The organism is Umezawaea endophytica (assembly GCF_025061645.1).
GTDB classification, from domain to species: domain Bacteria; phylum Actinomycetota; class Actinomycetes; order Mycobacteriales; family Pseudonocardiaceae; genus Umezawaea; species Umezawaea endophytica.
Map to the genome: position 1 here is coordinate 227275 of NZ_JANYMP010000012.1, position 57671 is coordinate 284945.

At 70.6% G+C, this 57671-nt stretch carries 50 protein-coding genes and 2 tRNA genes (2 of these 52 only partly in view); 40 read left to right on the forward strand and 12 right to left on the reverse strand.

All coding sequences use genetic code 11. The annotated features are described in order from the left end of the window. The 9 genes from serA to NZH93_RS25295 all read left to right on the forward strand — a co-directional run. Positions 1 to 468, forward strand: the 3' portion of a protein-coding gene (gene serA / locus NZH93_RS25255) for a phosphoglycerate dehydrogenase (RefSeq protein ID WP_259625669.1). Its footprint begins 1128 nt before the window's first position; the window shows 468 of its 1596 coding nt (coding positions 1129–1596); the start codon falls outside the window, past its left edge; its stop codon occupies positions 466 to 468. A 282-nt stretch (positions 469 to 750) separates the two neighbouring features. Next, positions 751 to 4092, forward strand: coding sequence for a S8 family peptidase (locus NZH93_RS25260; protein WP_259625670.1), 3342 nt, complete (start codon positions 751 to 753; stop codon positions 4090 to 4092). 235 nt (positions 4093 to 4327) lie between these two features. Beyond that, positions 4328 to 5362, forward strand: coding sequence for a 3-isopropylmalate dehydrogenase (locus tag NZH93_RS25265; protein ID WP_259625671.1), 1035 nt, complete (start codon positions 4328 to 4330; stop codon positions 5360 to 5362). 172 nt (positions 5363 to 5534) lie between these two features. After that, positions 5535 to 7169, forward strand: coding sequence for a glycoside hydrolase family 99 protein (locus NZH93_RS25270; protein WP_259625672.1), 1635 nt, complete (start codon positions 5535 to 5537; stop codon positions 7167 to 7169). Positions 7170 to 7427: 258 nt separating this feature from the next. Beyond that, positions 7428 to 8480, forward strand: coding sequence for a FecCD family ABC transporter permease (locus NZH93_RS25275; protein WP_372506794.1), 1053 nt, complete (start codon positions 7428 to 7430; stop codon positions 8478 to 8480). Continuing rightward, complete coding sequence (locus NZH93_RS25280; RefSeq protein ID WP_259625674.1) at positions 8480 to 9244, forward strand: ABC transporter ATP-binding protein; 765 nt, start codon at positions 8480 to 8482, stop codon at positions 9242 to 9244. Before NZH93_RS25275 ends, NZH93_RS25280 begins: the two co-directional genes overlap by 1 nt. Next, on the forward strand, positions 9241 to 10218 hold the full coding sequence (locus NZH93_RS25285) for an ABC transporter substrate-binding protein (protein WP_259625675.1): 978 nt from the start codon (positions 9241 to 9243) through the stop codon (positions 10216 to 10218). Before NZH93_RS25280 ends, NZH93_RS25285 begins: the two co-directional genes overlap by 4 nt. A gap of 1081 nt (positions 10219 to 11299) precedes the next feature. Continuing rightward, positions 11300 to 12895 carry a citramalate synthase gene (gene cimA / locus NZH93_RS25290; protein WP_259625676.1) on the forward strand — a complete coding sequence of 532 codons (1596 nt, stop codon included), beginning with the start codon at positions 11300 to 11302 and terminating at the stop codon, positions 12893 to 12895. A 10-nt stretch (positions 12896 to 12905) separates the two neighbouring features. Then, entirely contained in the window at positions 12906 to 13679 is a 774-nt protein-coding gene (locus tag NZH93_RS25295; protein ID WP_259625677.1) for a fumarylacetoacetate hydrolase family protein, read from the forward strand. Positions 13680 to 13744: 65 nt separating this feature from the next. Here NZH93_RS25295 and NZH93_RS25300 read toward each other — a convergent pair whose 3' ends face one another. Then, positions 13745 to 14992: an FAD-dependent oxidoreductase gene (locus tag NZH93_RS25300; RefSeq protein ID WP_259625678.1), complete on the reverse strand. Its 1248-nt coding sequence runs from the start codon at positions 14990 to 14992 to the stop codon at positions 13745 to 13747. A 94-nt stretch (positions 14993 to 15086) separates the two neighbouring features. Here NZH93_RS25300 and gltX point away from each other — a divergent pair, with 94 nt between their 5' ends. From gltX to NZH93_RS25320, 4 genes are all read left to right on the forward strand, one after another. Next, positions 15087 to 16577 carry a glutamate--tRNA ligase gene (gene gltX, locus NZH93_RS25305; protein WP_259625679.1) on the forward strand — a complete coding sequence of 497 codons (1491 nt, stop codon included), beginning with the start codon at positions 15087 to 15089 and terminating at the stop codon, positions 16575 to 16577. Between the two features lie 104 nt (positions 16578 to 16681). Next, on the forward strand, positions 16682 to 17419 hold the full coding sequence (locus NZH93_RS25310) for an HAD family hydrolase (protein ID WP_259625680.1): 738 nt from the start codon (positions 16682 to 16684) through the stop codon (positions 17417 to 17419). A gap of 154 nt (positions 17420 to 17573) precedes the next feature. Then, a tRNA-Gln gene (locus NZH93_RS25315) sits at positions 17574 to 17645 on the forward strand. Positions 17646 to 17729: 84 nt separating this feature from the next. Then, positions 17730 to 17802 (forward strand) — tRNA-Glu (locus tag NZH93_RS25320). Between the two features lie 274 nt (positions 17803 to 18076). On the opposite strand, the gene NZH93_RS25325 is transcribed toward NZH93_RS25320, so the two are convergent. Further along, complete coding sequence (locus NZH93_RS25325; protein WP_259625681.1) at positions 18077 to 18778, reverse strand: IclR family transcriptional regulator; 702 nt, start codon at positions 18776 to 18778, stop codon at positions 18077 to 18079. A gap of 99 nt (positions 18779 to 18877) precedes the next feature. Between NZH93_RS25325 and leuC the strand changes: the two genes are divergently transcribed. The 4 genes from leuC to NZH93_RS49995 all read left to right on the forward strand — a co-directional run bounded on the left by leuC (position 18878) and on the right by NZH93_RS49995 (position 22981). After that, on the forward strand, positions 18878 to 20281 hold the full coding sequence (gene leuC / locus NZH93_RS25330) for a 3-isopropylmalate dehydratase large subunit (RefSeq protein WP_259625682.1): 1404 nt from the start codon (positions 18878 to 18880) through the stop codon (positions 20279 to 20281). Between the two features lie 17 nt (positions 20282 to 20298). Next, positions 20299 to 20901, forward strand: coding sequence for a 3-isopropylmalate dehydratase small subunit (leuD, locus tag NZH93_RS25335; protein WP_259625683.1), 603 nt, complete (start codon positions 20299 to 20301; stop codon positions 20899 to 20901). Between the two features lie 218 nt (positions 20902 to 21119). Then, a complete protein-coding gene (locus NZH93_RS25340; RefSeq protein ID WP_259625684.1) occupies positions 21120 to 21836 on the forward strand; it encodes an HU family DNA-binding protein in 717 nt (238 codons plus the stop codon). Positions 21837 to 22219: 383 nt separating this feature from the next. Next, positions 22220 to 22981, forward strand: coding sequence for a class I SAM-dependent methyltransferase (locus NZH93_RS49995; protein ID WP_308214238.1), 762 nt, complete (start codon positions 22220 to 22222; stop codon positions 22979 to 22981). A gap of 950 nt (positions 22982 to 23931) precedes the next feature. On the opposite strand, the gene NZH93_RS25350 is transcribed toward NZH93_RS49995, so the two are convergent. The 4 genes from NZH93_RS25350 to cofC all read right to left on the reverse strand — a co-directional run bounded on the left by NZH93_RS25350 (position 23932) and on the right by cofC (position 28154). Next, entirely contained in the window at positions 23932 to 24870 is a 939-nt protein-coding gene (locus NZH93_RS25350; protein ID WP_259625736.1) for an NUDIX hydrolase, read from the reverse strand. A gap of 11 nt (positions 24871 to 24881) precedes the next feature. After that, positions 24882 to 27161 (reverse strand): RNA degradosome polyphosphate kinase, encoded by a 2280-nt coding sequence (locus NZH93_RS25355; RefSeq protein ID WP_259625685.1) that lies wholly within the window; start codon positions 27159 to 27161, stop codon positions 24882 to 24884. Positions 27162 to 27246: 85 nt separating this feature from the next. Next, the gene (locus NZH93_RS25360) at positions 27247 to 27441 is read right to left on the reverse strand and encodes a hypothetical protein (RefSeq protein WP_259625686.1); all 195 of its coding nucleotides are present in this window, start codon (positions 27439 to 27441) and stop codon (positions 27247 to 27249) included. An 86-nt stretch (positions 27442 to 27527) separates the two neighbouring features. Further along, positions 27528 to 28154 (reverse strand): 2-phospho-L-lactate guanylyltransferase, encoded by a 627-nt coding sequence (gene cofC, locus NZH93_RS25365; RefSeq protein ID WP_259625687.1) that lies wholly within the window; start codon positions 28152 to 28154, stop codon positions 27528 to 27530. 88 nt (positions 28155 to 28242) lie between these two features. Here cofC and NZH93_RS25370 point away from each other — a divergent pair, with 88 nt between their 5' ends. The 4 genes from NZH93_RS25370 to NZH93_RS25385 all read left to right on the forward strand — a co-directional run bounded on the left by NZH93_RS25370 (position 28243) and on the right by NZH93_RS25385 (position 31747). Then, positions 28243 to 28959, forward strand: a complete 717-nt coding sequence (locus NZH93_RS25370) for a lysophospholipid acyltransferase family protein (protein WP_259625688.1) — start codon at positions 28243 to 28245, stop codon at positions 28957 to 28959. 1 nt (position 28960) lies between these two features. Beyond that, the gene (locus NZH93_RS25375; RefSeq protein ID WP_259625689.1) at positions 28961 to 29971 is read left to right on the forward strand and encodes an NAD(P)H-dependent glycerol-3-phosphate dehydrogenase; all 1011 of its coding nucleotides are present in this window, start codon (positions 28961 to 28963) and stop codon (positions 29969 to 29971) included. Further along, on the forward strand, positions 29968 to 31059 hold the full coding sequence (locus NZH93_RS25380) for a cystathionine gamma-lyase (protein ID WP_259625690.1): 1092 nt from the start codon (positions 29968 to 29970) through the stop codon (positions 31057 to 31059). Before NZH93_RS25375 ends, NZH93_RS25380 begins: the two co-directional genes overlap by 4 nt. A gap of 220 nt (positions 31060 to 31279) precedes the next feature. After that, complete coding sequence (locus NZH93_RS25385; RefSeq protein ID WP_259625691.1) at positions 31280 to 31747, forward strand: cysteine dioxygenase; 468 nt, start codon at positions 31280 to 31282, stop codon at positions 31745 to 31747. Here the strand turns inward: NZH93_RS25385 and NZH93_RS25390 are convergent. After that, a complete protein-coding gene (locus NZH93_RS25390; RefSeq protein ID WP_259625692.1) occupies positions 31731 to 32378 on the reverse strand; it encodes a pyridoxamine 5'-phosphate oxidase family protein in 648 nt (215 codons plus the stop codon). The two genes, NZH93_RS25385 and NZH93_RS25390, sit on opposite strands and share 17 nt — an antisense overlap. Positions 32379 to 32412: 34 nt before the next feature. On the opposite strand from NZH93_RS25390, the gene pdxR reads away from it, so the two are divergent. Further along, positions 32413 to 33840 carry a MocR-like pyridoxine biosynthesis transcription factor PdxR gene (gene pdxR / locus NZH93_RS25395; protein ID WP_259625693.1) on the forward strand — a complete coding sequence of 476 codons (1428 nt, stop codon included), beginning with the start codon at positions 32413 to 32415 and terminating at the stop codon, positions 33838 to 33840. Between the two features lie 24 nt (positions 33841 to 33864). Further along, complete coding sequence (locus NZH93_RS25400; protein WP_259625694.1) at positions 33865 to 34932, forward strand: D-alanine--D-alanine ligase family protein; 1068 nt, start codon at positions 33865 to 33867, stop codon at positions 34930 to 34932. 7 nt (positions 34933 to 34939) lie between these two features. Here NZH93_RS25400 and NZH93_RS25405 read toward each other — a convergent pair whose 3' ends face one another. Continuing rightward, positions 34940 to 35530 carry a DUF3515 domain-containing protein gene (locus NZH93_RS25405; protein ID WP_259625695.1) on the reverse strand — a complete coding sequence of 197 codons (591 nt, stop codon included), beginning with the start codon at positions 35528 to 35530 and terminating at the stop codon, positions 34940 to 34942. Positions 35531 to 35550: 20 nt separating this feature from the next. After that, on the reverse strand, positions 35551 to 35784 hold the full coding sequence (locus NZH93_RS25410; protein WP_259625696.1) for an Lrp/AsnC family transcriptional regulator: 234 nt from the start codon (positions 35782 to 35784) through the stop codon (positions 35551 to 35553). Positions 35785 to 35881: 97 nt separating this feature from the next. Here NZH93_RS25410 and NZH93_RS25415 point away from each other — a divergent pair, with 97 nt between their 5' ends. The 5 genes from NZH93_RS25415 (at position 35882) to NZH93_RS25435 (ending at position 39561) form a co-directional block, all read left to right on the forward strand. Next, positions 35882 to 36847: a thiamine-phosphate kinase gene (locus tag NZH93_RS25415; RefSeq protein ID WP_259625697.1), complete on the forward strand. Its 966-nt coding sequence runs from the start codon at positions 35882 to 35884 to the stop codon at positions 36845 to 36847. Between the two features lie 14 nt (positions 36848 to 36861). Beyond that, on the forward strand, positions 36862 to 37347 hold the full coding sequence (locus NZH93_RS25420; RefSeq protein WP_259625698.1) for a GNAT family N-acetyltransferase: 486 nt from the start codon (positions 36862 to 36864) through the stop codon (positions 37345 to 37347). An 81-nt stretch (positions 37348 to 37428) separates the two neighbouring features. Next, on the forward strand, positions 37429 to 38325 hold the full coding sequence (locus NZH93_RS25425) for a hypothetical protein (RefSeq protein ID WP_259625699.1): 897 nt from the start codon (positions 37429 to 37431) through the stop codon (positions 38323 to 38325). 20 nt (positions 38326 to 38345) lie between these two features. Further along, positions 38346 to 38867, forward strand: a complete 522-nt coding sequence (locus tag NZH93_RS25430) for a gamma carbonic anhydrase family protein (RefSeq protein ID WP_259625700.1) — start codon at positions 38346 to 38348, stop codon at positions 38865 to 38867. 16 nt (positions 38868 to 38883) lie between these two features. Then, positions 38884 to 39561, forward strand: a complete 678-nt coding sequence (locus NZH93_RS25435) for a uracil-DNA glycosylase (RefSeq protein WP_259625701.1) — start codon at positions 38884 to 38886, stop codon at positions 39559 to 39561. Positions 39562 to 39693: 132 nt separating this feature from the next. On the opposite strand, the gene rpmB is transcribed toward NZH93_RS25435, so the two are convergent. Beyond that, positions 39694 to 39885 carry a 50S ribosomal protein L28 gene (gene rpmB / locus NZH93_RS25440; protein WP_106188104.1) on the reverse strand — a complete coding sequence of 64 codons (192 nt, stop codon included), beginning with the start codon at positions 39883 to 39885 and terminating at the stop codon, positions 39694 to 39696. Positions 39886 to 40046: 161 nt separating this feature from the next. On the opposite strand from rpmB, the gene NZH93_RS25445 reads away from it, so the two are divergent. Genes NZH93_RS25445 through NZH93_RS25460 form a run of 4 tightly spaced genes read left to right on the forward strand, consistent with a single transcriptional unit; the run spans position 40047 to position 45452 of the window. Further along, a complete protein-coding gene (locus tag NZH93_RS25445; protein WP_259625702.1) occupies positions 40047 to 41669 on the forward strand; it encodes a DAK2 domain-containing protein in 1623 nt (540 codons plus the stop codon). A 14-nt stretch (positions 41670 to 41683) separates the two neighbouring features. Beyond that, positions 41684 to 43879 carry an ATP-dependent DNA helicase RecG gene (gene recG / locus NZH93_RS25450; protein ID WP_259625703.1) on the forward strand — a complete coding sequence of 732 codons (2196 nt, stop codon included), beginning with the start codon at positions 41684 to 41686 and terminating at the stop codon, positions 43877 to 43879. Between the two features lie 17 nt (positions 43880 to 43896). Beyond that, positions 43897 to 44700 carry an SCO4651 family lipoprotein gene (locus NZH93_RS25455; protein ID WP_259625704.1) on the forward strand — a complete coding sequence of 268 codons (804 nt, stop codon included), beginning with the start codon at positions 43897 to 43899 and terminating at the stop codon, positions 44698 to 44700. Between the two features lie 11 nt (positions 44701 to 44711). Continuing rightward, positions 44712 to 45452, forward strand: coding sequence for a LolA-like protein (locus NZH93_RS25460; RefSeq protein WP_259625705.1), 741 nt, complete (start codon positions 44712 to 44714; stop codon positions 45450 to 45452). On the opposite strand, the gene NZH93_RS25465 is transcribed toward NZH93_RS25460, so the two are convergent. Both NZH93_RS25465 and NZH93_RS25470 read right to left on the reverse strand, forming a co-directional pair. Next, the gene (locus NZH93_RS25465) at positions 45449 to 46987 is read right to left on the reverse strand and encodes a hypothetical protein (RefSeq protein ID WP_259625706.1); all 1539 of its coding nucleotides are present in this window, start codon (positions 46985 to 46987) and stop codon (positions 45449 to 45451) included. The two genes, NZH93_RS25460 and NZH93_RS25465, sit on opposite strands and share 4 nt — an antisense overlap. Positions 46988 to 47494: 507 nt before the next feature. Next, positions 47495 to 48772 carry a hypothetical protein gene (locus tag NZH93_RS25470; RefSeq protein ID WP_259625707.1) on the reverse strand — a complete coding sequence of 426 codons (1278 nt, stop codon included), beginning with the start codon at positions 48770 to 48772 and terminating at the stop codon, positions 47495 to 47497. 384 nt (positions 48773 to 49156) lie between these two features. Here NZH93_RS25470 and NZH93_RS25475 point away from each other — a divergent pair, with 384 nt between their 5' ends. From NZH93_RS25475 to coaD, 8 genes are all read left to right on the forward strand, one after another. Next, complete coding sequence (locus tag NZH93_RS25475) at positions 49157 to 52534, forward strand: pyruvate carboxylase (protein ID WP_259625708.1); 3378 nt, start codon at positions 49157 to 49159, stop codon at positions 52532 to 52534. A gap of 161 nt (positions 52535 to 52695) precedes the next feature. Further along, entirely contained in the window at positions 52696 to 53499 is an 804-nt protein-coding gene (locus NZH93_RS25480) for a polyprenyl synthetase family protein (RefSeq protein ID WP_259625709.1), read from the forward strand. Positions 53500 to 53520: 21 nt separating this feature from the next. Beyond that, positions 53521 to 54057, forward strand: coding sequence for a hypothetical protein (locus NZH93_RS25485; protein WP_259625710.1), 537 nt, complete (start codon positions 53521 to 53523; stop codon positions 54055 to 54057). Between the two features lie 45 nt (positions 54058 to 54102). Then, entirely contained in the window at positions 54103 to 55191 is a 1089-nt protein-coding gene (locus tag NZH93_RS25490; RefSeq protein WP_259625711.1) for an MBL fold metallo-hydrolase, read from the forward strand. Next, positions 55184 to 56017 carry an arginase family protein gene (locus tag NZH93_RS25495; protein WP_259625712.1) on the forward strand — a complete coding sequence of 278 codons (834 nt, stop codon included), beginning with the start codon at positions 55184 to 55186 and terminating at the stop codon, positions 56015 to 56017. The genes NZH93_RS25490 and NZH93_RS25495 overlap by 8 nt, the downstream gene beginning before the upstream one ends. Further along, positions 56014 to 56718: an SDR family NAD(P)-dependent oxidoreductase gene (locus tag NZH93_RS25500; protein WP_259625713.1), complete on the forward strand. Its 705-nt coding sequence runs from the start codon at positions 56014 to 56016 to the stop codon at positions 56716 to 56718. The genes NZH93_RS25495 and NZH93_RS25500 overlap by 4 nt, the downstream gene beginning before the upstream one ends. 4 nt (positions 56719 to 56722) lie before the next feature. After that, entirely contained in the window at positions 56723 to 57289 is a 567-nt protein-coding gene (rsmD, locus tag NZH93_RS25505; protein WP_259625714.1) for a 16S rRNA (guanine(966)-N(2))-methyltransferase RsmD, read from the forward strand. Positions 57290 to 57343: 54 nt separating this feature from the next. Beyond that, positions 57344 to 57671: the 5' portion of a pantetheine-phosphate adenylyltransferase gene (gene coaD / locus NZH93_RS25510; RefSeq protein ID WP_259625715.1), read on the forward strand. The gene runs 155 nt beyond the window's last position; the window shows 328 of its 483 coding nt (coding positions 1–328); its start codon is at positions 57344 to 57346; its stop codon lies off the right edge, out of view.

Genomic DNA, 57671 nt, shown 5'->3' on the forward strand with positions numbered 1-57671 from the left:
TCGCGCGTCGTGGAGGAGCAGGTCACCTTCGTAAACGCCCCGAACCTGGCGTCGTCGCTCGGTGTCGCGGTCGAGCTGGTGAAGGAGCCGGAGAGCGCGAACCACCGCAGCCTTGTCACGGTGCGCGCCGTGCAGGCCGACGGCAGCGTGCTCAGCGTGTCGGGCACCCTGACCGGCCTCGACCAGGTCGAGAAGATCGTCGGCATCAACGGCCGCAGCTTCGACCTGCGGGCCGAGGGCAACGTCCTGCTGCTGGAGTACCCGGACCGGCCGGGCGTCATGGGCACCGTCGGCACGCTGCTCGGCGAAGCGGGCGTGAACGTCGAGGCGGCGCAGATCAGCCAGACCACGGACGGTTCGGACGCGTTCATGCTGCTGCGCGTGGACCGCCCGGTGGACAACCAGGTGCTGGACCCGATCGGCGCCTCGGTCGGCGCGCACAAGGTCAGCTCCGTCAGCTTCGAGTAGTGACCGCCCAGGGGGCGTTCCGGCCCCGGAACGCCCCCTGGAGCTTTGCCTGAATTGGGTATATCGCGCGTACACCCGCTCGTGCGACAGTTGACATCTGGTAAGCAATTCTGTGGGTGCCGTCACTCGTTCGGACTAATATCCGGGTGATGTTCACCGATTAAATTCGCTCCAACGAGGTTGACCGAGGTGCCGTAGAGGGCACGGCACCCCCGCGAGCAGTCCTACCTGTTTCTCCCCCTCTGCCCGCGCGGTCGTATCCGGCCTCGGTTGGGGCATGTTGTGAGTCGATCTCGCATTCTCGCCAGATCCGCGGGCCCGGTGCTCGCCGCGATACTGGTGGTCGGCGCCACCGCGGGCACCGCGGTCGCCGCAGAAGACCCGAAGGCGGAGGCCGTCGCGGCCGCCAACGGTCTACCCGCCGCTTCCTTGCAGCTCAAGGTCTCGCCTCGGCTGAAGACGACGACCGGCAAGGTCACCGCGTTCGTCGAGCTCGAAGCGAAGCCCGCCGTCGACGCGTACGACGAGAAGAAGAGCCAGGGCGGGAGCAAGGAGCAGGCCAAGCAGGCCGCCAAGGCCTCCAAGAGCGACACGGCCAAGGTCACCGACCAGGTCGTCGGCCAGCTCAAGAGCGCGGACGCGTCGACCAAGGAGGTCTCCCGCACCTCCAACGGCGTTCCCGGCGTCATCGTCACCGCCGACGCGGAGAAGGTCCGCGAACTGGCGAGCCGCTCGGACGTGAAGTCCGTCCGCTCCGTGGTGCCGAAGACCCGCACCAACTCCAGCGCGGTGCAGCTCACCAACACCATCAAGGCGTGGCAGCAGTACGGCAAGCTCGGTGAGAACGTCCGGGTCGGCATCATCGACACCGGCATCGACTACACCCACGCCGACTTCGGCGGCCCCGGCACGACCGAGGCGTTCGAGGCGATCGACGAGACCAAGGTCGACCCGTCGTACTTCCCGACGGCCAAGGTCGTCGGCGGCACGGACTTCGTCGGCAACGCCTACGACGGCGAGAGCGACGACCCGGCGATCAACACGCCGAAGCCGGACCCGAACCCGATCGACTGCAACAGCCACGGCTCGCACGTCGCGGGCACGACGGCGGGCTTCGGCGTCAACGCCGACGGCACGACGTTCACCGGCGACTACACGAAGTTGACGCCCGAGGCGCTCAACGCCATGAAGATCGGCCCCGGCACGGCCCCCAAGGCGCTGCTGTACGCGATGAAGGTGTTCGGCTGCGAGGGCTCGACCAACGTGACGTCGGTGGCGCTCGACTGGGCGCTCGACCCCGACGGTGACGGCGACTTCTCCGACCACCTCGACGTGGTCAACCTGTCGCTGGGCCAGGACTACGGCGCACCGGACGACCCCGACAGCCTCTTCGTGAAGAAGCTGAACAAGAAGAACGTGCTGACCGTGTTCTCCGCGGGCAACGGCGGCGACCTGTACGACATCGGCGGCTCGCCGGGCTCCTCGCCCGAGGCGCTGACGGTCGCCAGCATCCGCGACGCGTACGTGCTGCGCGACGGCGCCGAGGTCAAGGCCCCCGCGGGCGTGACCGGCGTCAAGCCCGGCCAGTACAGCCAGAACTACACCGGCTTCGCCACGCTCGACCTGACCAAGCCGGTCGTGAAGCTGACCGACCCGACGAACCTCGACGGCTGCCAGCCGTTCTCGGCCGCCGACAAGGCGCTCGTCGCGGGCAAGTTCGCCTGGCTGGAGTGGGACGACGTCGACGCGACCCGCCGCTGCGGTTCCGGCGCGCGCACGAACAACGCCCAGGCCGCCGGTGCGGTCGGCGCGGTGTTCTCGTCCACGCTGGAGAACTTCAACGCGGGCATCGCGGGCAACGCGACCATCCCGGTCTTCCAGTTCACCGGCACGGCCACCGCGGCCCTCCGCCCGGCGCTGGACGCGGGCACGCTGGAGGTCCGCCTGGCGGGCAGCCTGCGCACCTCCACCCCGACCTACGACCAGTCCATCAGCGACACCCCGAGCTCGTTCACCTCACGCGGTGTGCGCGGCCCGGTCGTGAAGCCGGACATCGCCGCCCCCGGTGACACCATCGCCTCGGCGCTGGTCGGCTCCGGCAACGGCACCCTGGTCATCTCCGGCACCTCGATGGCCGCCCCGCACACCTCGGGCATCTCCGCCCTGGTCCGCGAGGCGCACCCGGACTGGACGACCGAAGAGGTCAAGGCCGCCATCATGAACAGCGCCAGCGCCGACGTGAAGGAGAACGGCAAGACCTACGCGCCCAACCGCGTCGGCTCCGGCCGGATCGACGGCAAGGCCGCGCTGGACAACCAGGTCCTCGCGATGGTGCAGGACGACCCCGGCAACGTGAGCGTCTCGTTCGGCACCGTCGAGGTCGGCGGTCCGGTGTCGCTCTCGAAGACCATCAAGGTCGTCAACAAGAGCACCAAGTGGGTCGAGTACTCGACCGGCTACGAGGCCATCACCTCCATCCCCGGCGTGAGCTACCAGCTCTCCGCGGGTTCGGTGCGGATCAGCCCCCGCGGTGTCGCCAAGGTCAAGGTGACCCTGAAGATCGACAACCCGGCCGCGCTGCGCAAGACGATCGACTCCACGGTCGACCCGTTGCAGCTCGACGTGCCGCGCCAGTTCCTGGCCGACGCGTCCGGTCGCGTGGTCCTCACGCCGAAGTCCGGCGCGACGGTCCCGCTGCGGGTGCCGGTCTACTCGGCCCCGAAGCCGGTCTCGAAGATCACCACGGCGGACTCCCTCCAGTTCAAGGGCAAGGACAAGCAGGCCGTCCTGAACCTCAAGGGCAAGGGCGTCAACCAGGGCACCGGTTCGCAGGCGTACCGCTCGCTGATCAGCGTCCTCGAGCTCCAGGGCACCTCGCCCAAGCTCAAGGAGTGCGGCAAGAAGATCACCGAGAACTGCACGATCAACGACACCGCCAAGGGCGGCGACCTCCGCTACGTCGGCGCCGCGTCCACCGCGCCGCTGGCGAAGGCGCAGGGCGTCCCCGAGGAGTCGCTGCTCGCGTTCGGCATCGCCACCTGGGGCAACTGGTACAACATCGGCAGCAACACCATCCCGTTCGTCGACATCGACACCACGGGTGACGGGGTGCCGGACTTCGAGACGTTCGCCACCAAGCTGACCGACACGGACCTGATGGTCGCCACCACCGTGAACCTCGCGACCGGTGCGACCGTCGACATCCAGGGCCTCAACGGCCAGTTCGGCGACGTCGACACGAACATCTTCGACACCAACGTCGTCGTCCTGCCGGTGCTGCTCACGGCGCTGGGTCTCGACCCGACCAAGGACACCTCGCGGGTGACCTACCAGGTCGGCGTCGCGGGTCTGTACAAGGCGCCGGGTTCGAAGGACGGCCTGATCGACTCGATCCCCGGCTCGTTCTCGTTCGACCCGCTCAAGCCGGGCCTGTCCGCGCAGGGTGGCGGTGACGCCGCGCTCTCGTACCTGGCCAAGCCGGGCACGGCGCTCGTGGTCAACCGCGACGCGGCGGCGCTGGCGAAGGACAAGGCCGACAGCCTGCTGGTCCTCAACCACCACAACGCCACCGGTGACAAGGTCTCCGTGGTGAAGGTGCGCGGCGGATCGGGCGGCGGCTACTAGTCAGTACTGCTCCATTCGTGTGCCGGCCGGTCGGGGACTTCCCCGGCCGGCCGGTGTCGTTACACACTGCGGGTGACACCCGAACGGGTGGTATGGACCGTCTAGGTGTCCCGCAGTACGGGAGAAGTGGCCACGAAAGTGTGTCCGAGAACCGTTTGACGTCCGGATAACCGGTAGCCTTTCGCAAAGGAAAGTAAGTCCCGACAAATGGGACTGATACCTGGGAGGTGTGTGGATGCGGCTCGCAGTGATCCCAGGAGACGGGATCGGGCCCGAGGTCATCGCCGAAGCGCTGAAGGTGCTCGGGGAGGTCGTTCCGGCGGCCGAGATCACGCGTTACGACCTCGGCGCGGCTCGCTGGCACGCCACAGGGGAGTTGTTGCCCGAGTCCGTGCTCGGCGAATTGCGCCAGCACGACGGGATCTTGCTCGGCGCTGTCGGCGATCCGTCGGTGCCCAGCGGAATCCTGGAGCGGGGGCTGCTGCTGCGGCTCCGCTTCGAACTGGACCACCACGTCAACCTGCGCCCGGCCAGGCTCTACCCCGGCGTGCGCAGCCCTCTGGCCGACGCGCCGGAGATCGACCTGGTCGTCGTCAGGGAGGGCACCGAGGGCCTGTACGCGGGCAACGGCGGCCTCCTGCGCAAGGACACCCCGCACGAGATCGCCACCGAGGTCAGCATCAACACCTCGTTCGGCGTGGAGCGGGTGGTCCGCGACGCCTTCGCCCGCGCGTCCAACAGGCCGCGCAGGCACGTCACGCTCGTCCACAAGACCAACGTGCTCACGCACGCGGGCTCGCTGTGGTCCCGCGTGGTGGAGGAGGTGTCCCTCCAGCACCCGGAGGTCACCGTCTCCTACCAGCACGTGGACGCGGCCACGATCCACCTGGTCACCGACCCCGGCCGCTACGACGTGATCGTCACCGACAACCTGTTCGGCGACATCCTCACGGACCTGGCGGCGGCGGTGACCGGCGGCATCGGCCTGGCGGCGAGCGGCAACCTCGACGTGACCCGGCGCAACCCGAGCATGTTCGAGCCCGTTCACGGCAGCGCCCCGGACATCGCGGGCCAGGGCGTCGCCGACCCGACGGCGGCGGTGCTGTCGGTGGCGCTGATGCTCGACCACCTCGGCGAGCACGAGTCCGCCAGGCGGATCGAGGCCTCGGTGGCCTTCGACCTCGCCACGCGGGACCACCAGTCACCGGGGGCGACCTACGCCATCGGCGACCGGCTCGCGGCGCTGGTCTCCTCGAACGTCAGGACCTGAGTCCTCAGCAGCACGGAAGCGCCCGCCCGACCACCCGGTCCGGCGGGCGCTTCCGCGTCGAGGACCGGAAACGGGCCGGAACGCCAGTTCTGTCGAGACTTTGCGTGATTCTGCTCACTTCTTGCGCAACACTGGTCCGCGAGCACCTCCAACGAAGGAGATCGCGGTGGTTGTGTCACGCAGGACTTTCCTCGGATCCGCGCTGGCGGCGTCGGCCTTGGCGGGGGTGGTCCCCGCGGCGGCGCGGGCCGCGAGCCCGCCCGGCGACGTCGTCGGCAAGATCACCGTCGGCTACCAGGGCTGGTTCGCCGCCCCCGGTGACGGCTCGCCCATCAACGCCTGGTGGCACTGGAGCGACAACTGGGGGCAGTCCCCGTCCCCGAGCAACACCGCCATCACCGCGTGGCCGGACATGCGCGACTACGCCCGCGGCTACCCGACGGCGTACGGGAACCTCGGCAACGGCCAGCAGGCCACCCTGTTCTCCAGCTACGACCAGCAGACGGTCGACACGCACTTCCGGTGGATGCGGGAGAACAACTGCGACACCGCGGCACTGCAACGGTTCAACCCGTTCGGCGGCGAAGGCCCCACCCGTGACGACATGGCCGTGAAGGTCCGCTCGGCCGCGGAGGCCAACGGCCGCAAGTACTACATCATGTACGACGTCACCAACTGGACGAACATGCAGTCGGAGATCAAGACCGACTGGACCACCAAGATGTCCGCGCACGTCTCGTCCCCGGCCTACGCCAGGCAGAACGGCAAACCCGTCGTCTGCATCTGGGGATTCGGCTTCAACGACAGCGGCCGACCGTTCGCCCCCGGTCCCTGCCAGGACGTCGTCGACTGGTTCAAGGCGCGCGGCTGCTACGTCATCGGCGGCGTCCCGACCCACTGGCGCACCGAGACCGAGGACTCCCGGACCGGTTTCGCCGGGGTGTACCGCTCCTTCGACATGCTGTCGCCGTGGATGGTCGGCCGGATCGGGACCGTCGCCGACACCGACCGCTTCCACACCAACGTCAACCAGCCCGACCAGGCCGAGTGCGACGCCCGCGGCATCGACTACCAGCCGTGCGTCCTGCCGGGAGACCTCCCGGCCCGCCACCGCGCGCACGGCGACTTCATGTGGCGGCAGTTCTACAACATGGTCCGCCTCGGCGCGCAGGGCATCTACATCTCCATGTTCGACGAGTACAACGAGGGCAACCAGATCGCCAAGACGGCGGAGACGCAGGCGTTCGTCCCGGTGGGATCGGGGTTCCTCGCGCTGGACGAGGACGGCACCGCCTGCTCCGCCGACTACTACCTGCGCCTCACGGGCGACGGCGGCCGGATGCTCAAGGGCCAGATCGCCCTCACCCCGGTCCGCCCGACCCCGCCGACCATCGGCGGCCCGCCACCCGTCCTGGACCTGGCGCGCGGCAAACCGACCGCGCAGAGCAGCCAGACCCAGGGCTACGGCAGCGGTCACACCGTCGACGGCAGCACCGACACCTACTGGGAGAGCGCCAACAACGCCTTCCCGCAGTGGGTCCAGGTCGACCTCGGATCACCCGCCGCGCTGCGACGGCTGGAGCTGGCGCTGCCGTCGGCCTGGGGACCGCGGACGCAGACCGTCGCCGTACAGGGGAGCCTGGACGGCGGCTCGTTCACGACCCTGGTCGGCGCCACCGGCTACCCGTTCGCGCCGGGCACGACGATCACCCTGCCCGGCCGTGACGTCCGGTACCTGCGCCTGGTGTTCACCGCCAACACCGGCTGGCCCGCGGGCCAGCTCTCCGGGTTGCGGGCCTTCGCCTGACCCGCCGCCAGGTCACCCCGGCCGGGGTGACCTGGCGCACGGCGGGTTGACACCCGATCTCCCGAACGAACAGCATCACCACACCGCCCGTGGGGGAAGTCCGGTCGAAATCCGGCGCTGACCCGCAACGGTAGGTCCGTCCCCTCGGGGCCGGACGAGCCCGATCACCCATCGGCGGCGTGCTGCTCCAGCTCCTGCCGTGGTTTGCGGGACGGGGACCCACCGCGGTCGCTCGCGCTCAGGCCACCTGTCCGAAGGGTGACCGTGACCGCGGTTCGCGTGGCCAGAACAAGTCCGCTCGTGGTGCTCCTGGTGGTCGTGCTGGCCGCGTCCGTCGTGGCCGGTGTGGCGCTGGGACCGGTGAGCATCCCGTTCGGCCGCGTCGTCGGGTTCCTCCAGGCCGCGGTCACCGGCGGCCGGATCGAGGCCGTCGACGCGGGCCAGTACCGGATCGTCTGGGACATCCGCCTGCCCCGCGTGCTGCTCGCCGCGGTCGTCGGCGCCGGGCTGAGCGTCGTCGGCGTCGCCATCCAGGCGATGGTGCGCAACGCGCTGGCCGACCCGTACGTCCTGGGCATCTCCTCCGGCGCGTCGGTGGGGGCGGTCGCCGTGGCGACGCTCGGGCTGTTCGCCTCGCTGGGGATCTACGCGATGTCCGCGGCCGCGTTCCTGTCCGCGCTCGGCGCCACCGCGCTGGTGTACCTGGCCGCCAGGACGCGGGCCGGGCTCACACCGTTGCGGCTGGTGCTGACCGGAACCGCGATGGCGTACGGGTTCCAGGCGCTGACGCTGCTGCTCGTGTTCCAGGCCCCGCACGGGGAAGCGGCCCGCGCCGCGATGTTCTGGCTGCTGGGCAGCCTCGGCGGCGTGACGTGGGGCGCCCTGCCGGTCGCGGCGGCGGTGGTCGCGGTCGGGACCGCGTACCTGCTCGCGAACGCCCGCAGGCTCAACGGGCTGTCGATGGGCGACGAGACCGCCACGACGCTGGGCATCGACGTCGTCCGGATGAGGCGGCGGCTGTTCGTCGTCACGGCCGGGATGACCGGCGTGCTGGTCGCCGTGAGCGGCGCGGTCGGGTTCGTCGGGCTGATGCTGCCGCACCTGGTCCGCATGGTCGTCGGCTCCGACCACCGGCGCGTGCTGGTCGTGGCGCCGCTGGCGGGCGCGAGCTTCCTGATCTGGGTGGACGTCGCCGCGCGGATGGTCGCGCCGCCGGAGGAACTGCCGCTCGGGGTGATCACGGCGGCGCTGGGCGTGCCGTGCTTCGTGTTCCTGATGCGGCGCCGCGGCTACGTGTTCGGGGGTAGTTGATGGACCTGGAACTCGACTCGATCTCGGTCGACGGCATCGTCGACGGGATCTCGCTGTCCGCCGGGACCGGCGAGGTCGTCGGCGTCGTGGGACCGAACGGGAGCGGCAAGTCGACCACGCTGCGGTGCGTCTACCGGGCGTTGAAGCCCAGCGGCGGCGCGGTGCTGCTCGACGGGCGGGACCTGCTGTCCCTGCCGCTCAAGGAGAGCGCGCGCAGGCTCGCGGCGCTCACCCAGGACAGCCACGTGGAGTTCGACTTCACCGTCGCCGAGGTCGTCGCGATGGGACGCCTCCCGCACAAGGGCGCGTTCGACCGGGACACCGAACGCGACCACGACCTCGTCACCGACGCGCTGCGCCGCGTGGACGCGGGCCACCTCGCCGAGCGCAGCTTCCTCACGCTGTCCGGCGGGGAGCGTCAGCGCGTCCTGATCGCGCGCGCCTTGGTGCAGGAACCCGACGTGCTGGTGCTGGACGAACCGACGAACCACCTCGACATCAGGCACCAGTTGGACGTGCTCGCACTGGTCCGCGGCTTGGGCCTGACCGTCCTCATGGTCCTGCACGACCTCAACCTCGCCGCCGCCTACTGCGACCGCGTCCACGTCCTGGACGGCGGCCGGGTCGTCGCGGGCGGCAAACCCGCCGACGTGCTCACCCCCGACCTGGTCCAAGCCGTCTTCGGCGTCCGCGCCCACCTCGTCCAGCACCCCGTCAGCGGCGTGCCCCAACTCCTCTTCGAACACCCGGAGGTTTCCCCGTGAGACGACTGCTCGCCCTCTGCCTGGTCTTCACCACCACCGCGTGCGGCGCGACCGTCGCCGAGAACACCACCGCCACCGACCCCGTGACGGTAAAGAACTGCGGCCAGGACGTCACGTTCGACCGCGTGCCCGCCAAGGTCGTCACCAACGACACCGGCATCGCCGAGTTGATGTTCGCGCTCGGCCTGGCCGACCGCATGGCCGGGTACGTGATCGGCAGCGGCCAGACAGCGGACCTGGCCACGTCACCGTTCAAGTCCGACTGGGACAGCGTCGCGAAGCTCGGCGAGAAGATCAACAAAGAGGTCGTCCAGGGCGCAGGCGCCGACCTCGTGTTCGCGGGCTGGAACTACGGGTTCTCCGAGAGCACCGGCTTCACGCCCGACGCGTTGAAGGAACTGGGAATCCCGACCTACCAGCTCACCGAGGCGTGCCGCAACGGCGTAGGCAAACAACGCGGCATCATGCCCCCCTTGGACGCCCTCTACGAGGACCTGCGCAACCTGGGCAAGATCTTCCGGGTCTCGGACAGGGCGGAAAAGCTGGTCACCGGCTACCAGGAACAGATCAGGTCAGCCGAGAAGCTCATGACGGGCAAACCGAGGCCCAAGGTCTTCCTCTACGACAGCGGCCTGGACCAACCGTTCACCTCCGGCCGCAACGCCGCCCCGCAGGACATCATCACGAAGGCGGGCGGCGACAACATCTTCGGCGACCTGGACGACAGTTGGACCACAGTCGGCTGGGAAACCGTGGTGCAGGCCAACCCGGACGTCATCCTGATCAACGACTACGCGGACGGCGACAACAACACCCCGGAGCAGAAGCAGAAGTTCCTGGAGGGCTACGCCCCACTGGCGGCCGTCCCGGCGATCACGCAGAAGAAGTTCTTCGTCCTGCCCTACGCAGCCTTGGTGGAAAGCCCGCGCAACCCGGCGGCGATCGAGTCGTTCGCGAAGTTCCTGGCTGGATGACGGGGGACGGGGGACGGGGTCTTGCCGGATGAGGATCGCTGCCACGACTGGGGGACCCACGATTGGGTGAAGTGTGGCGGGGTGGAGGGGGATGGGTTGGGTGGGATGAAGGGAGCCGCGTTGGCAGGGCTGCGGCTGGTGGGGTTTGGCTGGGCGGGGATTGGCAGGGTGGTGGTGGATGGCAGGGCCGGGGCCGGTGAGAGTGGGGGCTGGGCCATGGCTGGCTGGGAACGGGTGGGCGGGCTACGGCTGGCCGGGTGTGAATGGCAGGGCTGCGGCTGGGGGGAGAGTGACTGGGTGGTGTGGTGGCAGGGCTACGGCTGGGTGGGTGTAGCTAGGTGGAGTCGCGATGGGCTAGACGCGATGGGCTGAGACTCACGACCGGCCAGCGCAACACTGGCTGACGCACGGCTGCCGACCCACACTTGGCAACCCGCAGCCGCCGACCCACACCTGCTGACCCAGGCATGTCGACCCACCTGCTGACCCGCACTTGTCGACCAACCTGCCGACCACGGCAACCTGCGCCTGCCGACCAGCCTGCTGACCTACGGCTGCCGACCCGCACCTGCCGGCCCACCCACCCACCTGCCGGGGCCCTCCCGACCCACAGCCCACCCAAGCCACCCTCTGGACCCACAACCCAAGTGCGCCAACGGTTTTCAACCATCCGGTGCCAACTGCGGTCGATTTTACTTGGGGGATTTGCCCCTTAAACTCGAGTCGGACGGCGGCTTCACCTCCCCGCCGTTTTCGTCCGACCAAGGGGCAAATCTAGGGGCCCCAAGTCAAATCGACCGCCCCCAACGCCCCCACCACACACCCCCACCCCAAACAGACCCCACCGGACCACCCCCACCCGACCCCCACCGAACCAAACCCAAAATGTGAGAACCCCAGTCCGACACCTGGTACCAACGCCAAACCTGTGGCACCATCGCCGAGTGGCTCAGAACACCGTGATCATTATTGATGAGCGCGCCGGGTAGGTGCTTCCCAAGCACCCGGCGCGCTGACCTCTCGCATCCCGCGGGGGGTCTTTTTGTTTTCCCGGACCTGCCACCCACCACAGGAGAACCCCGTGAGCAGCCTCCCGCTCGGCGACACCTTCCACGTCTTCGACACCACCCTCCGGGACGGTGCGCAGCGCGAGGGCATCACGTACTCCGTGACCGACAAGCTGGCCGTCGCACGCCTGCTGGACGGTCTCGGGGTCGGGTTCATCGAGGGTGGCTGGCCGGGGGCGATGCCGAAGGACACCGAGTTCTTCGCGCGGGCCAGGGCGGAGCTGGACCTCAGGCACGCCAAGCTGGTCGCGTTCGGCGCGACCCGCAGGCCGAACACCAGGGTCGACGAAGACCCGCAGGTCAAAGCGCTCCTCGACGCGAACACGGACGTCATCACCCTCGTCGCGAAGTCGGACCGCAGGCACGTGGAACTCGCGCTGCGGACCGACGAGGCCGAGAACCGCGCGATGGTTCGCGACACCGTGCGGTACCTCGTGGACCACGGCAGGCGGGTGTTCGTCGACGCCGAGCACTTCTTCGACGGCTACGCGCACGACCCGGACTGCGCCCTGGGTGTCCTGGAGTCCGCGGTGGACGGTGGCGCGGACGTCGTCGTGCTGTGCGACACGAACGGCGGCCAGCTCCCGCTGGGGCTGGCCGAGACGGTCGAACAAGTGATCTCCCGCACGGGTTTCCGTGTCGGGATCCACTGCCAGGACGACACGTCCTGCGCGGTGGCGAACACCGTCGCGGCTGTGCAGGCTGGGGCGACCCACGTCCAGTGCACCGCGAACGGGTACGGCGAACGGGCGGGCAACGCCGACCTGTTCGCCGTCGTCGGGAACCTCGTGACCAAGCTCGGCCTTCCGGTGCTACCCACCGAATCGCTGGCCGAGCTCACCCGCGTTTCCCATGCCCTCGCCGAGATCGCGAACATCGCCCCCCACACCCACCAGGCCTACGTGGGGGCGTCGGCTTTCGCCCACAAGGCGGGACTGCACGCGAGCGCGATCAAGGTTGATCCGGAGCTGTACAACCACATCGATCCGGACACCGTCGGCAACGGCATGCGGGTACTGGTCACCGAGATGGCGGGCCGGGCGAGTCTCGAGCTCAAGGGACGTGAGTTCGGAATAGACCTGGCCCGTCGGCCCGAAGCGGTCACGAACGCGGTGCGCAAGGTGAAGGAGCTGGAGGCGCGCGGCTGGTCGTTCGAGGCGGCGGACGCCTCCCTCGAACTGCTCCTGCGCCAGGAGCTGTCCGAATTGGACGAAGCGCCGTTCGTGCTGGAGTCCTACCGGGTCCTGCTGGACCGCCGCTCCGACGGCGAGATCGTGTCCGAGGCCACGGTGAAGGTGCACGTGGCGGGCGAGCGGGTGATCGAGACCGCCGAGGGCAACGGTCCGGTGCACGCGCTGGACGCGGCGCTGCGCAAGGCGTTGCTGCCGCACCTGTCCTGGTTGGACAGCGTGGAGCTGTCCGACTACAAGGTGCGCATCCTCGCCGAGGCCCCCGGCACGGACGCGGTGACGCGGGTGCTGGTGGAGTCGACCGACGGCGAGCGCGAGTGGACGACGGTCGGCGTGCACGGCAACATCGTGGAGGCGAGCTGGCTGGCCCTCTGCGACGCTCTGGTGCACAAGGCGATGCGGGTCCGCGCCCTGGTTTAGGCTGGGTGACGTGCGCATCGCCCGAATCGCCCAGCCCGACGGACTCGCCTTCGCCAAGATCGAGGGCGAGGGTGACGACCTGACGGCCGTCGAGATCAAGGACGAACCCTTCGGCGGCACGCCGACCTTCACGGGTCGGCGCTGGCCGCTGGCGGACGTCCGGCTGCTCGCCCCGTTCCTCCCGCCCAAGATCATCGGCGTCGGCCGCAACTACGCCGCGCACGCCGCCGAGCTGGGCAACGAGGTCCCCGAGAACCCGCTGATCTTCTTCAAGCCGAACACCGCGATCATCGGCCCGAACGCCGAGATCAAGCTGCCCGCGGTCTCCGAGCGCGTCGACTACGAGGGCGAGCTGGCCGTCGTGATCGGCATGGGCGGCCGGGACATCCCCGCCGAGCGCGCCCGGCAGTCGATCCTCGGTTACACGATCGCGAACGACGTGACCGCGCGCGACCTCCAGAAGGCCGACGTGCAGTTCACCCGTGCCAAGGGCTTCGACACGTTCTGCCCGCTCGGCCCGTGGGTGGAGACCGAGTTCGACCCGAGCGACGTCGCCATCCGCACCGAGCTGGACGGCGAGGTCGTGCAGGAGGGCCGGACGTCGCAGTTGATCTTCGACATCGGCGAGCTGATCGAGTACATCAGCGCCGTCATGACCCTCCGCCCGCTCGACGTCATCCTGACCGGCACCCCCGCGGGCGTCGGCCCGATGAAGGCGGGCCAGTCGGTGTCCGTGACCGTCGAGGGCCTGGGCACGCTGACCAACCCGGTCGCCAACCGCTAGCCCGCCCGGCGCCGACCGGCCCGAGCCGGTCGGCCCACCCACGCCTCGACGAACCGGTCGGGCGCCTAGGTGCGCTCGATCTTCGTCGGCTCCCGGCGGGCGAACGACGGCGCGTGCTCGGGCCGGAGCCCGATCGCGACCAGGTACGCCGGAACGCCCTGGAGCAGCGGGAACCGCTGGAGCACCCGCAGCGGCAGGGGAGTGCCCGCGCCGCCGACGTCGACCTTGCCGTCGAGCGCCCGCCGCAGGAAGGCGTTCTGGATCACCCTCTGCATCGTCTGCGTCACGGCGGTCGGCAGCCACCGCCTGCGCCGCACCTTCGCGAGCACCGACGGCGTGACCTGCCCGCGCCGCAACGGGGCCGCGAGGAGCGCCGCGGCGGCGACCGCGTCCTGCACCGCCAGGTTGATGCCGACACCGCCGATGGGTGACATGGCGTGCGCCGCGTCACCGACGCACAGCACGCCGTCGCCGTGCCAGCGGCGCAGCCGGTCCAGCTTCACGTCGAGCAGCTTCACGTCGTCGAGCGAGGTGACCGCGTCCATCCGGTCGGCGAGCATCGGCACCAGCGCCACCATGCGGTCGCGGAACGCCCGCACGCCTGCGTCGCGCAGCATCCGGTCGGTGCCCTTGCGGATCAGGAACGCGATCTGGAAGTAGTCGCCCCGGTCGAGCATCACCAGGCCGCTGCCCCTGCCGAACCGCCCGAGACCACCGTCCGGGTCGCCCTCGTGGCGCGGCACGCGGAACCACCACACGTCCATCGGCGTGCCGAACGAGTGCACGGGCAGGCCTGCCTGCGCGCGCACCAGCGACCCGCGGCCGTCGGCGGCCACCACCAGGTCCGCCGCGATCTCGCCCTCGATGCCCTCCGCGGTGCGGTAGTGGACGCCGGTGACCTTCCCGCCCTCCTTGCGCAGCCCGGTGAACGCGGTGTCCATCCGCAGCGTGAACGACGGTTCGAGCTTGCCCGCGTCGGCCAGCAGGTCGAGGAAGTCCCACTGCGGCACGAACGCGATGTGCTTGTGCGCGCCGGGCAGCCTGCGCAGGTCGGCCACGGTCGCGGGCCCGCTGTCGAGCAGCACCCGCATCCGGTCCATGAGCTGGTGGGGGACCGCGGCGAACGCCGGTCCGAGCCCCAGTTCGTCCAGCAGCGTCAGCGTGGACGCGTGGACGGTGTCGCCGCGGAAGTCCCGCAGGAAGTCGCCGTGCTTCTCCAGCACGGTGACCTCCACACCCGCCCTGGCGAGCAGCAGCCCCAGCACCATCCCGGCGGGACCGCCTCCGACGACGACGCACGTGCTCCGTTCCATGACCCCTCATTTCAACGGTAGTTGAATAACCTCAGGGTCCTCCCGCGGTACTCCTTCGGTCAAGGGGAAATCGGGCGGATACCCTGATCGGGCCATGAGCAACGTTTCCGAAACCCCAGAGGTCCGCGTCCGCTTCTGCCCGTCGCCGACGGGCACACCGCACGTCGGGCTGATCCGCACCGCCCTGTTCAACTGGGCTTTCGCCCGGCACGTCGGCGGCAAGGTCGTCTTCCGCGTCGAGGACACCGACGCCGCGCGCGACTCCGAGGAGTCGTACGAATCACTCCTCGAAGCCCTCCGCTGGCTGGGCCTCGACTGGGACGAGGGCCCCGAGGTCGGTGGACCGCACGAGCCGTACCGGCAGAGCCTCCGGCGCTCGGTCCACGAGGACATCGCCAAGCGCCTGTTCGCCGCCGACGAGCTCTACGAGTCGTTCTCCACCAACGACGAGGTCGAGGCCCGCCGCAGGGCCGCGGGCCAGGACCCGAAGCTCGGCTACGACAACTTCGACCGCGACCTCACCGACGAGCAGAAGGCCGCGTTCCGCGCCGACGGCCGCGAACCCGTGCTGCGCCTGCGGATGCCGGACAGCGACATCACGTGGACGGACCTCGTCCGCGGCGAGATCACCTTCAAGGCGGGCAGCACCCCGGACCCGGTGATGGTGCGGGCGAACGGGGTTCCGCTGTACCCGTTCGTGAACCCGGTCGACGACGCGCTCATGGGGATCACCCACGTGCTGCGCGGCGAGGACCTGCTGCCGTCCACCCCGCGCCAGATCGGGCTGTACCAGGCGCTCCAGCGCATCGGCGTGACCGGATTCACCCCCGAATTCGGACATCTGCCGACCGTGACCGGCGACGGCAACAAGAAGCTGTCCAAGCGGGACCCCCAGTCGAACCTGTTCCACTACCGCGATCTGGGCTTCCTGCCCGAAGGCCTGCTGAACTACCTCGCGCTGCTCGGCTGGTCCATCGCCGAGGACAACGACATCTTCAGCGTCGAGGAGATGTACGCGGCCTTCGACATCGCCAAGGTCAGCTCCAACCCGGCCCGCTTCGACCTGAAGAAGGCCGAGGCGATCAACGGGACGCACCTGCGCGCCCTGCCCGTCGAGCAGTTCACCAGCGCCGCGCTGCCGTACCTGGCGGCGGACGGCGTGCTGCCCGCCGAACCGAGCGCCGAGCAGGTCGCCCAGTTGGCCGCCATCGCCCCGCTCGTCCAAGAGCGACTGGCGCTGCTCTCCGAGGCCTCGGACATGGTCCGCTTCCTTTTCGCGGCAGAGGAATCGTTCACCCCGGAGCCCGCGTCCGCCGCCAAGGCGCTGGGTCCTGATGCCGAACCCGTGCTGCGCGCGGCGATCGACTCGCTCCAGGCGCTCGACGAGTGGACGACCGAGGCAATCCAGGACGCGCTGAAGACGTCCCTTGTGGACGGACTCGGCCTCAAGCCGAAGAAGGCGTTCGCCCCCGTGCGGGTCGCCGTCACCGGCCGGACGGTGTCACCGCCGCTCTACGAATCGATGGAACTGCTCGGCAAGGATCGCTCGATCGGCCGATTGCTTCGAGCGCTCGGGGCAGCGTGACTCGTGCGTTCGGTGGCTTGAGCGTTGCTTGACCGTGCAAGAGCCAGCAGATATCACCTCCTTAGCCGAATCGGCCGAGGGGTGATCGCACCTAGCCTCACGGGGTGACAACTGCTTCCCCGACTTTCACGCTCAAGAGAACCGGCGAAATCCGCGCAATCTCGCTCGACGTCGACGACACCCTCGTCGACTACAGCACCTCGTCTCGGGCCGCGCTGGCCTCGATGGTGGGTAACGCCGACGCGTGGACGTTGTGGCAGCGGATCACCGACGACCACTGCACGAGGCTGTTAGCAGGGGAACTCCAGTACGAGACGATGCGGAACATCCGCACCCGCGCCTTCTTCGCCGCCCTCGGCGAGGACCTCGACCAGGCGGAAGCCACGCGCCGCGAAATGCGCCGCCAAGAGGTCCTCGCCGACGGCTGGAGCCTGTTCCCGGACGTCGTCCCGTGTCTGGAGTGGCTCCGCGCCACCGGCCTGCCCATCGCCGCCGTGAGCAACGCCTCAGGCCGCCACCAGCGGGTCAAGATCGCCGCGCTCGGCCTCGCCGAGTACTTCGACACCGTGCTCATCGCCGGGGAGGTCGGCGCGGCCAAACCGGACCGCATGATCTTCGACACGGCCTGCTCCGACCTCGGCGTCCCGCTCACCGAAACCGTGCACGTCGGCGACCGGCTGCACGCCGACGCCATCGGGGCCCGCGACGCCGGGATGCGCGGCGTCTGGCTCAACCGCCAAGGCCCCCGCGAAGGCACCATGCCCGCAGGCATCAGCACCATCAGCACGCTCGCCGAGCTACCCGAACTGCTCGTCTGCGAACTCTCCACCGCGCACGCCTGAACACCCGCCAGGACGGCGCGCACCGGCCCCCACCTCGCCCGATGGGTTGAAGTGGGGGCCGATTTCACTTCTGCGGGCACCGTGGTCTAGTATTCATCTCGTTGGAACGAGCGGCCCTCAGCGCGAAGAGCGGGAGAGCTGATCAGGAAAACATTGGGGTATGGTGTAATTGGCAGCACGGCTGATTCTGGTTCAGTCAGTCTAGGTTCGAGTCCTGGTACCCCAGCTGCAAGAGTAGAAATCAGAGTCTGATACGCTGCTCCAGCAACAAGCAAGACCGAATAAGTGCAAGAACAAGTGAATTACCTAGGGCCCCGTCGTCTAGCGGCCTAGGACGCCGCCCTCTCAAGGCGGTAGCGTGGGTTCGAATCCCATCGGGGCTACAGATCTGGGGGATCCCCATGCGCAGAAGACGCGCATGGGGATCTTTCGCATTTGCGCTGGGGCTCTCGCCCCAGACCCCAAGGCAGGGAGGGCTTCGCCCCCCTGCACCCCCCGGTGTGTGCAGGTGGTGCTGCGTGTGGGGGCGGTGCGTGGGTGGGGAGTGGCTCGACTGCGTCGTCGGTAAGTATGGGTTTTGGGTGTGGGTGTGGCAAAGGCCGTGAGTGGGGGCTCACGGCCTTTGTGTGTGTTGGGGGTTTGGGTGTTTGTGTGGTGTTAGAGGCGGGATTGTAGGGCTTCTGCTGCTGCTAGTAGGTCTGCTGCCCATCTTGCGCCTGGGCGTCTGCCCATGCGGTCTATTGGGCCGGAGACTGAGATTGCGGCTACTACTTGGCCTGCGCTGTCTCTTACCGGGGCGCTTACGCTGGCTACGCCTGGTTCGCGTTCTGCGACGCTTTGGGCCCAGCCTCGTCTGCGGACCTCTAGGAGGGTGCGTTCGCCGTAGACGGCGTCGGCCAGGACGGATCTTTGGGTGCCTGGGTCGGACCAGGCTGCTAGGACTTTGGCGCCTGAGCCGGCTGTCATGGGGAGTCTGGCGCCTATGGGGACCGTGTCCCGCAGGCCGCTGGGGGGTTCGGCTGAGGAGACGCAGATTCTTTGCATGCCGTCCCGGCGGTAGAGCTGGACGCTTTCGCCGGTTATGTCGCGTAGGCGGGGCAGGACCGAGGCCGCCGCGTCGAGCAGGGGGTCGGTCGCGCCGCCCGCCAGTTCCGCCAGTGCCGCGCCTGGACGCCAGCGGCCGTCTGAGCCCCGTCGGAGGAGGCGGTGGACCTCCAGGCCTACCGCCAGGCGGTGGGCCGTCGCTCTTGGCAACCCCGTCCGGTTGCAGAGCTCGGCAAGTCCACACGGATCCTTCGCGACGGCGTTCAACACGGCCACAGCCTTGTCCAGCACGCCGATCCCGCTATGCTGTCCCACAGCGCGATACTAACTTCCCGGTATCTGGGAAGTCCAGAAGTTATCGGGAGCCCCCGCTCTGGATGGAGCTCCCACCCACGGACCGATGGGGATGAAGCGATGGGCCGCACACTCGCGGAGAAGGTGTGGGAGGCGCACGTCGTGCGCCATGGCGACGGCGCCGAGCCGGACCTGCTCTACATCGACCTCCACCTGCTGCACGAAGTGACGAGTCCGCAGGCGTTCGACGGGCTCAGGCTCGCGGGCCGCGGGCTGCGCCGCGTCGACCTGACGATCGCCACCGAGGACCACAACGTGCCGACGGTCGACATCGACCAGCCGATCGCGGACCTCGTGTCGCGGACGCAGGTGGACACGCTGCGGGCGAACTGCAAGGAGTTCGGCGTCCGCCTGCACCCCATGGGTGACGCGGAGCAGGGCATCGTCCACGTGGTGGGCCCGCAGCTCGGCCTCACCCAGCCGGGCATGACGGTGGTGTGCGGCGACAGCCACACCTCCACGCACGGCGCGTTCGGCGCGCTGGCCTTCGGCATCGGCACGTCCGAGGTCGAGCACGTGATGGCGACGCAGACGTTGCCGCTGCGGCCGTTCAAGACGATGGCCATCACGGTCGACGGCGAGCTGCGCGAGGGCGTCACGGCGAAGGACGTGATCCTCGCGGTCATCGCGAACATCGGCACCGGTGGCGGCCAGGGCTACGTGCTGGAGTACCGCGGCGCGGCCATCGAGGCGCTGTCGATGGAAGCCCGCATGACGGTGTGCAACATGTCCATCGAGGCTGGTGCGCGGGCCGGGATGATCGCCCCGGACGAGGTGACGTTCGAGTACCTGAAGGGGCGTCCGCACGCTTCCGTTGGTGCCGAATGGGATGCCGCGGTCGAGTACTGGAAGACCCTGCGCACGGACGACGACGCGGTCTTCGACGCCGAGGTCCACATCGACGCGAGCACCCTGACCCCCTTCGTCACGTGGGGGACGAATCCTGGACAGGGGCTGCCGTTGGGCGCCTCCGTGCCGGACCCCGAGGCGATCGGCGACGACAACGAGCGGGTCGCGGCCGAGAAGGCGCTCGCCTACATGGGCCTCGAACCGGGCACGCCGCTGCGGGACATCAGCGTGGACACGGTGTTCCTGGGGTCGTGCACGAACGGCCGCATCGAGGACCTGAGGGCCGCCGCGGCCGTGCTGCGCGGGCACCGGGTGGCCGACAGCGTGCGCATGCTCGTGGTGCCCGGCTCGATGCGCGTTCGCGCCCAGGCGGAATCCGAAGGGCTGCACGAGATCTTCCTCGCGGCGGGCGCCGAGTGGCGCCAGGCGGGCTGTTCCATGTGCCTCGGCATGAATCCGGACCAGCTCAAACCCGGCGAGCGCAGCGCCTCCACGTCCAACCGCAACTTCGAGGGCAGGCAGGGCAAGGGCGGGCGCACCCACCTCGTCTCCCCGCTGGTGGCGGCCGCCACGGCCGTGCGCGGCACCCTCTCCTCACCCGACGACCTGGCCTGAGAAGGGATTCAGAGACCATGGACGCGTTCACCACCCACACGGGCATCGGCGTGCCGCTGCGCAGGTCCAACGTGGACACCGACCAGATCATCCCGGCCGTCTACCTGAAGCGCGTCACCCGCACGGGCTTCGAGGACGGCTTGTTCGCCGCCTGGCGCAACGACGAGCACTTCATCCTCAACCAGGAGCCCTTCACGTCCGGCTCCGTCCTGGTCGCCGGCCCCGACTTCGGCACCGGGTCCTCCCGCGAACACGCCGTCTGGGCGCTCATGGACTACGGCTTCCGGGTCGTGATCTCCTCCCGCTTCGCCGACATCTTCCGCGGGAACTCCGGCAAGCAGGGCCTCGTGGCCGCCGAGGTCGAGCAGTCGGACGTCGAACTGCTCTGGAAGCTGCTCGAAACCGAGCCGGGCACCGAGGTGACCGTCGACCTGGCGGAGAAGACGGTCCGCGCAAAGGACTTCACGGCGGCCTTCCGGATCGACGACTACACCCGCTGGCGGCTGCTCGAAGGATTGGACGACATCGCCCTGACCTTGCGCCACGCCGATCTGATCGACGACTTCGAGTCCCGCCGCCAAGGTTGGCTGCCCACCACGGATCCCCTTCCGACGAGCTGAGAGCGGGCCTCGGATTCCTCTCTGACGAGGGAGGATCCGAGGCCTCCCAGCCCCTCCCAAAGTGCCCCAGGAGGGGGTTTCTGTCCCTCGACAGAGCGCAATTGCCCACGCCACAACGAAAAATATGGCGTGGCGATTGGTATTTCCCTTCATATGGGCTTACCGTGGCCATCAGTCGGCCCGACTAAGGGCCGTAAGCGTCCTGGGAGGGACTGACGGTGAACAAGGCCCAGCTCATCGAGGCGCTGTCCGAGCGTCTTGGCGACAAGAAGAACGCCGCCGCTGCTGTCGACGGGCTCGTCGACGTGATCGTTCGCAGCGTCCACAAGGGCGAGAAGGTGAACATCACCGGGTTCGGCGTGTTCGAGAAGCGCGCCCGCGCGGCGCGCACCGCTCGCAACCCGCGCACCGGCGAGACCGTCAAGGTCAAGAAGACCAACGTGCCCGCTTTCCGCGCCGGCTCGACGTTCAAGGACGTCGTGAGCGGTGCCAAGAAGCTGCCGCGTGTTGCCGCTGCCGCAAAGGCTCCGGCCGCTGCCGCGACGACGACGCGTGCGGCCGCTGCCGCGAAGCCCGCGACCGCCACCAAGGCGCCGGCGACCCGCAGCACCACGGCACGGACGACCACGACCCGCACGGCACGTGCGACGACCGCCCGCACGGCCGCCGCGGCGACCAAGGCCCCGGCGACCCGCAAGACCGCCACGGCAGCGGCGAAGCCCGCCGCCGTGAAGGCTCCTGCGGCCGCCAAGGCCCCCGCCAAGACGGCTGCCGCGAAGGCACCCGCCAAGACCGCAGCGGCGAAGCCCGCCGCCGCGGCCAAGAAGGCCCCCGCCGCCAAGACGACGGCAGCAGCGGCCAAGGCCCCCGCCGCCACCAAGGCAGCGGCGAAGCCCGCCGCCGCCAAGAAGGCACCGGCGGCCAAGAAGAAGTAGCACCACCTCCCCCCAGGGGGAGCAGCACCAACGCCCAGGGCCCGATGCGGACGCGCATCGGGCCCTGGCGTTTGCCTTTTCCGCCTCCAAGAGCACGTCAAACGTGTTTTGGAGGTATGTCGGGGAACCTGGGGACCGCGTCCACAACCGTGAACCGCTCCTCCTTGCGAGCGTTGAAGACGACGACATTCCACCGCCCGGCAGGCGATGCGCGAGCCGCCCCGGACGCCACGGCGTAATCCGGCCGTGATGGGTCGATGCCCCACCGAACGCTTTGCGCCCAGCCGTAGTTCTGCGGTGCCACGACCATTCCGCGGAACCCAGCGGGAACCCCGCACGGCAATTCCGTGGACGCCGACCGCCCGACACCCGAGTCTGGTCGCGTGGAACTCGACGTGAAGCAGAACCGGAAGGCGTGGGAAGCGGCCTCGCAGAAGCACGTGCGCGAGTACGACGAACTACTGGCACAGGCCCGCGACGAGACTTCCCTGTTCCCACGAGAACAGGAACTACTACGTCCGCTGCTGCGACCAGGCCCAGTCGTGGTCCACCCGCAGAGCGGCCACGGCCTGGACGACATCGCCCTGGTAGCAGCAGGCGCGACCAGGGTCGTCGGCGTCGACTTCAGCCCCACCGCCGTTGCCTCGGCCCGGAGGAGAGCCGTTGACCTTGGTGTTCCTTGTCACTACGTGGTGGGGCAGATGCCAGGAGCGCCCTTGGCGAACGCGTGCGCGGACGTGGTCTACACCGGCAAGGGCGCGCTGATCTGGATGCCGGACCTGGACGCGTGGGCCACGGACGTGGCACGGCTGCTGCGACCAGGGGGATGGCTGTTCTTGTACGAGTCGCACCCGGCGGTACCACTGTGGACGTGGGACGAGGACGAGCCGCGGATTCGAGGGGATCGGGGGTACTTCGAGCGGGGGTTCGTGAACGACACTTTCCCAGGGCACGGGGCGGTGGAGGCGCAGGCGACGCTGGGGGAGGTCGTCACGGCCGTTGTACGGGCCGGGATGGAGGTCCGGGTGCTGGAGGAGTACGCGGAGCCGTTCTGGAGAGCTGGGGGCGTGGACGCGGCCGCTTGGCGCGGGTCACTGCCGAACTCGTTCGCGTTGATGGCCCGGAAGGTGGATGTGGGTGGGTGAGGGAGAGGGGAAGGGGAGAGGGATGGGTCGGTTGGGTGGGTGAGGGGAGGGGCTGGTCGGTTGGTGGGTGGGTGAGGGTCGGTTGGGTGGGTGGGGAGAGAGGTGGCTGGGTTGGGTGGGGTTGGTTGAGTGGGTGGGGTTGGGTGGGCAGCGGGTTGGGTGGGTGAGGTTTGGAAGTCGGGTTGGTGGATCGGTCGGTTCGTGGGGATTGTTGGGGTGGGGCTGGGCTGGGGCGCCTCGACTTCGTCGTCGGCTGGGGGTCCCCCACCGCCACCCCGCTCGCGCGATTGTCTCTAGCTTTGTCCCTGTTTTGTCAAGGCGGGAAAGATGCCTTGACAAAACAGGGACAAAGCTGAGGGCGCTTCGGATCGGGGCGGCGGCGGGGGAGTGCGGTGGGTTGGTTGCGTGCTTCCGCGCGGGTGTCGTTGTTGGGCCAGGCGAGAGGATGGGGAAGCGGTTGGGATGGAGGTGGCCAAGCGCTGATGCTGTGGGCAGGCAGGCAGGCAGGGGCTGTGCCAGGCCAGGGAACGCCACCGCCGTGCAGAGCTGTCGTGCCCAGCCGTCGTACCCAGCCGTCGTACCGGGCTGCCGTACTCAGCCGTCGTACTGGGCTGTCATGCCCAGCCGCGTCCTACTGGGCTGTCGTACTCGACGACTGCCGTACTTAGCCGCAATACCTGGACGTTGTGCCTGATACGAGCCACGACCGCCCAACCCTCACGACGCTCCCTGCGACCAACCACCTGCGCAACCGCCACCCCACCTACGCAACGTGGTCGATTTTACTTGGGGGATTTGCCCCTTAAACTTGCGTCGGACGGCAGCTTCACCTCTGCCCTTTATTGTCCGACGAAGGGGCAAATCTAGGGGCCCCAAGTCAAATCGACCACCCACCGCATGCTCTGACCCCGCACCGTCCGCCAACCCAAGACCGGCCCCAAAAACCCAGGTCAAGGCCGAGGCGCGGGCAACGCACTGGGCAAGTAGTGCGCGGACACCAACCGCGGCCACCCCACCACCGAGTCCGAAGTGGACCACCCCTCCCGAGGCCGGGTGAAGGCGAGCACCCAGACGCTCCCCTTCTTGCACGGCACGTCCCCCACCCTCAACCCCCCGATGTCCGCCAACTTCGTCACCAGATCGGGGATCACCCCACCCTGGGAAGACACCACCGGCACACCCTCATCCCCGGTGATCTCCAAGAACCGCACCAACCCCGCGTCCGGGTCCGGCCAGTAGCCCTCCTCGGACAACCGGACCTCCCGCCGAACCGAAGTCCGCAGGTCATCCGCCACACCCTGCACCGTCTGCACGCACCGGACCCGAGGCGCCGCGTACACCCGCCCTGGCGCGAACAACGGCAACAACGACCGCACGGCCTCAGCCTGTCGCCACCCGGCCGAGCTCAACGGGCGGAGGTCGTCATCGCCCGGCCAGTTCTCCCGCTTCCCAGCTTTCGCGTGCCGCACCAGCAGCACCGTCTTCAGATCGGCGGGCACCAGCGCGAACGCGCCCAGCACGTCCCGGTCCAACGAGCGCGTCACCAGCGCCGCCGCCTCCGGCACGGGCAGCCAGCGCAGTTCGTCCGACTCGGAGTTGGGCACGAACGATCCCCACAGGGCTCGCGCGCTGAAGTAGTCCACGACCTTGGGCCTGCCGAAGGCCTTGTAGTGCACCTGGGACACGTGCCTGCCGAGGGCGGCGTGGTAGCCGGTCTCCTCGTAGACCTCGCGCACGGCGGCGGCGGGCACGGTCTCGCCCGCGTCCAGCTTGCCCTTGGGGAGTGACCAGTCGTCGTAGCGCGGCCGGTGGACGACCGCGACCTCGACGGTCCCGTCGTCGTCGCGCCACAGCACCGCACCGGCCGCCCGAATGGTGTCGGTCGACAACACGCGTCTCCTTAGGAAGTGCTCACGCCCTGCGCACGGTGTCGGCGCAGCATCTCGGTCTGGTGGTCGCGCACCACCGTGCCGTCGGAGGGGGACGCGTCCCACTCGCCGTCCGACCGCAGCACCCAGCAGCGGGTGGCGGGTTCCAGCGCCGATTCGAACATGTAGTCGAGCTGGGCGGTCAGCTTCGGGCCGGTGACGCGCAACTGCACCTCGACCCTGCGGTCCAGGTTGCGGTGCATCATGTCAGCGCTGCCGATCCAGTGCTCGTCCGCCCCGATGAAGTGGAACACCCGCGAGTGCTCCAGGAAGCGGCCGAGGATCGAGCGGACGTGGATGTTCTCGCTCAGGCCGCGGATGCCCGGCTTGAGCGCGCACACGCCGCGCACCACGATGTCCACCCGCACACCGGCCTGCGACGCGCGGTAGAGGGCGTCGATGACCTCCTCGTCCACGAGCGAGTTCACCTTGATCCGCACACCGGCCGGGTGGCCCGCGCGGGCGAGGTCGATCTCGTCCTGGATGCGTTCCACGATCCCGCGCCGCACGCCGTAGGGCGCGACCAGGATGCTGCGGTAGTTGTCCTGCCTGGCGTACCCGGTCAGGACGTTGAACAGGTCGGTGAGGTCCGCGCCGACCGACGGCTCGGCGGTCAGGATGCCGACGTCCTCGTACAGCCGCGCGGTCTTCGGGTTGTAGTTGCCCGTGCCGATGTGGCAGTACCGGCGGATCGTGGACCCCTCCTGCCGCACGACCAGCGACGTCTTGCAGTGCGTCTTCAGGCCGACGAGCCCGTACACGACGTGCACGCCCGCCTTCTCCAGTTGCCGCGCCCACTTGATGTTCGCCTGCTCGTCGAACCGCGCCTTGATCTCCACCAGCGCCACGACCTGCTTGCCCGCCTCGGCCGCGTCGATCAGCGCGTCCACGATCGGCGAGTCGCCCGACGTCCGGTACAGGGTCTGCTTGATCGCCAGCACGTGCGGGTCGGCCGCCGCCTGCTCGATGAACCGCTGCACGCTCGTGGAGAACGAGTCGTACGGGTGGTGCACCATCACGTCGCCCTCGCGCAGCGTCGCGAACACGCTCTTCGGCGTCTCGCGCTCACCGAACGCGGGGTGCGTCGCGGGCACGAACGGCGGGTCCTTCAACCCCTTGCGGTCCAGGCTGTAGAGCTGGAAGAGGCACGAGAGGTCGAGCAGACCCGGCACCTGCACGACGTCGTCCGGGTCCACCTCCATCTCGCGCAGCAGCAGTTCCAGCATGTGCTCGGTCATGTCGTCCGCGACTTCCAGCCGCACGGGCGGGCCGAACCGGCGGCGCGCCAGCTCGCGCTCCAACGCCTGGAGCAGGTCCTCGTCGCGGTCCTCCTCCACGTCGAGGTCTGCGTTGCGGGTGACCCGGAACGCGTGGCACTCGATGACCTCCATGCCCGCGAACAGCTCGCCGAGGTGCGCGGCGATGAGCTGCTCCAGCGGCAGGAACGTCGCCGAACTGCTGGCGCGGTCCGCTTCCACGCGCACCAGCCGCGGCACGTTGTCCGGCACCTTCACGCGGGCGAACCGCTCGGTGCCGCCCTCCGGGTCCCGCACCGTCACGGCGAGGTTCAGCGACAGCCCCGAGATGTACGGGAACGGGTGCGCCGGGTCGACGGCGAGCGGTGTCAGCACCGGGAACACCTGGTCGCTGAAGTAGTTCGACAGCCGCAGCCGGTCGAAGTCCGTCAGCTCCCCCCACGTCACCAGGCTGATCCCGTTGCGGTCCAGGCCGGGCCCGACGTGGTCGAGGAACGCCCGCGCGTGCTGCTCGACGAGCTCCTGCGTGCGCTTGAAGATGTTCGCGAGCTGCTCGCGGGGTGTGAGGCCGTCCGCGCTGCGCACCGACAGGCCGGTCTCGTCGCGGCGCTTCAGCCCCGCGACCCTGACCATGTAGAACTCGTCGAGGTTCGACGCGAAGATCGCCAGGAACTTCGCCCGTTCGAGGAGCGGCTGCGACGAGTCCTCGGCCAGCGCGAGCACCCGCGCGTTGAAGTCCAACCAGGACAGTTCGCGGTTGAAGTAGCGGTCGTCCGGCAGGTCCGCCGTCGGCGGCGAGTCGGACGTGACGGCGGGCGGTGACGACGGGACCGATCGGGCACCGGTCGTGACAGCGGGTGGTGACTCGACGACCGGGTCGGGCGTCCGCGCTCGGCGGGTCGCCGGTCGGGGCTTGCGCCGAGGGGTGCTCGCGGACGTGCTCGTCCGGATCCTTCGCTTCGGCGTGGCCTTGTCGTCGCTGTCGTCCGTGGTCACACCTGCATTGTGCCGTGCGAATCGCCGAAACGCCTCGATCGTGGACGACTACCGGGTGAACTCCCCGTCACACGACTGGATCGAATTAGACCGGGCGGAGCACACCCGTCACCGAACCGTCGTCGTCGCGACGCAGAGTGACGCGCTGGCCGGGTCGCAGCGACCGCCAGCCGCCCTCCGCGACAGCCCCCGCCGACACGTCCACGAGCAGTCCGTCGTCGCGCAGCACGGTCGCCGAGCCGTCGGCGTGGAAGGCGCTCACCGTCGCCTGCTCGATCATGGCGCTCACGCTAGTGCCCCCGGCGCCGCGCCGTGGTCGGACAGGTTCCCGGCGCGGCGCGTCCGGGGTGGACCCGGCGCGGGGCTTCAGCCGCACACCGGGAGCAGGGCGGCGGTCCGGGACCCCAGCCCCAGCACCGCCGCCAGCCCGAGGTCCTCCGCCGTGTCCACGTCGGTGCGCAGCGACGGCCACGGGCCGAGCAGCGCCACCGCGCCGGACGCGGCGTGCGCGTCCGCCGAACCGACGCCGAAGCGCGGGTCGAGTTCGCCGCCGGGAGCGGACAGCAGCAGCGTCGTGCCGGTGCCCTGCCGGTCCGGGCAGTACGCGCGGCCCGCCGCGGCGTCGATCGCGGCGGCCAGCTCGTTCGCGCGCAACGCGGGCAGGTCCGCCTGGAGCGCGCCCACCACCGACCTCGGGTCACGGGCGCGCAGCAGGGCGGCGCCGTGGCGCAGCGCGGGGTTCAGGCCCTCCGGGCCGGGCGCGGACTCGACGCCCAGCGCGGTCAGCTCGGCGACCACCGCCGGGTCGGACGTGACGGCCAGCACGTGCCGGACGACCCCTGCCGCGGCGGTGACGGTGTCCAGCGCGAGCGCCAGCGCCAGCGCGGCGTGCGCGTCCGGGTCGCCCGCGCCGCGGTCGGCCGCGCCCAGCAGCCTGGTCTTGGCCCGGTCGAGCGTCTTGACTGGTACCACGAGGTCCACTTGGCGGCGCACCTCGCCATACTCCCCGATGTCGGCTGGACCTGGCCGGGGCACCCGAGGAAGACTCCAGGTCCGCGGTGGACGAGTCGAGGGAGAACACGTGGTCAGGGAGAAGGGCGGCTTCTGGGTCGGGGTCGCCGCGGCGATCGTCTACCCGATGTCCGCGGCGCTCGGCAGGAGGCGCACGGTGCACGGGGAGCGCCTGCCCCGCAGCGGCGGCACGCTCCTGGTGATGAACCACGTCTCCCACCTCGACCCCTGCTACGACGCGGTGTTCGTGCACAGCCACGGCCGGGTGCCCCACCTGCTCGGCAAGCACAGCCTGTGGAACGTGCCGATCATGGGCTCGATCCTGCGGGGCGCCAAGCAGATCCCGGTCTACCGCGGCACCACCGACGCCCAGCAGAGCCTGCGCGCGGCGCACGAGGCGCTGGCGGGCGGCCAGCTCGTGCTGATCTACCCGGAGGGGACGATCACCCGCGACCCGGACGGTTGGCCGATGACGTCGCGGACCGGCGTCGCCCGGCTCGCGCTCCAGCACGAGGGCCCGGTGATCCCGGCCGCCCGCTGGGGCACCAGGGAGATCTACGACGGCTACTCCAAGAAGTTCCGGCCGTTGCCGCGCAAGACCGTGGTGACCCTCGTCGGGGAACCGGTCGACCTGTCCGCGTACCGGGACCAGCCGCAAACGCTCGCGCTGCTGCGCGAGGTGACGGACCTGCTGATGGGCGAGGTGAAGGACCTCCTCGCCGACATCCGCGGGGAGCAGGCTCCGGAGGGCTTCCACGACTCCGCGAAGAACCGGGACGAGAACTGACATGAGCGTGCAGCGGGTTGCCGTGCTGGGTGCCGGGTCGTGGGGCACCGCCTTCGCCAAGGTGATCGCCGACTCCGGACCGGAGGTCGTGCTGTGGGCGCGCCGCGACTCCGTGGCCGACTCGATCAACGGCTCCGGGGTCAACGAGGACTACCTGCCCGGCACGAAGCTGCCGTCGAACCTCAGCGCCACCACGAAGGTGGACGAGGCGCTCGACGGCGCGCAGGCCGTCGTGCTGGCCGTGCCGAGCCAGACGCTGCGCGCGAACCTCGTGGGCTGGCGTGACTCGCTGCCCGAGGGCGCGACGCTGGTCAGCCTCGCGAAGGGCGTCGAACTGGGCACGCTCAAGCGGATGAGCGAGGTGATCCGCGAGGTCGCGGGCGTGCCGGAGGACCAGGTCGCGGTCGTCTCGGGACCCAACCTGGCCAAGGAGATCGCGGCCGAGCAGCCCACCGCGACGGTCATCGCGTGCACCGACCACGACCGCGCTGTCGCGCTCCAGCAGGCGTGCTCCAACGGCTACTTCCGGCCGTACACCATCACCGACGTCGTCGGCTGCGAACTCGGCGGCGCCTGCAAGAACGTCATCGCGCTCGCCTGCGGCATGGCCGCGGGGCTCGGGTTCGGCGACAACACGATGGCGTCGATCATCACCCGCGGCCTCGCGGAGACGGCCCGCCTCGGCGCCGCGCTCGGCGCGGACCCGTTGACGTTCGCCGGGTTGGCCGGACTGGGCGACCTCGTCGCCACCTGCGCGTCGCCGCTGTCGCGCAACCGGACGTTCGGCCACCGGCTGGGGCTGGGCGAAAGCCTGGCGCAGGCGCAGGAGGCCGCGCACGGGCAGGTCGCCGAAGGCGTGAAGTCGTGCTCGTCGATCCGCGAACTCGCGCAGCGCCACGGCGTCGACATGCCGCTGACCGACGGCGTCCACATGGTGTGCCACGACGGCATGGACCCGCGCACCCTCGGTGCCGCCCTCATCGGCCGCGAACCCAAGGCGGAGCGCCAGTGACCGCCGGCCCGGACGGCAGGGAGTACGGCGACGGCACGCGGGTCGTCCACGCGGGCGCCCCCGAACGCCTGCCCGGCGGCGCTTTCATGGGCAGCCCGGTGTTCGCGTCGGCGTTCCACCTCACGGGCGAGGACACCTACGGCCGGTCCGGCAACCCGACGTGGCGCGCGCTCGAAGCGGCGCTCGGCGAGCTGGACGGCGGCGAGTGCGTCCTGTTCCCGTCCGGCATGGCGGCCATCTCCACGGTGCTGCGCCTGGTGCTCCGCACCGGCGACACGGTGGTGCTGCCCGGCGACGGGTACTTCCTGACCAGGAAGTTCGTGGCGGAGCACATGGACGTCGTCGTCCGCGAGGTGCCGACCGCGGGCCCGTGGCCGGACTTCGACGGCGTCTCGTTGGTGCTGCTGGAAACCCCGTCCAACCCCGGCCTCGACGTGTGCGACATCGCCGCGCTGTCCCACGCCGCGCACGCGGCGGGCGCGCTCGTGGCCGTGGACAACACGACCGCGACCCCGTTGGGGCAGCAGCCGTTGCGGCTCGGCGCCGACATCGTCGTCGCCAGCGACACGAAGGCCGTCGCGGGCCACAGCGACGTCCTGCTCGGCCACGTGTCCACAACGGACGCCGTGCTCGCCGAACGGCTGCGCGGCGCCCGCACGGTCGGCGGCGCCATCCCCGGCCCGTTCGAGGCGTGGCTGGCCCACCGCGGCCTCGGCACGCTCGACCTGCGGCTCACCAGGCAGGCCGCGAACGCCGCCGCGCTGTACGACGTGCTCCGCGTGCACCCGGCCGTCACCGGCCTGCGCTGGCCGGGCGCCCCGCAGGACGAGGCGTACGCGTTGGCGGCGCGGCAGATGCGCCGCTTCGGCGGCGTGCTCACGTTCCAGCTCCCCGACGTCGCCGCCGTGGACGCGTTCCTCGCCCGGTCCAGGCTCATCGCCGCCAGCACCAGCTTCGGCGGGCTGCACACCAGCCTCGACCGGCGCGCGCAGTGGGGCGACCCGGTGCCGGAGGGCCTGGTGCGGCTGTCCGCGGGCTGCGAGGACACCGCCGACCTGGTCACGGACGTCCTGGCGGCACTGGCGTAGCTCGATCGGGTGGAGTGCCTCCCAAGGAGTGGGAGCCGGTTGAGCGGGTGCGAACGGGCTGCGAGAATCGCCCGGTGTTGTTGCGCGCGATGATCGACGGGCGGGGTCACATCGACCTCAGCCTGGTCGCCAGCGCGCTCTGTCCTTGTCGGTGATCTTCTCGCGCCCTGCCGGTCGGTGACGACCGGTGCCGCTTTGATCCCGAAGGACCACACCCCTCATGTTCGCCGTTCCGGACAACACCATCGCCCTGCCCGAGTCCCGCGCCGCCGTGCACCCGGTGCGCATCGCACTGGGCTACGCCGCCGACCGCGCGTCCTGGCGCCACCTGCTCCGCTACGACCCCGACCAGCGGTTCGCCGCGCTGGTCGAGCGCACGGCCTCCGAGGAGGTCTGGCTGATGAGCTGGCTGCCCGGCCAGGAGACCGACCTGCACGACCACGGCGGCTCCACCGGGGCGTTCACGCTGGTCAGCGGCTCGCTGACGGAGACGGTCGCCACGGCGCACGCCCAGGTGCTGCACAGCCTCACCGCGGGCCAGTCGCGGGTGTTCGGCCCGAACTACGTGCACCGCGTGCGCAACGACGGTCCTGACCCGGCGGTCACCGTCCACGTCTACCGCGACGGTGGCCGGGCCATGACCCCGTACCGCTTCGACCCGCTCGACGGGCCTACCGCCGTCCGCTGACGTGCTCCGGCAGGGCCGTGTCCCCGGTGAGCCGGGGGCACGGCTCGGGCTCGCCGTACGACGTCCGGATCGGCAGCACGCCCGCCCACGCCGTGGACTCCGCGACGTCCTCGTCGTCGTCGCCGGGGGGACCGCTGCGGATCTTCACCGACGCCTCGGTCAGGTCGAGCGCGAGCACGGCGGTGGCGGCCAGTTCGCGGGCGGTCGGCTGCCGCGCGTAGTCCCACGACCCCGGTGACAGGTGCTCGGTCAGCACCTTCAGCGCGTGCGTCTTGGTCTCCGGGTCGAGCACCGGCACGGCCGTCCCGTGCACCACGGCGCAGCGGTAGTTCATCGAGTGGTTGAACAGCGACCGGGCGTAGACGATGCCGTCGAGCAGCGTCACGGCGACGCTCACCGGCACCCCGCCCTCTGCCTCGCGCAGCGTTCGCGCGCCGGTGGAACCGTGCAGGTAGAGGGTGTCGCCATCGCGGCCGTAGCCGGTGGGCAGCACGACCGGGGCGCCGTCGACGACGACCGCGAGGTGGCACACCAGGCCCGCGTCGAGCACCTCGTGCAGGGCGGATCGTTCGGTCACGGCACGCTTCTTGCCGCGCTTGATCGTGCTGCGCGGCGTGGGCGACAAGGTCATGGTTCCATCGTCAGCCGGAAAGTGGCATCCTTCAATGACCAATTCCACTGTATTTGGAAGGGCCACTTTGACGGACACCGCGTTCCCGGTCACGCTCGACCGCTCGTCGCCCGAACCGCTCGCCGTGCAGCTCGCCGACGCCATGCGCACCGCGGCCGCCGAGGGCAGGCTGCGCAGCGGCGACCGGCTGCCCTCGACCAGGGCGCTGGCCGAACGCCTTGGCGTCAGCCGCACCGTCACGGCCGCGGCGTACGAGCAGCTCCACGCCGAGGGCTGGATCGCGGGCAGGCACGGCAGCGGCACCTACATCACCACGACCCCGCCGGGCGCGCTCAAGGGTCGCACCAAGCGCGCCGCTCCGACAGCCGCGCCCCGCGAGGTCATCGACCTCGCGCCCGGCGCCCCGTGGGCCGGTGGCCTGGACAAGGCGGCCTGGCGGCGGGCGTGGCGGGCCGCCGCCGACACGATGCCGCTGCTGCGCCCGCAGCGCGGGGGACTGCCGGAGTACCGCGAGGTCGTCGCCGAGCACCTGCTGCGCCACCGCGGCCTCGCCGTGCTCGGCGGGCTGCGGGAGGAGCTGGTGCTGGCCACGGGCGGCACGACGGCGGCGCTGACCGAGCTGGCGGCGGCCGTGCTCAAGCCCGGCGACGCGGTGGCCGTGGAGGAACCCGGCTACCAGCGCGCGGTCGGCGCGATGCGCGCGGCGGGCCTGCGGGTCGTGCCCGCGCCGGTCGACGCCGAAGGCCTGCTCGTGGAGGGCGTGCCGAAGGGCGTGCGGGCGGTGTACTGCTCGCCCGCGCACCAGTACCCGATGGGCGGCCGGATGTCCGCGGGCCGCCGGGTCGCGCTGGTCGAACGGGCTCGCCGCGACGGCTGGCTGGTCATCGAGGACGACTACGACGGCGAACTGCGCTACGACGTGGCCCCGCTGCCGCTGCTGGCCGCGCTCGCGCCGGACGTGGTCGTGCACCTCGGCACGACCAGCAAGATCCTCACGCCGACGCTGGGCACCGGCTGGATGGTCGCGCCCGAGTCGATCGCCAGCGCCGTGCTCGCCCACCGCGACCGCACCGGCACCGGGCCCGCGCCCGCCGGGCAGCGCGTGGTCGTGGAACTCGCCCGGCACGGCGACCTGGGCAGGCACCTGCGCAAGCTGCGCCGCGAGCTGTCCGAACGGCGGGCGCTGCTGGTGGAGGCGCTGGCCGCGGCGGGCGTGCCGGTGCTCGGCGACGACGCCGGCGCGCACGTCGTCGTGCGGGTGTCGACCGACGAGGCGGAGCAGGAGCTGCTGGCCGCCGCGGAACGGCGTGGCCTCCGGCTCGACGGGCTGGCCCGCCACCACGCGGGACGGCCGAGGGTCCACGGCGTCGCCATCGGCTACGCCGCGTGCTCGCGGGAGCAGCTCGTCTCGGTGCTCCCGGCGCTGGTCGAGCTGCTGGTCGCGGCCGCCCCTCCGGACTAGCCCATCCGGGTAGGGTCGGGCCCCATGACGCAGCGCAAGACCAGGGTCGCGGTGGTGTTCGGCGGTCGGAGCAGCGAGCACACCGTCTCCTGCGTGTCCGCCGGGAGCGTGCTGCCCAACCTGGACCGCGACCGCTTCGAGATCGTCCCCGTGGGCATCACCCCCGAAGGCGCGTGGGTGATCGGCGCGGACGACCAGCTCGCGCTGACGATCGAGAACCGCGAGCTGCCCACGGTGGCCTCGCTCGTGCCCGTGTCCGGCGGCGAGCTGGTGCCGACGGACCCCGCCGTCGTGGTCGCGGGCGTCGACGTGGTGTTCCCGCTGCTGCACGGCGCGTGGGGCGAGGACGGCACCGTCCAGGGCCTGCTGGAGCTGGCGGACGTGCCCTACGTCGGGCCCGGTGTGCTCGCGAGCGCGGTCTCGATGGACAAGGAGTACACGAAGAGGTTGTTGGCGGCCGAGGGCCTGCCGGTCGGCGCCTTCGAGGTGCTCAAGCGCGACCAGGCCACGCTGACCGTCGACCAGCGCGACCACCTGGGCCTGCCGGTGTTCGTGAAGCCGTGCCGCGCCGGGTCGTCCGTCGGCATCTCGAAGGTCGTGGACTGGGCGCACCTGGACGACGCCATCGCGTTCGCCCGCCAGACCGACCCGAAGGTCATCGTCGAGGCCGCCGTCGTCGGCCGCGAGATCGAGTGCGGCGTCCTGGAGTTCCCCGACGGCCGGGTCGAGGCGTCGCTGCCCGCCGAGCTGCGCGTCGTGGGCGGCTCCGTCGACTGGTACGACTTCGACTCGAAGTACCTCGACGACGTGGCCGAGTTCGACATCCCCGCGAAGCTCGACGACGACCTCACCGAGCGGCTGCGCGAGATGGCGGTCACCGCGTTCCGCTCGCTCGACTGCCAGGGACTGTCCAGGGTGGACTTCTTCGTCACCGAGTACGACGAGCTGGTGCTCAACGAGGTCAACACCATGCCCGGCTTCACGCCCATCTCGATGTTCCCGCGCATGTGGGCCGTCACCGGGGTCGACTACCGGACCCTGCTGACGACCCTGGTCGAGACCGCGATCACCCGCGGCACCGGCCTGCGCTGAACCGGGGTCAGCCCTGCGTCCGGACCGGTCCCTTGGCGAGCGAGTCGCGGATCGTCGTCGACACGTCCTGGAGCGGCCCCGTGCCCGCGTCGGAGGGAACGGTCAGCGCGATGACGACCGGGCGGTCGACGGCGAACCACGTCGCCGCGTCGGAGCCCTGGACCTCCAGCCACTGCACGTCCGAGATCACCCGGAGCTGGGAGGTCGGCGTCAGCTCGCCGGGGCGGTCGAGGCCGCAGCGCAGCACGAGCGGCTTGTGCTCCGCGTCACCCCACGCCACGGCGCCCGCGGGGGCGGGGGTGGCGAGTTCCCGACGCGGCAGCGTCGACCCGTCCGACACCAGCGTCAGCGGCAGCTTCCCGAGCAGCGACGTGCACTCGGGGGACTCCGCGGCGGGAGCGGTCACCGGCACGAGCGCCAGTGGACCGGAGTTGTCGGCGGTCGGTAGGGCGGGGTCGGCGGCACCCGACGTGCCGAGGACGAGCCCGACCGCCGCCACCGCGACCGCGAGCAGCACCGGGAGGCCGATGGCCACGGCGAGCAGCGGTCGGGGCAACGACGAGACGGGCTCGGATTCGGTCGGCTGATCCTGTGGCACAGCCCTATGACAGCACGTCGCTACAAGTTGACCACTGGGCAGGTCAGGGTCCGTGTGATCCCTTCCACATTTTGGATGCGGGCCACCACGAGCTGGCCGAGCTGGTCGACGGTCTCGGCGTCCGCCCGGACGATCACGTCATAAGGACCCGTGACGTCCTCCGCGGACGAAACCCCCGGAATCCCGGCGATCTCCCCCGCGACGGCGGCTGCCTTCCCGACCTCGGTCTGGATGAGGATGTATGCGTGCACCACGGCGTGCCCCTTCGTCGCGACAGGTTAGGTCGGGGTAGGAACTTGACCAGCAACGTACCGCAGTTGGAGTTCCGAATGCTCAGAACGGGAGGCAATCTTGCGTCCGGACCCGCCGCAAGACGCGGACACGGTCGCTGAAGTGGGTGAGTTCGGTCTCATCCGCCGAGTGACGGCCGGTCGGACGCAGCCACCCACCACGCTGCTCGGGCCGGGTGACGACGCAGCGGTCGTCGCCGCGCCCGACGGCCGCGTGGTGGCCTCGACCGACGTCCTCGTCGAGAACGTCCACTTCAGACTCGACTGGTCATCTCCCGAGCAGGTCGGGCGGAAGGCCGCCGCCGTCAACCTCTCCGACGTCGCGGCCATGGGCGCGATGCCGACCGCGCTCCTCATCGGACTGGCCTGCCCGTCGGACACCCCGGCGGCCGTCGTGGACGGCATCACCGCCGGCCTGTGGCAGGAGGCCACCGTCGCGGGCGCTGGTGTCGTCGGCGGCGACATGGTGAGCTCCGAGACACTGGTGATCTCCATTACTGCGCTGGGCGACCTCAATGGACTAGAGCCCGTCCTGCGGTCGGGCGCGCAGGTCGGCGACGTCGTGGCGGTGTGCGGCAAGCTCGGCTGGGCGGCGGCTGGTCTCGCCGTCCTCAGCCGGGGGTTCCGCTCGCCGGTGGCCGTGGTCGGCGCCCAGCGCACCCCGGAACCGCCCTACCCGGCGGGCCCGCAGGCCGCCGCGGCGGGCGCCACCTCCATGATCGACACCTCGGACGGCCTGCTGGCGGACCTGGGTCACGTCGCGGACGCGTCCGGCGTGGGCATCGACATCCGCACGGAACTGCTGGAGGTCCACCCGAGGCTGGTCGACGTGGCGTCGGCGCTGGGCGCGGACGCCCGCCACTGGGTCCTCACCGGTGGCGAGGACCACGCGCTGGCGGCCACGTTCCCCGACCCGGCCCTGGTGCCGGAGGAGTGGCAGGTGATCGGCTCGGTGCGGCACGGCGGCGGCGTGACGGTCGACGGCCGCACCTACGAGAAACCCCCTGGATGGGAGCACTGGCGGTAGGTATCTTCTGGGTTATGGAACTATGCACGGTCACGTATGACCATCCAGACGCGGTGAAGCTGATCGACGGCGTCCAGAAGGTCTACGTGGAGCGCTACGGCGACGAGGACATCACCCCCGTCGACCCGGCGGAGTTCAGCGCGCCGCACGGGTTCTTCGTCGTCGGCTACCTGGACGGCGAGCCCGTCGCCTGCGGTGGCTGGCGCGCGCACGACGTGGCCGAGTCGCCGCTGCGGCCGGGCGACGCGGAGATCAAGCGCATGTACGTCGTCGACGCCGCCAGGGGCAAGGGCCTGGCCAGGCGGGTGCTGGCCGAACTGGAGCGCGCGGCGCGGGAGGCGGGGCGCACCAGGATGGTCCTGGAGACCGGCTCCATCCAGCCGGAGGCGATAGCGCTCTACCTGAGCAGCGGGTACGAGCGGATGCCCAACTTCGGCAGCTACCGCGACGACCCGCTGAGCCTCTGCTTCGGAAAGGCGCTGGTCCCCACGGCCGAGTGACGAACGGGTACCCGGTCAGCCCCTCCTGCCCGCCCCCGTCCGGCGGTACCGTTGAGGTCTCGATCTTGGGGGGAGACCAGGGTGAACTGGACCGAACGACCGCTGGTCCTCAGCGAGCGGACCCTGAGGCGGGGCTGGGAGACCGGCTGGGCGCTGGCCCTGCCGCTGGTGGCGGGCGCGCTGACCTGGACGGCCACCGGCAACGCCTGGCTGACGCTGTTCGCCGCCGTGGTGCTCGGCGTCCTGTTCTTCCAGATCGCCCGCCCCGGTTTCGAGGTGCCGCCCAGCGGCCACCCGATCGCGGACAACGCCGCCGACGCCGCCGCGGAACCCGTGTGGGCGCAGGTCCGTTGGATCTCCTCGCCCCGCGTGCCCCGCGTGGTCCCGGTCGTCGCACTGGCGACCGCCCCCGGCGGTGAGGTCCGCCAGGTCTTCCAGGTCGCCTGCGGCGACGCGCCGGGCCAGCTCCGAGCGGACGGCATCCCCTTCGCCGCCGAACTGGTGAGCACCCGACCACCGCTCCTGCGCATCTCCGGCGAGGAGCCGGTGGCGCTGCGGCGGGAACGCTCCACCGCCGCGTCCGTGCTGGCGGACCCCGACTACGCCGACCCGCCGCGACCGCCGACCACTCGGCCCCTCACCCAGTGGTGGCAACGCCCCTACGCTCGCCGGGCCGCGGCCCTGCTCACCGCCGATCCGCAGTGGATCCCGGTCCGGCTCGTCCCCGCCGCCGCGGGCCCCCACGGCCCGTGGGTGGTCGTGCGCCCCAGCGACGGCCACGTGCTGGCCCGCCAGTACCTCCCCCGAGCCGTCAAGGGCGTCCCGCGCGGACCCCACAGCGCGCTGATGGGCGTTCCACGGGGCTCCGCCGTGCTGGACGAGAACGAGGCAGGCGACTCGGTGGACGGCGTGCTCTACGGTCAGGGCTGGTCGAACCCGGCCCTCCTGCGCGGAATCCGCATCCGCCACGTGGGCTGATCCCCGAGGAGGACGCAGTCGTGGCCATCTACGCGCTGGGCGAGCACGTACCCGAGATCCACCCGGAGGCGTACGTCCACCCCGACGCCACCGTCATCGGCGCCGTGAAGATCGGGGCGTTCGCGTCGGTGTGGCCGCAGGCCGTGCTGCGCGGCGACGCCGGGCGCATCGAGATCGGCGCGCGCACGAGCGTGCAGGACGGCACGGTCATCCACTGCACCGAGGTGCACCCCGCGCTGATCGGCGAGGAGTGCGTCATCGGGCACAACGTCCACGTCGAGGGCGCGACCATCGCCGACCACTGCCTGATCGCGTCCGGTTCCGTGGTGCTCAACGGTTCCGTGGTCGAGGAGGGCTCGATCGTCGGCGCGGGCGCCGTGGTCTCGTTCGGCGGTCACGTGCCCGCCCGCTCGATGGCGCTCGGCGTGCCCGCGAAGGTGCGGCCGGGGCACGTCGTGCCGGAACGTGCCTGGCAGTTCGCGGTCGACCGGTACGTCGCCAACATCGCCTTGTACCGCAAGGAACTCCGCAGGCTGGAGTGAGATAGGGTCACGCGCTGTGCCTGGACGTCCCCTGAACGAGATCGTGGAAACCGGATGGGCTGAAGCACTCGCCCCCGTTTCCGACCGCATCGCCGAAATGGGCGAGTTCCTGCGTGCCGAAGTCGCCGCGGGCCACACATACCTCCCCGCGGGCGAGAACGTGCTGCGCGCCTTCCAGCAGCCCTTCCACGAGGTGCGCGCGCTCATCGTCGGCCAGGACCCGTACCCGACACCCGGCCACGCCGTCGGCCTCAGCTTCTCGGTGTCGCCCGAGACCAAGCCGATCCCCAAGAGCCTGGTCAACATCTACAAGGAGTACGTCGAGGACCTCGGCCACCCCATGCCGTCCAACGGTGACCTCACGCCGTGGACCCAGCAGGGCGTGCTGCTGCTCAACAGGTCGCTGACGCTCCGCACCGGCGTGTCGAACTCCCACCAGGGCAAGGGCTGGGAGCAGGTCACCGAGCAGGCCATCCGCGCCCTCGCGGCGCGCGAGGAGCCCATGGTCGCGATCCTGTGGGGCCGCGCGGCCCGCAACCTCAAGCCCATGCTCGACCCGGTGCCGTGCATCGAGTCCGCCCACCCGAGCCCGCTGTCGGCGCACGGCGGGTTCTTCGGCTCCAAGCCGTTCAGCAAGGCCAACGAGCTGCTGGAGAAGCAGGGCGCGGCCCCGATCGACTGGAAGCTGCCCTAGTCCGCTCCCGAGTGCCCGGAACCGCCCCGCCGCCCGGTGGGGCGGTTCTCCGCTGTTCGGGGTCGGAAGGGCCGGAAAAGGCGGAAGCCCGGACACCGCAGGGTGTCCGGGCTTCCGCTTCAGGGCTGGAAATCAGCCGCGCACAACCTTGCCCGCCTTGATGCAGGAGGTGCACACGTTCAGCCGCTGGCGCTGCGAGGAGGAAACCTTCGCGCGCACGGACTGGATGTTCGGGTTCCACCGGCGGTTCGTCTTCCGGTGGGAGTGCGAGACAGAATGGCCGAAGCCCGGCCCCTTGTTACAGACGTCGCACACGGCAGCCACGTCAGCCACTCCTTAGGGTTGCTCATTTCTTACTCACGCCCCGGCGGGCGCGCAAGCGTGCACAAGCCTCAGCCGGGCATGGCAACACCGATGAGGGTAACCGGTGTCCCGTGCCACGACCAAACCGGGGTGCCCGCGGAGCGGGTCGATACGCTCCCGCCATGCAGGTCCTCGATGCGGGCGCGGTGCGCCGATGGGCGGACGCGTGTGTGCGGTCACTGGACGCGAACCGCGAGGCGATCGACCGGATCAACGTCTACCCGGTGCCCGACGGCGACACGGGCACGAACCTCCTCCAGACGATGCGCTCGGCGCTGGACGCGCTGCTGCGCGCTCCCGCCGACGCCCGTGACGCGGCGGGCACGTCACTCGCGGCCCTGGCCAAGGGCGCGCTGGCGGGTGCTCGCGGCAACTCCGGGGTGATCCTGTCCCAGGTGCTGCGGGGGCTCGCGGAGACCGTCCAGGGCGCCTCCACGATGACCGGGGGAGCGCTGCGGCAGGCGCTGCACCGGGCCGACGAGCTGGCCACCGCCGCGGTCTCCCAACCGGTCGCGGGCACCGTGCTGTCGGTCCTGCACGCCGCCGCCGAAGCCGCCGCCGACGGGCCGGACGACCTGGAGCACGTCATCACCTCGGCCGCGAAGGCAGGAGCCGCCGCGCTCGCCGACACCCCGCGCCAACTGGCCGTTCTCGCCAAGGCGGGCGTGGTCGACGCGGGCGGGCGCGGGCTGCTGGTGCTCTTGGACACACTCGCGGCCGTCGTCACGGGCCGCGAGGAGGAGAGCGAGGTCGTGCCGGTGCTGCCGCGCACGCCGGAATCGCTGACCACCGGCCGCGAAGCCGGGTCCGTCGAGTTCGAGTACGAGGTCATGTACCTGCTCGACGGCACGTCCGAGACCGCCGTCGACGAGCTGCGCGCCACCCTCGGCGGCCTCGGCGACTGCGTGTCCGCGGTCGGCGACGGCGCCGAGCTGTGGACCGTCCACGTGCACTGCAACGACATCGGCGCGGCCATCGAGGCGGGCATCGGCGCGGGCCGCCCGCACCGGATCACCGTCGCCCGCTTCGCCGACCAGATCGCCGCGCAGGCCCCGCGCTTCGTCCGCGACCGCGCGGTCGTCGTGCTGGTCAGCGGCGAGGGCGCGGTCGAGCTGTTCCGCTCCGAGGGCGCCGTCGTGGTCGACCTGGCCGCGGTGGGGTCGCCGACGCCGTCAGACCTGCTGGCCGTGCTGGTCAGCACCCGCGCCCGCCAGGTCACGGTCCTGCCCGGCACGCCGGGCCTGCGCGACCGCCTCGCCGAGGCCGTCGCGCAGGCCGTCGCGGCGGGCCAGGACGTCGTGGTCGTCCCGACCGCGTCCCCCGTGCAGGTGCTGGCCGCCATCGCCGTGCACGACCCGTCCCGCCGCCCCGGCGACGACGTGGTCGCCATGGCCGAGGCCGCCGCCGCCACCCGGCGCGGCGAACTGGCCCTGTCGGACGGCGAGGGCATCACCTGGGCGGGCCGCGTCCGGGTGGGCGACCTGCTCGGCCTGCTCGACGGCGAGGTCGTCCTGATCGAACCCGCCCCGGCCGACGAGGACGCCGTCGGCGACCTCGCGTGCCGCCTGGTCGACCGGATGCTCGCGGGCGGTGGTGAACTGGTCACGACCGTCCTCGGCGCCGCCGCCCCACCGGGCCTGGCGGACCTGCTGGAGGACCACCTCCGGCTGAGCCACCCCGAGGTGGAGCTGACCGTCTACCAGGGCGGCCAGCCGGACGCGATCATCCTTGTCGGTGTCGAGTAGTTGAATGGGCGGCGATGACCACCTTTGACGAGAAGCTGGTGTCGGTGCTCGGCAAGAAGAGCGCCGACGCGCTGGAGGCCGGGCTCGGCCTGCTGACGATCGGCGACCTGCTGCGGCACTACCCGCGCCGGTACGACGAGCGCGGGAAGCTGACCGAGATCGCGAGCCTGGAGCTGGGCGAGCACGTCACCGTGCAGGCGAAGGTCAAGACGGGCAAGAAGCGCGCCATGAAGAACCGGCGCGGCTACATGTTCGAGGCGACCATCACCGACGGCACGAACGAGCTGCAACTGGTCTTCTTCGGCACGCCCGCGCACGTCGCCGAGACCGAGCTGCTGCCCGGCAGACAGGCGATGTTCGCGGGCAAGGTCGGCCGGTTCAACAACAAGCTCCAACTCGCCCACCCCGACTTCGAGGTGTTGAAGGACGAGGCGCCGGACTCGGCGGCCGACCGGTTCGCCCAGGCGTTCATCCCGGTCTACCCGGCCGCGCAGGGCATCCAGTCGTGGAACATCGTCAACTGCGTCAAGCAGGTCCTCGACGTGTGGGACGGCGTCCCCGAAGCCTCCGACCCGCTGCCGTCGCGACTGCGCTCGTCGCGTTCGCTGATGCCGCTGGAAGGAGCGCTGCGCGCGATCCACCGCCCGGATAGCTGGGCGGTGATCACGCTCGCGCAGCAGCGGCTGAAGTGGGACGAGGCGATGGCCGTGCAGCTCGCACTGGCCCAGCGCAGGCAGTCCGCTGGCGCCCGCCCCGCCCCCGCCTGCCCACCCCGGCCGGGCGAGATCCTGGACGCGTTCGACGCGCGGCTGCCGTTCACGCTGACCAACGGGCAGCGCGAGATCGGCGAGGAGATCGCCAGGGACCTGTCCGGCGCGCACCCGATGAACCGGCTGTTGCAGGGGGAGGTCGGGTCGGGCAAGACGATGGTTGCCCTGCGGGCGATGTTGCAGGTCGTCGACGCCGGTCGACAGGCCGCCATGCTGGCGCCGACGGAGGTGCTCGCGGCGCAGCACGCGCGGTCGTTGAACGAGATGCTGGGTGACCTCGCGCAGGCCGGGCAGTTGGGCGGGGCGGAGCACGCGACGCGGTTGACGCTGCTGACGGGCTCGATGAGCGCGCCGCAGCGGAAGAAGGCGATGCTGGAGATCGTGTCCGGCGAGGCCGGGATCGTGGTCGGGACGCACGCGCTGATCCAGGACAAGGTGACGTTCGCCGACCTCGGGCTGGTGGTGGTGGACGAGCAGCACCGGTTCGGCGTCGAGCAGCGGGACGCGCTGCGGGGGCGGGCCCAGGAGGGCGCGTCGCCGCACGTGCTGGTGATGACGGCGACGCCGATCCCGCGCACGGTGGCGATGACGGTGTACGGCGACCTGGCGGTGTCCGCGCTGCGCGAGCTGCCGCAGGGCCGGTCGCCGATCAGCACCTCGCTGGTGCCGCTGGCGGAGAAGCCGCAGTGGCTGTCCCGCGCGTGGCAGCGGATCCACGAGGAGGTCGCGAAGGGGCACCAGGTGTACGTGGTGTGCCCGCGGATCGGCGACGGCGAGTCGGACGACGACGGTGCCGAGCCGCCGAAGGAGGACGCGTCGGACCGGCGTCCGCCGTTGGCGGTCGTGGACGTCGCGAACCGGCTGTCCGAGGGGCCGTTGCGGGGGATGGCGATCCAGATCTTGCACGGCAGGCTGCCCGCGGACGAGAAGGACGCGGTGATGCGGTCGTTCGCCGCGAACGAGACGAAGGTGCTGGTCGCGACGACGGTGATCGAGGTCGGCGTGAACGTCCCGAACGCCACCGTCATGGTGATCATGGACGCGGACCGGTTCGGCGTCAGCCAGCTCCACCAGTTGCGCGGGCGCGTCGGCCGCGGCAGCGCGCCCGGCCTGTGCCTGCTGGTCACGGAGATGCCGGACGGCACGTCGACGATGGAACGGCTGCGCGCGGTCGAGTCCACGTTGGACGGTTTCGAGCTGGCGCAGCTCGACCTGGAGCTGCGGCGCGAGGGCGACATCCTCGGCGCCGCCCAGTCCGGCGTCCGCTCCGGCCTGAAGATGCTGTCGCTGCTGCGCGACGAGGACCTGATCCGCGAGGCCCGCGTGGAGGCGCAGGAGGTGGTGGACGCCGATCCCGAGCTGACCGCCCACCCCGGTCTCGCAGGCCTGGTGTCGGGCCTGCTGGACGAGGAGCGGGCGGAGTACCTGGAGAAGGCCTGAGCTAGCATCGCCTTCTTGTGCGCCGCTTCCTCGTCGTCATCCCCCTCGTGCTGCTCGCCGCCTGCGGGTCGGCGCAGCCCGCTCCGGCTCCGACGACGTCGCAGGTCAAAGGCGAGTTGGCGGTGCTGGCGGAGTCCATCGCCGCGCGTCGGGCCGAGCTGAGGACGGCGAGGTTCCACACCGACGGCTTCGCGTCCGACGGCGCCGCGACCGAGGTGCGCAACACCGCGGACGGCGTGATCAGGCAGGACGGGGGGAGCGTCTTCGGCGCGTTCACGCTGAACGTCGACACGGGCGGCGCGGCCCGCAAGATCGACCTGGTCGTGCTCGGCGACGGCCTGTACGCCCACCTCGACGGCGCCCCGATGCCCGAGGGCAAGAAGTGGGCTAGGTACACGGCCGAGAACAGCGCCGAGATCTCCGGGCTGCTGCGCGGGTTCGGCCCCAGCGCGATGGCCGGTGCGGAGCTCGACTACCTGGAGCCGACCGCCGGGCTGGTGCTGCGCAAGGCTTCCGAGCAGCTCGACGGCGTCCCGGTGACGCGGTACGACGTCGCCGTCGACACGGTGAAGATCGCGAAGCTGCTGGAGGACCCGGACATCCAGCTCCAGCACGCCCAGCTCGCCGAGTACGGGGTGACGATCAGCGCGTTCGCCTGGGTGGACGCGACCGGGCTGCCGCTCAAGGCCGAGTACCGGTTCGAGCAGAACGGCAAGGTCGTCAAGAGCTCCACCACCCGGTTCACCGACTGGGGCGGCGCGGCGGAGATCACCGCACCGCCCGCCGCCGAAACCATCCCGGCCGAGCAGTTGCCGAAGTAGGGTCCCGCAGGGTGTCCAGACCCCTCCTGGCGGTTCTCGCCTGCCTGCTGCTCTCCTCCTGCGCCACCGAGAGCGCCGCGACCGCTCCGCCGACCGTCGACCTCGGCCAGGTCGCCTCGCTCGCCCGCGCGCGGATGAACGAGGTGGCCAGCGCCACGTACCGGACCGAGACGACGTTCGGCTCCCAGGCGGATCGGATGATCAACACCGACGTGACGGGCGTCTGGCGCCACGACGCGGCGGGCTCGTGGTCGACCGCGCACGTGCTGCGGACCAAGCCGAAGAGCTACCCGGTCGTGGACGCCGTGCTGGTGCCCGGCTCGCTGTACTGGCGGTCCGCCGGGAGCAGCACCTGGAAGGTCGCCCCGGAATCCGAGCCCGAGGCCTACTACAGCCCACTCGGCGGGTTCGCGCTGAACTCCGGGTTCGGTGCCGAACTCGACTACCTGGAACCGAGGGCCGCGACGCTGAAGGCGTCCGGGCCGGACCGGGTGGACGGCGTCGACACCACCCGGTACGACCTGGAGGTCGACCCGGCGAAGTTCGCCGCCCTGGTGGCCAACCCGTTCCGCCGCAAGCTGCACGACGAACTCGTCGGGCTGAACCGCCCGGTCGTCGCGCGGGTGTGGGTGGACGCGACCGGACTGCCGGTGAAGGCGGCCTTCGAACTCCCCTTCGACGAACGGCGGGGGACGACCACGTGGTTCGAGAACTGGGGCAGGCCGGTCGTGGTCGAGACCCCCGCCCTCTAGTCCAGTGTGGACAGGTCGATGGCCTCCGCGACGAAGTCGAAGCCGTCCGGCGGCACGGAGTGCGACCAGTTGAGCCAGCCACCCCGGTGCCGCAGCCTGGACGGCAGCTCGCCGTCCAGCAGCAGCGCCACGTAGCAGCCGTAGTCGATGGCGAAGCCGTCGTAGAGCGTGCCGGGGTGGTTCTTGTCGACGATGCCGCGCCGCAGCACGTGCAACAGCCTGGCGTCGTAGAGGATGTCCACCGCCGGGTGTTCCGAGCCCGCCGCGTGCTCCAGCAGGAACGTCCTCGACCGGCGCTTGCCCACCACCTCGTCGACGAGCTTGCGCAGGGTGGCGCGCGCGGTCTCGTTGGCGTCGATGGCCGTCTGCTTGTCGCGCAGGTACCAGTCGCGGGCGGCTCGGCGGACGTCCTCCAGGTCGGTCACGTCCGAGTGGGCGTACTGCGCGGCCAGCGCGGCGATGTTGATGGCGTCCCTCGGCACCCCCTCGGCCGCGCGGACCAGCTCCGCGAACGCGTTGCGCTGGAACGTCTGCTCCACGAACGCGGTGGCGTCCTTCGGCGCCGACGGGCCGACCATGCGCACCAGCAGGTCCTTGGAGTGGTTGAAGAACAGTTGCCCGAAGAACTCCTGCGCGTCGGTGCGGGCCCGGTTGAACACCAGGAAGTCGTCCAGGCTCACGGCGGTCGCCGCGTCCGCGCCCAACTCGATGCCGATGTAGTCGCCCGCCGGGCCGGGGACGCTGAACCGGGAGCGCCGTTCGATGGCGGCGATCTTGACCGTGATGCCGGGGACGGGCAGGACGCAGCGCCGGAGGAGGTCGGCCAGCAGCGGTTGGAGGTCCAGCGGGACGCTGCTCCACTCGTCCAGGAGCAGCCACAGCCTGCGACGGCGCAGCGACCTGGTGATGCCCCGCAGGGCCCTGCTGAGCGGCCCGAACACGACGTGGTGCCGCTCCACGCCGGTGCGGCGGATCCGGTTCTCGGACGACTGGCTGTTGCGGCGCTCGGCGGTGATCTTGGCCGAGGGCGTCGGGGTGAGGTCCAGCCCGTGCCTGGTCTCGACCGACCCGGTGCGCTTGGACTCACGTTCGACCTCGCCCACCACCTCCACGGCCGTGGCCGCTTCGGCGAGCGCGTCCAGGGAGTCGAGCATGTCGTGCTCGGAGTCGACGGCGATGGTCAGCAGTTCCTCGTGGATGGCTTCGAGGGTGTCGACCAGGAGGTGGGTACCGCGCTCGGCCGCCGACGCGGAGTTGTCGGAGTGGATCCCGCCCGCTGAGCCGATGGTGCGGAGGTCCAGGTAGATGGCCAGGTCACCCGCGCGGTCGATGACGTCGCTGAGGTAGAGGAGGGCGTGCGTCTTGCCGGTGCCCCGTCTGCCGTAGAGGACCTGGTGGTCGGTGGAGTGCAGCATCGCCGAGAAGGAGCCCGCGCTGACGTAGGTCGTGGCGAGGGTGTACCGGTCGGTGTTCTCGGCTCGTCGGGGGATCCTCATCAAGGCCTGGTTCAGGTGCCGTTGCCTGTTCGTGGTCATCGTTGTTCAGGGTGGCGTGGCGGCCTGGGTGTGGATAGCGCTTAACGGTGGATCGGGGGTTGGTGCTGGGGTGGGTTCTGTTGGGGCGGCTGTTGGGGGTGGTGCTTGGGTGGTGGGGCTTGCGTAGGTGGTCGGGGGTGGCCGATTTGACTTGGGGCCCCTAGATTTGCCCCTTCGTCGGACAATAAAGGGCAGAAGGTGAAGCTGCCGTCCGACGCAAGTTTAAGGGGCAAATCCCCCAAGTAAAATCGGCCACGTGGTTAAGCGCATGAGCGTTGGTGGTCGGCAGTAAAAGCGAGTTGGTTGGTGCTTGGGTTTGATGTTTTTGCTATGGAGGTGACCGGCGTGGGAGTGGCGCTATGTGTGCCTGTTCGGCATCCACATTCCCCCGGCCGCCCCGATCCTAAGCGCCCTCATTTCGCTTTTCGTTTGTCAAGGCATCTTTCCCGCCTTGACAAACGAAAAGCGAAATAGAGACAATTAGCGAATCGGGGTGGCGAACGACCCTCAAGCTTCCTTCGGCTTCTTCTGAATGGGCAACTTCGCCGTAGGCGCATCCGCAGGACCGGCCTTCACCCCGTTGCTCGGCTTCGGCTCCACCTTGCCCGCTTCCACCTTCCCCGCCACCGGCCGAGCCCCAGGACGTGACCCCGGCCCAGCCCCCTCCGCAGCCTTCTTCACCGCACCAGCACGAGGATCATCCGGCAACGGCCCCAGCACCGAAACGGCCTGCAAAACCGCCGCCTGAGCTGCCGCGAACTGCTCCGTCAACGACTGGTGCATGGTCCGCAACGCGGTAACCCGCTCATCAGCCTCGGACACCCGCTTACCCGCGTGCTCATCGGCTTCCCGGACCGTCTTGTCCGCCTTCGCCGTGGCCTCGGTCGTCAACTGCTCGACCTTCGCCAAGGCCTCCGACTCCAACTCGGCCAGGAGCTTCTCCGACTCGGCCTTCTTCGTCGCGAGGGTCTCGGTCAGCTTCTTCTCTTCCGCTACGCGCTTCGCCTCGGTGTCCGTGCGGATCTTCTCGGCGGCCTGCTTGGCGTCCACGACGTGCTGCTCGTGCTCCTTCTTGAGCTTCGCGCGCAGGTCGTCGTATTCCTTGTCCAGGTCGTCGTGGTACTTCTTGTACTTCTGCTCCAGTGCGGCCCTGGTCTTCTCCAGGTCGGCGGCCTTGGTGTCGTACTCGGTGGTGACGCGTTCGGTTTCCGCGCGGTTTTCCGCGAGCAGTGCGTTGTGCTCCGCTGTCTGCTTCGTGCGGAGTTCCTGGATCTCGTTCTCGAGTTCGGCCTTGCGGGCGTCGAACTTCTTGTCCAGTTCGATGCGGTGCTGCTGGTGCTGCTGCTCCAACTGCCTGCGCCGGTCGTCGGTCTCGGCGTTCTTCCGCTGGTGCAGGGCCTTCTGCTCGGCCGCGAAGCGGTCGGCCTCGGCGCGGGTGTTGTTGGCGTGGTCGATGGCCGCCTTGCGGATGTCGGCGATCTCCTCCTCGGCCAGGCCCATCATGATGCGGACGCGCTCGGTGACGTTGGAGGCGCTGATGGGGCTGGCGGCCAGGCTGGAGAGTTGTGCCTTGACCTTGTCCAGCTCGGCTCTCGTGCCCGCCACGACCTTGGACAGCTCGGCCACCTGCGCGGCGGCGGCGTCACGGCTGCGGCTGGCGTTCTTGAGGTCGAACTCCAGTCTCGTGACGCGTTCGTTGACCTGACGCTGGTTGTAACCGCGCAGGACGACGTCGAAGTGAGCTGTGCGGGCAGCAGTCTGCCCATTCCCATCGGGCCCGGCCATATGGGCAACACTACCGAGGTTTCCGACCGGTAAGTCACCTGAAGCGGCGAATCCCACCGCATCAGCGCAACGTCGTGGGTACCGCCGTGAAGAGGGCCACACCTACTGCATTCGACGCAACCTCGGGCGGTTCCGGTTACCGGGGGTGAAGGCGCTGTGATCGGGCGCTAACGTCGCTGGTCCTCGCGGGGGCTGCGCCGGAGGCTCGGCTGCGGCACACTCTTCGACCATGCCCCCAGCTCACGGCGGGGGCGATCGGACGACTTGACCGTGCCGCGAACCGATCAGGATGACGTCCGTCACGTGAGATGGAACTCCCGAGGGGCGGGAAGCGCACGGTAACGTTCCGACGACCCAGTCGAGTTACCGGGAGGGAACGCCGCTATGTTCCGCAAGGTGCTTGTCGCGAACCGCGGCGAGATCGCGATCCGGGCGTTTCGTGCCGCCTACGAGCTGGGCTCGGGGACGGTCGCCGTCTTCCCGCACGAGGACCGGAATTCGCTGCACCGGCTGAAGGCCGACGAGTCGTACCAGATCGGCGACGCGGGCCACCCGGTCCGCGCCTACCTGTCGGTCGAGGAGATCATCAAGGCCGCGCGCAAGGCGGGCGCCGACGCGGTCTACCCCGGTTACGGCTTCCTGTCGGAGAACCCCGAGCTGTCGCAGGCGTGCAAGGACGCGGGCATCACGTTCGTGGGACCGCCGACCGAGGTGCTGGAGCTGACCGGCAACAAGGCGCGCGCCATCGCCGCCGCCCGTGAGGCCGGCCTGCCGGTGCTGGAGTCCTCCGCGCCGTCGGCCGACCTGGACGAGCTGCTGGCCGCCGCCGAGGGCATCAACTTCCCCGTGTTCGTGAAGGCCGTCGCCGGTGGTGGTGGCCGCGGCATGCGCCGGGTCGAGGACCCGTCGGCGCTGCGCGAGTCGCTGGAAGCGGCGATGCGCGAGGCCGAGTCGGCGTTCGGCGACCCGACCATGTTCATCGAGCAGGCCGTGGTCGAGCCCCGCCACATCGAGGTGCAGATCCTCGCCGACGGCGAGGGCAACGTGATTCACCTGTTCGAGCGTGACTGCTCGGTGCAGCGGCGCCACCAGAAGGTCATCGAGATCGCGCCCGCGCCGAACCTGGCGCCGGAGATCCGCGACCGGATGTGCGCCCACGCCGTCGCGTTCGCCCGGCACATCGGCTACCGCAACGCGGGCACGGTCGAGTTCCTGCTCGACCCGAACGGCAACTACGTCTTCATCGAGATGAACCCGCGCATCCAGGTCGAGCACACGGTCACCGAGGAGGTGACCGACGTCGACCTGGTCCAGTCGCAGATGCTCATCGCGAGCGGCAAGACCCTCGCCGACCTCGGCCTGAGCCAGGAGACCGTGCAGCTCCGCGGCGCCGCGCTCCAGTGCCGCATCACCACCGAGGACCCGGCGAACGGCTTCCGCCCGGACACCGGCGTGATCAGCGCCTACCGCTCGCCGGGCGGCTCCGGCATCCGGCTGGACGGCGGCACGATCGGCGCGGGCACGGCCATCGGCGCGCACTTCGACTCGATGCTGGTGAAGCTCACCTGCCGCGGCCGGACGTTCGCCGCCGCCGTGGCCCGCTCCCGCCGCGCGGTCGCCGAGTTCCGCATCCGCGGCGTGTCCACGAACATCCCGTTCCTCCAGGCGGTGCTGGACGACCCGGACTTCTACGAGGGCCGCGTCACCACGTCGTTCATCGAGAAGCGCCCGCACCTGCTGACCGCCCGGCACTCCGCCGACCGCGGCACCAGGATCCTGACGTACCTGGCCGACGTGACGGTGAACAAGCCGAACGGCGAGCGCCCGGCGAGCATCGACCCGCGCGACAAGCTGCCGGTCGTCGACCTCAACGCCGAGCCGGTGCCCGGTTCGCGGCAGCGGCTCGCCGAGCTGGGCCCGGAGGGCTTCGCCGCGTGGCTGCGCAACAGCCGCGCGGTCGGCGTCACCGACACCACGTTCCGCGACGCCCACCAGTCGCTGCTGGCCACCCGCGTCCGCACGAAGGACCTGCTGGCCGTGGCCCCGCACGTGGCCCGGCTGACGCCGGAGCTGCTGTCGCTGGAGGCGTGGGGCGGCGCGACGTACGACGTGGCGCTGCGGTTCCTCGCGGAGGACCCGTGGGAGCGGCTCGCGCAGCTCCGCGAGGCCGTGCCGAACATCAACCTCCAGATGCTGCTGCGCGGTCGCAACACCGTGGGCTACACGCCGTACCCGGCCGAGGTGACGTCGGCGTTCGTGGAGGAGGCGACGAAGACCGGCATCGACATCTTCCGGATCTTCGACGCGCTCAACGACGTGGAGCAGATGCGACCCGCGATCGAGGCCGTGCGCGAGACCGGGACGGCGCTGGCCGAGGTGGCGCTCTGCTACACCTCGGACCTGTCGGACCCGGACGAGCGCCTCTACACGCTCGACTACTACCTCAAGCTGGCCGAGCAGATCGTCGCGGCGGGCGCGCACGTGCTGTGCGTCAAGGACATGGCCGGGCTGCTCCGCGCGCCCGCCGCGTCCCGGCTGATCACGGCTCTGCGCAAGGAGTTCGACCTCCCCGTCCACCTGCACACCCACGACACGGCGGGCGGCCAGCTCGCCACGTACCTGGCCGCGATCCAGGCCGGGGTGGACGCGGTGGACGGCGCGTCGGCGTCGATGGCGGGCACGACGTCGCAGCCCGCGCTGTCGTCGATCGTCGCCGCGACCGACCACACCGAGCGCGCCACCGGGCTGGACCTGGAGGCCGTGTGCGACCTGGAGCCGTACTGGGAGGCGACCAGGCGGGTCTACGCGCCGTTCGAGTCGGGCCTGCCCGCGCCGACCGGCCGCGTCTACAAGCACGAGATCCCCGGCGGCCAGCTCTCGAACCTGCGCACGCAGGCCGTGGCGCTCGGCCTCGGCCAGCGGTTCGAGGACATCGAGGCCGTGTACGCGGCGGCGGACCGGATGCTCGGCCACCTGGTGAAGGTGACGCCGTCGTCCAAGGTCGTCGGCGACCTCGCGCTGCACCTCGTCGGCGCGGGTGTCACGCCCGCCGAGTTCGAGGCGGACCCCGGCCGGTTCGACATCCCGGCCTCGGTGATCGGCTTCCTGCACGGCGAGCTGGGCGACCCGCCCGGCGGCTGGCCGGAGCCGTTCCGCACCAAGGCGCTGAAGGGCCGCTCCGCGCCGAAGGGCGTCGAGGAGCTGTCCGAGGAGGACCAGAAGGGGCTCGCGGAGAACCGCCGCGGCACGCTGAACCGGCTGCTGTTCCCGGCGCCGACCAAGGAGTACCTGGCGCACCGCGAGGCGTACGGCGACACGAGCGTCCTGCGCAGCAAGGACTTCTTCTACGGCCTCAAGCCGGGCGAGGAGTACTCGGTCGACCTGGAGCCGGGCGTGCGGCTGCTGATCGGCCTGGAGGCCATCGGCGAGGCGGACGAGCGCGGCATGCGCACCGTCATGGCCACCCTGAACGGGCAGTTGCGCCCGATCTCGGTGCGCGACCGGTCCATCGCGGCGGAGATCCCCGCCGCCGAGAAGGCCGACCGCTCCAACCCGGACCACGTGGCCGCGCCGTTCGCGGGCGTCGTCACGCCGTCCGTCGCCGAGGGCGACGTCGTCGAGGCCGGTCAGACGGTCGCGACGATCGAGGCGATGAAGATGGAGGCCTCCATCACCGCAGCCAAGGCGGGCACGGTCGCGCGCCTCGCGGTGCGGGCGGTGCAGCAGGTCGAGGGTGGGGACCTGCTGATCGTCCTCCAGTAGACGTCCGACACCGACGGGTGTCCTCCGCCGCACCGAGCAGCGGAGGGCACCCGTTCGGCTGCTCCAGGCGTGTGGCGTCGCTGGCCCGTCCGGGTCACGCGCCGGGAAACGGCCTTGGCGACCACCAGCATGGGGTGCTCCCCACCGCTAGGAGCCCCGTCTTGGACGAAGCCGTTCGCCGCGACCCGCCACTCAGCCCGAACGACGAAGAACTCCGCGAACTGCTGCGCGACGAGTTCGCCGCCCGCTGGCCCGACTCCCCGAGAGCGCTCGACGTGGTCGACCGCTACGCCCTGATCCCGGTCGGCTCGCTGCTGCGCTCGCTGCTGGTGCTGCGCGCCGCGCTGGCCGTCGGCGGCGACCTGCACCGCGTCCTGCCCGCCGCGATCGGCGTCGAGTGCCTGCACGTCGGCAGCCTCGTCCACGAGGGCCTGCTGGGTCGTGACGACGTGCGGCACGGCCGGGTCGCCGTGCACCGCCGCTTCGGCCCGGAACGCGCGATCGTCGCCGCGAACTCCCTCCACTTCCGCGGGTTCGGCCTGATCGAGGAGTGCCGCGACCGCGGCGCCACCGCCGACCAGGTCGCCGAGGCCACCCGGATCCAGGCCGACGCCGGCGTGCAGGCCAGTCGCGGCGCGGAACTGGCCCTCGCGCTGGCCGGGGATTCCACGCACGCCCCGGCGGAATACCTGCGGATCGCGAAGCTCAGGACCGCGGTCCTCCCGGCGGCCTGCCGCATCGGCGCGGTGCTCGGCGGAGCCACCCCGGAGCAGACGAAGGCGCTCGCCGGATTCGGCGAAAACCTAGGCATGGCAACACATCTGAGCACCAACGCCAAGCCCGCGCGCCTGCCGTCGGTGGAGCGGCTGGTGCAGCAGTACGGGGGTCGCGCGCGCCGAAAGCTGCGTCGGTTGCCGGTCGGTGCCAGCCGGGACCGCCTGGCGCAGTTGACCAAGTTGTGCTGATGCTGTGAGAACCTCGCGGACATGGACGACCGCTACCAGACGATCGCTGACATCGAAGCGACCGAGCAGGAGGCCCCGCACCTGGCCCAGGAGGTGGTCGACTGGCTGGTCGAGACGGGTGTGGTGGTGAAGGAGCGGACCAACTGCGCGTGTGGCATCGGTCACGCGCCCGGCCCGAACTTCGACCGCGCCGTCGTCAACGGCGACGACGGACTGCGCACGCTGGCCTGGAACGGCCTGCGCGTGGAGGTCGGCCGCGCCGTCTACTACGCCAAAGCGCCTGATCAGGCCATCTTCTGCCCGCACTGCGAAGCCGAGATCGACCTCGACCGGATCGCCGACGCGTTCGAGGAGTGGCAGCACGGCGCCGACGGCACCCGCCCGTGCCCCATCTGCACCAGGGAACTGGATCCGAACGGCTGGCGTTGGGAACCACCGTGGGGCTTCGGCGCGCTGGGACTGACGTTCTGGAACTGGCCGCCGCTGCGCCCGGAGTTCGTCCTTGAGCTGTCGGCCCGCCTCGGTCACCGGACCGTCCTGGTCGCCGACAAGCTCTGAGGCCAATTCAGTGTGACTATGGCCTGGCGGAACGGTGGAGGTGCCATGAAGAAGACCACGGGTGCGTTGCTCGGGTTGGCGGCGGCGGGCGTCGCGTGGGCGGTGCGGGGTGTGCCCGCGGCGTTGGGCGGCAAACCGGATCCCGCGCTGCTGCGGCGCTCGCCGCGGTTCCGCGACGGCACGTTCCACAACGTGAAGAAGACCAGCACGATGCCGGACGCGGAGAGCGCGGGCGTCTTCCGCGAGTTCCTGTTCGGCGGCGGCCGTCGGACGCCGTCCGCGCCGGTGCCGCTGGTCGGCCCGCCGTCCGGCCCGACGAGCGCGGAGGGCCTGCACATCACCTGGTACGGGCACGCCTCGTCGCTGGTCGAGATCGACGGCGCCCGCGTGCTGCTCGACCCGATCTGGAGCGACCGCTGCTCGCCGTCGGAACTGGTCGGCCCCAAGCGGCTGCACCCCGTCCCGCACGAGCTGGCCGACCTGCCGCCGATCGACGCCGTCGTGATCTCGCACGACCACTACGACCACCTGGACCTGCCGACCGTGCGCGCGCTGACCGAGTCGGAGACGGCCCCGTTCGTCGTGCCGCTCGGCATCGGCGCGCACCTGCGCCGCTGGGGCGTCCCGGAGTCGCGGATCGTCGAGCTGGACTGGGACGAGCACCACGAGGTCGCCGGGGTCCGGTTGACCGCGACGGCCGCGCAGCACTTCTCCGGCCGCGGGTTCAAGCGCGACACCACGCTGTGGGCGTCGTGGGTGATCACCGGGCCGCAGCACCGCGTGTTCTACAGCGGTGACACCGGGTACTTCGACGGGTACCAGGACATCGGCGAGACCTACGGGCCGTTCGACGCCTCGCTGGTGCAGATCGGCGCGTACAGCGTCGGCTGGCCGGACATCCACATGACGCCCGAGGAAGGCGTGCGCGCCCACCTCGCCCTCGGCGGCGGGCTGCTGATCCCGGTGCACTGGGCGACGTTCAACCTGTCCGTGCACGACTGGTCCGAGCCCGTCGACCGGGTGTGGCGCGAGACCAAGGCGCACGACATCAAGCTGGCCGTGCCCAAGCCGGGCGAGCGCGTGGACGTGAACGACCCGCCCGCGGTCGACGGCTGGTGGCAGGCGCTTGCCTGAGGTCCACTCCGTCGCGCAGCGGCAGGGCGCGGTCGTCCCCCGCGCGGTGTCGCTGCCGTCGGGTGGCCGGGCGCTCGCGAAGCTCACCGGTGAGGTGCTGGGCGTCGACGTGCGCACGATCCCGGTGGGGGAGCACGAGTCCCCGGTCGTGGACGGCATCGCCAACCGCGCCGTGCTGCTGGAGAACCGCGCGGCGCAGCGGGCGGCGCTCGGGACCCGGTCGAAGGTGCTCACCATCGGTGGCGACTGCGGCGTCGAACTCGAACCCGTCCGCGCCGCCCGCGAGCGGTACGGCCGCACCCTTGCGCTCGCATGGTTCGACGCGCACGGCGACCTGCACACCCCCGCGACCTCACCGTCGCACGCCTTCCACGGCATGGTCCTGCGGGCCGCGATGGGTGACGGCGACCCGGAGTTCACCGCCTTCCCGCGCATCGGCCGCGGTCGGACGGTGCTGCTGGGCGCGCGGGCGCTGGACCCGGCCGAACGCGAACCGGTGTGGCGCCAGACCGTCCGCCACCTGCCCGTCCACGCGGCCCGCCGCTCCACGATGGCGGGCAACGCCGTCCTGGAGACCGACGCCGACGAGGTCTACCTGCACGTCGACCTGGACGTCCTGGACCCGGCCGAGTTCGACGGCGTCGGCTGCCCGGCACCGGGCGGCCTGACCGTCGCGGAACTCGTCGGCTCGATCCGCGCCATCGCCGCGGCGACCCCGGTGATCGGCGCGGGCATCACCGAGTGCGCGACCGACGACCCGGCCGCGCTGGGCGTCCTGATTCCGCTCCTCGAAGCCGTCGGGTCCTGTCTAGGCTTCGGGTCATGACCTCGAGGACCGCTGTCGTGACGGGCGGTGGCACGGGCATCGGCCGGGCCATCGCGCAGGACCTGGTGGCCAGGGGCCTGGACGTGGTGATCACCGGCAGGCGCGCCGACGTCCTCGCGCGGGTGCCGGGAACACGGGCGGTCGCGTTCGACGCCACCTACCCCGAGGCCGTGGAGCAGGCGCTCGCGGACCTGCCGGGAACGGTGGACGTGCTGGTGAACAACGCGGGCGGCGCCCCGGACGGCGACTCGTCCACGCTGGCGGGCGTGCGCGCGGCCTGGCTGGCCACCTACGAGTCGAACGTCATCAGCGCCGTGCTGGTCACGACGGCCCTGACCCCGCGCCTCGCCGACCAGGCCCGCGTCGTCACCATCGGCTCCATCGCGGGCAGGCGCGGCGCGGGCAGCTACGGCGCGGCGAAGGCCGCCGTAGAGGCGTGGACCGCCGACCTGGCCCGCTCCCTGGGCCCGCGCGGCATCACCGCCAACGTCGTCTCACCCGGTTACGTCGAGGACACCGAGTTCTTCGGCGACGCCATGACCACCACCCGCCGCGCCACCCTCGTCGCCCAGACCGCGAACGGCCGCGCGGGCACCCCCGCCGACGTCGCCGCGGTCGTGGGCTTCCTCACCTCGCCCGAGGCGGGCCACGTCACCGGACAGGTGGTGCCGGTCAACGGCGGAGCGCACCTGGGACGATGAGCACGTGACCAGGATCGTGGCGGGCTCGGCGGGTGGCCGCCGCCTGCGAGTGCCCCCGAAGGTGACCCGCCCGACCTCGGACCGCGTGCGCGAGGCGATGTTCAGCGCGCTGGAGGTGCTCGTCGACCTGGACGGCCTGCGCGTCCTGGACCTCTACGCGGGCTCCGGCGCGCTCGGCTTCGAAGCCCTCTCCCGCGGCGCCAAGTCCGCCACCTTCGTGGAATCCGACCGCCGGGCCGCCGACGTGCTCCGCGCCAACGCCCGCGACCTGGGATTCCCCGGCGCCGAGGTCGTGGGCCGCCCCGCGGAATCGGTGGTCGCCGTTTCCGCAGATGAGCCGTACGACCTCATCTTCGCCGACCCGCCGTACGCCGTCACGGACGCCCAGTTGACCAAGGTCCTGGACGCACTCGTTCTCAACGGCTGGACGGCCCCCGGCACCGTCCTGATCGTGGAACGCGCTTCCCGCAGCGAACGCCCCCTGTGGCCCAGTCCGGTGGAATCCTTGCGCGACAAGCGATACGGCGACACGACCCTGTACTGGGCGGAACACCCGACCCCGTCGGGGTGATCAGCGACACGGACCCCCCTGGATGCGTCCGATCGGGTGCTAACGTCCAAAACCATGACGCGTGCCGTGTGCCCCGGCTCCTACGACCCGGTCACCAACGGACACCTGGACATCATCGGCAGAGCGGCGAAGCTCTTCGACGAGGTCGTCGTCGCCGTGCTCATCAACAAGAACAAGAAGACCCTGTTCTCGGTCGAGGAGCGCACGGACATGCTCGCCGAGGTCACGTCCCAGTGGCCGAACGTGCGCATCGACTCCTGGCACGGCCTGCTGGTGGACTACTGCCGCGAGCACGACATCAAGGCCATCGTGAAGGGCCTGCGCGCCGTCAGCGACTACGACTACGAGTTGCAGATGGCCCAGATGAACCACCAGCTCAGCG

Coding starts and splice junctions, on each gene's coding strand:
- NZH93_RS25265 (WP_259625671.1), top strand. CDS start 4,328: ATGCGGCTCGCAGTGATCCCAGGAGACGGGATCGGGCCCGAGGTCATC.
- NZH93_RS25280 (WP_259625674.1), top strand. CDS start 8,480: ATGGACCTGGAACTCGACTCGATCTCGGTCGACGGCATCGTCGACGGG.
- NZH93_RS25300 (WP_259625678.1), bottom strand. CDS start 14,992: ATGGAACGGAGCACGTGCGTCGTCGTCGGAGGCGGTCCCGCCGGGATG.
- gltX (WP_259625679.1), top strand. CDS start 15,087: ATGAGCAACGTTTCCGAAACCCCAGAGGTCCGCGTCCGCTTCTGCCCG.
- leuC (WP_259625682.1), top strand. CDS start 18,878: ATGGGCCGCACACTCGCGGAGAAGGTGTGGGAGGCGCACGTCGTGCGC.
- leuD (WP_259625683.1), top strand. CDS start 20,299: ATGGACGCGTTCACCACCCACACGGGCATCGGCGTGCCGCTGCGCAGG.
- NZH93_RS25360 (WP_259625686.1), bottom strand. CDS start 27,441: ATGATCGAGCAGGCGACGGTGAGCGCCTTCCACGCCGACGGCTCGGCG.
- NZH93_RS25375 (WP_259625689.1), top strand. CDS start 28,961: ATGAGCGTGCAGCGGGTTGCCGTGCTGGGTGCCGGGTCGTGGGGCACC.
- NZH93_RS25385 (WP_259625691.1), top strand. CDS start 31,280: ATGTTCGCCGTTCCGGACAACACCATCGCCCTGCCCGAGTCCCGCGCC.
- NZH93_RS25390 (WP_259625692.1), bottom strand. CDS start 32,378: ATGACCTTGTCGCCCACGCCGCGCAGCACGATCAAGCGCGGCAAGAAG.
- pdxR (WP_259625693.1), top strand. CDS start 32,413: ATGACCAATTCCACTGTATTTGGAAGGGCCACTTTGACGGACACCGCG.
- NZH93_RS25400 (WP_259625694.1), top strand. CDS start 33,865: ATGACGCAGCGCAAGACCAGGGTCGCGGTGGTGTTCGGCGGTCGGAGC.
- NZH93_RS25420 (WP_259625698.1), top strand. CDS start 36,862: ATGGAACTATGCACGGTCACGTATGACCATCCAGACGCGGTGAAGCTG.
- NZH93_RS25445 (WP_259625702.1), top strand. CDS start 40,047: ATGCAGGTCCTCGATGCGGGCGCGGTGCGCCGATGGGCGGACGCGTGT.
- recG (WP_259625703.1), top strand. CDS start 41,684: ATGACCACCTTTGACGAGAAGCTGGTGTCGGTGCTCGGCAAGAAGAGC.
- NZH93_RS25465 (WP_259625706.1), bottom strand. CDS start 46,987: ATGACCACGAACAGGCAACGGCACCTGAACCAGGCCTTGATGAGGATC.
- NZH93_RS25470 (WP_259625707.1), bottom strand. CDS start 48,772: ATGGCCGGGCCCGATGGGAATGGGCAGACTGCTGCCCGCACAGCTCAC.
- NZH93_RS25475 (WP_259625708.1), top strand. CDS start 49,157: ATGTTCCGCAAGGTGCTTGTCGCGAACCGCGGCGAGATCGCGATCCGG.
- NZH93_RS25485 (WP_259625710.1), top strand. CDS start 53,521: ATGGACGACCGCTACCAGACGATCGCTGACATCGAAGCGACCGAGCAG.
- NZH93_RS25490 (WP_259625711.1), top strand. CDS start 54,103: ATGAAGAAGACCACGGGTGCGTTGCTCGGGTTGGCGGCGGCGGGCGTC.
- NZH93_RS25500 (WP_259625713.1), top strand. CDS start 56,014: ATGACCTCGAGGACCGCTGTCGTGACGGGCGGTGGCACGGGCATCGGC.